Genomic DNA, 57,671 nt, shown 5'->3' with positions numbered 1-57,671 from the left:
GTTTCCAATATAAATGCCCACATGGGAGGCACCTGTTGTATAAGTTGTAAAGAAAACAAGATCTCCTGTTTTCAGGGTCGTTACTTTTGTACCCTGCTTGTACATTTCTGCCGTTGTTCTTGGCAGCGTAATTCCTGCCGATTTGTTAAAAACATAATAAACATAACCACTGCAATCAAAGCCGGATGGTGATGTACCGCCCCATACATACGGCACACCTATGTATTGTTTAGCTGTTGAAACAATAGCTGTGGCACTATACGATTTCGTGACGCCCAATGCCTTGAATGTTGCCGGCCCGGCAATTCCATCAGCCGTAAGTCCTTTAGCTTTTTGAAAGCTCTTAACAGCGCTTTGCGTATAAGTTCCAAAATAGGTAGTAGTTGTTCCGCTATAGGTAAAATAGCCTTTTGTTTTTAACGTTTGTTGTAAATCCTTTACTTCAGTATGTGTCATTCCATATCTCAATGTATGGTCTCCAAGTGCAGCTTGTCCAACAATTGGATTTGCGGCCAATACGCCGGCAATCCCTAACCCCATAAGTAATTTTTTCAAGTCGTACGTTCCCCCTAAAATTTTCTTGCAATACCAATAAATCTATCTTATAAAAATTTCTTAACAAAACTATTTTAGGAAGGTTACAGTTATGTTACAAATTTCTACAAGTTTCCCCTTTTCCCAGCATTTTACATAGAATTTCGGCGGAAACTGAAGAACCTCCTTTTATAAGTTCTGCAGGTTTTTGCTGATTGTTGTATAATTAATCTTTGTCCTTAGTTTTTTAAACCGCAGTTTTACTCTCTCTTTTTTGGAAAGGAGATTTTATGCTTAATCTGGCACAGCAAATATTAGAACGTCATTTCGGCTACCCTTCCTTCCGTCCTGGACAGGAAGCAGTGATCCAAAGCATTTTTCAACGAAAAAACACGCTTGGCATCATGCCTACAGGCGGCGGAAAATCCCTCTGCTACCAAGTTCCGGCGATGCTTCTCGAAGGTGTGACACTTGTCATTTCACCTCTGATTTCCCTTATGAAGGACCAGGTGGATTCTCTTGAAAATGCAGGAATACCCTCTACATATATTAATAGTTCATTATCCGACCAGGAAATCCAGGAACGGTTACAGCAAGCTGAGAAAGGCACGTATCAGCTGATTTATATTGCCCCTGAGCGGCTTGAATCTCTAAGCTTCAGAAGACTGGTTGGACAAATCAATGTTTCAATGATTGCCATTGATGAAGCCCACTGTATTTCGCAATGGGGGCATGACTTCCGTCCAAGCTATCTTAGAATCAAGGATATGCTCAATAACTTATATCCCCGTCCTGTCATCGTTGCCCTGACAGCAACGGCAACAAAGGAAGTAACAGAGGATATATGCTCCCAATTGAATATCGAGGAAACGGTAGTGACCGGCTTTGAACGGGACAACCTTACCTTTTCTATCATAAAGGATGAAGTGAAACGGGAATTTCTATTAAAATATATTGAAAAAAACCAATCCAGCCCGGGAATCATTTACGCCTCCACAAGAAATGAGGTGGACCAGCTTCACGGGTTGCTCGTTAAACAAGGCTATCGCACGTCAAAATATCATGCGGGTCTGTCGGAAGAGGAACGTTCCGAATCTCAAAACCAGTTTATCTACGATGATACTTCAATCATGGTCGCGACCAATGCATTTGGAATGGGAATCAACAAAACGAATGTCCGATATGTGATTCATTACAACCTGCCACGTAATCTTGAAGCTTATTATCAGGAAGCAGGACGTGCCGGAAGGGATGGGGAACCAAGCGAATGCCTTCTTTTCTTCTCTCCACGGGATGTACAGCTTCAAAAGTTTCTGATTGAACAAGGAACACAGGATGAAACAAGAAAGGGCAACGAATACAAAAAACTTCAGTTGATGACAGACTACTGTCACACCGAACAATGCCTCCAGCGGTTTATCGTGGAATACTTCGGAGATGAACCCGCCTCTGATTGCGGCAAATGCGGAAATTGTACAGATGAGCGTGACCAGAAAGAGATCACCACACAGGCACAAATGGTTTTTTCCTGCGTCAAGCGCATGAATGAACGTTTTGGAAAAACAGCGGTCGCCCAAGTGCTTAACGGATCACGTACTAAACGGCTTCAGGAGCTTGGGCTGACTTCCCTGTCAACCTATGGACTCATGAAGGATCTTTCTCAAAAAGAGATCATGCAGCTGATTGACTATTTAACCGCGGAGGGCCTGCTTCAATTATCCGACAGTCAATATCCGGTGTTAATGCTTACCCAGCGGGCTGTCCATGTACTCAAGGGGGAAGAAAAGGTTTATCGGAAGGAAAAACGGCACATGGTCGTCAGGGTTGCCCAAAACAACGAACTGTTTGAGCACCTCAGAGCCTTGCGAAAGGAACTGGCTGATCAAGAAAATGTTCCTCCTTATGTTGTGTTTGCTGACAGTGCACTAACGGAAATGAGTGAGAAAATCCCGCAAACGGAAGAAGATATGCTTAAGATCAAAGGGGTTGGCCAGGTAAAATTTGACCGATATGGTTCCCTCTTTCTTGATGCGATAAAAGCCCAGACAACAGAGACAGCCGTAACTGAGAGAAAAGCAGACACCCATCAAAAAAACAGTCATCTCGAGTCCTATGCTATGTTCAATGAAAATCACACCATTGAACACATCGCAAAAATCAGAGGCCTTTCTGAACAAACGGTTGAAAACCATCTGCTCCGATGTGCGGAAGAGAACGTGAATTTCGACTGGAACAGGATCATTCCAGAAGGAGAGGAAGAAAAAATTCTGAATGCGATCGAAACGCTGGGTTCTGAAAAATTAAAGCCATTAAAAGATGAACTTGGTGATGAAATTTCCTATTTCACCATCAAAGCAGTGGTCGCCAAACATCGTACACAGCCGATCCATTAAAAAAGGAAGCCATCATGGCTTCCTTTTTATACTTCAACACCCCTTTGCTTTTGATCAAGATAAAATTTGGTTGCCCAAAGACTAATCAGCAGAATAAGCTCGAACGCATTGGTTACAGCCGTGCTGTTCAACTCCAGAGGAATGGCGCTTCCTGCCGTCATGATAGCCGCCCCTGCAAGCATCCAGATCCAATGCTGCCGCTTTAAAATATAGAAACCCGCAGCCAGCAATGGGATAATAGTAATGAGCACCATGAGCGGCGGGCCACCAGATTCGGCATTCACGTAGCGTAGTGCACCAAATTTTTCTTCCACTTTCAATTTTACGTCCTTTGTTTCCGTCACGATTTCCAGCACAATCAGCAGTACAGTGAATGCGATAAATGAGCGTTTTGCACTTTTGCTTTTAGCCCATCTCACCCCGGATTCCCTTATGACATAGTACGAGAACAACACGAGCATAGGTGTAAAAAGCGCATGAAAAAGAAAACGGTAAAAGCTTAGTTTCTCCAGAAAAGAACCGCTTCCAATCCATTTTCCAATCGCTATTACGCCATTGTCATACACCAGCCCCATCGTGACAAAAACGAGCAGATTGCCGAGCGTAAATAATCCGGTTTGGTTGGCCCGGTAAAACCCCATCAACAGCAAAATCACGTAACCTATCGTAAAGAAGGCATAAATCCCCGAATCCATCATTTTCTCCTTCACCGGAAATTTTTAATAGCAAACAAAAAAGCAATGAGCACTCCGCTCATTGCACCTCTTGAAAATAATCTTTATAAAAACCGCCAATCTTGCCGGAATTGTCCAATACGAAATAAAATTCGTCAGTTTCGTTTTTCACTTCATACGTTTTTCCTTCTGTGAGCACACGGTTAACCATATACTTCCCAGCGTTCGTATGTACACATTTTACTTTTTTAACGGTTTCTTTGTTATTCCATGCTTGATGAATCATTTTGGTCCCTCCTTATCTGGTCACCTATTATTTTAATGGAATATCCTCTGTTTTTAAAGTGAAGAAAGCAAACAAAAAGAAAAGCCTGATGCGTTTCAGGCTTTTCTATTCGAAATCATCAGGATTTTTGTCTTCTTTCCTTTTTTCAGATTTATCAGGATCGCGCTGAGGCTCAATATCCTGATGTCTCGTTTCCTTCTCTTTTTGTTCTACAGACTCATTATTTGATGGGTTCTTGTTTTCAGTCATGTCCATCCCTCCCTGTCGATAGAAATACTGTACCCTTTTTATCATGATTTAAACGGTTTTAATCTTCTGCAGCAGGGAAAGATTCATCATGGCTGATTCAAAAAATAACAAAGAAGGTCTTCTTGAATATGAAAAGAAAGTACAGAGCAACCAGAAGCCTACAGACGATTCAGCAAACAAAAAACGAACAAAACCGCTTAAAAGATGAGGAAAATCACCGAAGATAGAAAACAAAAAAAGCGCCGGGAGGGCGCTTTTTTTATTATGCGGTTTTACTTGCAGCTTCGAGATCAAGTACCGCGCGTTCGCTCTGTTTCTCATCAAACTCTTTCTCACTTTTGGAAACCACAATCGTAGCTATCCCATTTCCGATCAAATTCACAATCGCACGGGCTTCACTCATAAAGCGGTCAACACCAAGCAGCAATGCGAGCCCTTCAACAGGAATAACCTGCATGGCGGAAAGTGTGGAAGCAAGGACAATAAAACCTCCTCCTGTTACAGCAGCAGCTCCTTTGGATGTAAGCATCAGAACGGCAATAATAGTTAATTGCTGGGTCAAGCTTAAATCCACATTGAATACTTGAGCCAGAAAAACAACAGCCATGGAAAGGTAGATGGAGGTTCCATCCAGGTTAAACGAATAACCGGTTGGAATGACAAGACCCACAACGGATTTTGAGCAGCCGAATTTCTCCATTTTATTCATCATGCGCGGAAGCACCGATTCAGATGAACTTGTTCCAAGAACGATCAGGATTTCATCTTTAATGTATCTCAGGTATTTCCACAAGCTAAAGCCGTACATTTTACAAATAATATTCAATACCACAACAACGAACAGGAACATGGTGGTGTACACCGAAATCATCAATTTTCCAAGCGGCAGAAGAGAAGCAAGTCCGAAATTGCCGATCGTAAATGCCATCGCGCCAAAAGCGCCAATAGGTGCCGCTTTCATAATGTAGCCCACTACATTAAAGAAAATCGTAAGCAGTTTATCAAAGAACTCAATAACAGGCTTCCCTTTGTCTCTTAAGGCTGTTAACCCCACTCCAAACAAAATGGAAAAGAAGAGAACCTGCAGGATATCACCTTTGGCAAACGCATCAACCATGTTGCTCGGAACGATATGGGTGAAAAAGTCGAGCCAGTTGATACCGCCTTCTCCACCTTCGGATGTGAACTGAGAAACATCCCCTTTTTGCAGCTTATCAAAGTCCAGTCCTGCCCCAGGCTTAATAATGTTAACAACAATAAGGCCGATCACCAGGGCAAATGTCGTTACTACTTCAAAATAGATAAAAGCCTTTCCTCCGACTTTTCCTACTTTTTTCATGTCCCCCATTTTCGCAATCCCTAATACAATGGTAAGAAAGATAATCGGGGCGATCACCATTTTTACCGCATTGATAAATGTATCACCGAGCGGTTTCATTTGCTTACCGGCATCCGGCCAGAGAAGCCCTACTGTAATACCAAGAATAATGGCAATTATGACTTGGAAGGTCAGGTTTTTGAATAATGGTTTCATGGTTTTCCTCCTTATGAAAAACTGAAAGCGTTATCACCAATAAAACGATGATAACGCTTTCTGAAAATTTAATGAATATTTAGGTGATATTGTCCTTTTTGGTCTTTTTGGTCTTCCTCTGTTTATTTCTACCTGTTTTTCATTAAATACCGGTTGATTGGCCTGCCCACCCCTCCATATTGGACGTCCAGCTTAATTTCCCCGGTTTTCTCCAGGTATTCAAGATACCTTCGTGCGGTTACCCGGGCAATGCCGACTCCTTCGGCTACTTCTTCCGATGATTTCCCTCCCGATTGGTCTTTCAAAAAACCGATAATCTGCATGAGTGTATTTTGGCTCAGCCCTTTTGGTATCTCCTCTTGTTTCCGTTCTGAAATGGTCGCTACCGACAGCAAAGCATCGACCTCTTTCTGTGACATTTCTCCTTGCGTATTTAGCTGCAGCCTGTATTCCTTATACCGTTCAAGCGCTTGCTGGATTCTCTCAAATTTAAACGGCTTAATGATATAATCCACCGCTCCCTGCTGCAGCATGGTTTGTATGGTCTGCCGGTCATTTGCAGCGGAAATTACGATAACATCTACCTTAGATTTTTGTTTTCGAATCTCGTGGATGGTATGAATGCCGTCCTGCTTCGGCATATAGATGTCAAGAACGACGAGACCGGGCTGCAGTTTCTTGATCTTTTTTAACCCTTCCGCTCCGTTTGCGGCCATTCCCGTCACCTTAAAGCCAGAAACCTTTTCAATAAATGCCCTGTTAATTTCCAAAACCATGGGGTCATCCTCTATTAACAATACGTCAATGCTATTTTCCTTCATCGCAATGCTCCTTTATTTCATTGGAAATGTGATATAAAAGCTGGTTCCGCCGCCTGGGTATGTAGAAAGAGTAATCTCTCCTTTCCCCTTGTTCACGATATCCTTCACCAGATAAAGCCCAATCCCGAGTCCCTCTTCTCCTTTCGTCGTGATTCCTTTTACAAAGATATCGGGAAGGAGTTCCTCTGGAATGCCAGGTCCGTTGTCTTCAACAAGCAACGCGCATACTTCATGATCCTGTTCAATACTAACGTCGATTTTTTTCAGTGAAGTATCGGACTCATTCAGGGCGTAAAATGAGTTTTCAATCAGGTTTCCGAGGATGATGACAAAATCATGCTCATTCAAGTGAGGTGGAAGATGCTGCAGATGGCTTTGACTGTCAATGATGACCTCGATTTTCAGTTCTTTCCCTCTGCTCACTTTGCTTAACAGCAATCCGGCAATACTGTCATTCCGGATATTTTTTGTAATCAGCCGTGTCAAGCTTTCCTGTTGTTTCGTGATGTCAAACACATACTGCAGCGCCTGATTTTTTTTATCCAGCTGAATAAGCCCGGCAATCGTATGCAATTTGTTCAAGTGTTCATGATTTTGAATGCGAAGGGCTTCAACAAAGGCTTTAACCCCGGTCAGCTCTTCCGCCATTTTTGCCACTTCTGTCCGGTCCTGGAAAATTGCTACCGCTCCTATCACCGATTTGTCCACTTTAATGGGAATCCGGTTGCTTATGATGATGTTTCCGCTCACATTGATTTCTTGATTAAACACCGCTTTCCCGTATTCAATAATCTCGGGCAAACGGGTATCGGGAATAACACTCCGGATCGGCTTTCCCAGAAGATGGCCGGTAACATCAAAGATGTCTTTTGCCCTTTCATTAAATATAGTGATCTTCTCATTCATATCAATGGCGATTACCCCTTCATGCATGGCATGAAATGCAGCGGTGCTTTCTTCATACATGCGCACGATCTGATGGGGCTCGAGTTCAAACATTTGCTGTTTAATATGCCGTGCAAGCATCCAGGAACCCAAAAGTCCAAACAAAAGGGTCAGGAACATAATCAATGCAATTTGTGCTTTCAATCCCTGTAAAATTTCAAGATAACCGGGAAGAATGTTGCCGACTATCACAACACCAACCTGTTCGAGCTTATTATTTTTTATTGGCATAAAAGCCCGGACAGCAATTCCAAGATCTCCTTTCGCTTTGGAAAGATAGGTATGATCTGCAAATGCAGGGCCTTCATCCTTACCTGAAGACGATGTGCCGATCAGGCTTTGAACCGGATGGGAGTAGCGGATGCCCTCCATGTTTAAAACAACAATATAATCCGTGTTATTGATCACCCGGATGTTTTCCACGATGGGATTGATCACTGCCTCGCCGTTCTTTTTCTGAATCTGTTTTTGTACCTCTGGCAGCTGGGCAACCGTCCTGGCAGTAATCATCCCCCGCTTTCCCAGCTCCTCTTCTCTCATATCAACGATTTTGCCGGTGATTATAATTCCACCGATCAAGAGGGAAAAGAGAACGATTCCAAAAGAGAGAAAAATAATTTTCCATCGGATGGGCAATTTTAGAACATTCATGACTGTCTTCCTTCCTTAAATTCTACAGAACATTGTATCATGGTTTTAAAGATATGCTAGACTGTAAAGAGGATTAAAAGCCTTGATGGAAAATTAAAGGACGTGGAGAAAAGAACAGCATGAAAACATTTTTAGGAATCGCCTTATTTCTTATCACTGGCCTGCTGCTTTCATTTTATATAGGTTTTCATTTTGATTTTTCAGAGCGAAAGCTGGTATCCGATGATGACCAGGAAGGAATTAAAGAGCAGATTGTCATAAAATTCAGTCATGTGGTGGCAGAAAATACACCAAAGGGACTGGCAGCCCGAAAATTCGCCGAACTTGTAGACCAAAAATCAAACCATAAAGTTAAGGTAGAGGTTTTTCCAAATGGCAGCCTTTATTCGGACAAAGAGGAACTTCATGCTCTTCAGGAAGGAGACGTACAGATGATTGCTCCTGCCACCTCAAAGCTCGGAAGCATATCGCCCAAATGGCAGGCTCTTGATCTTCCGTTTGCATTCCCATCTGAAGCTGCGATCAATGAAGGATTGAACGGAACAATCGGAAGAACGCTGCTATCTTCGCTCAACAGCCATAACATTAAAGGACTGGGGTTCTGGGTGAACGGGTTAAAGCAGATCACCAACAAAGACCATGCGATCATCTCGACTGATGATTTTAAGGATCGGAAATTCAGGATCATGTCGAGCTCGGTCCTGAAGAAACAGTTCAATCTTCTTGGCAGCCAAAGCGTTCCGATGGATTTTAATGAAACATACAGAAGTTTGGAATCCGGAGAAGTGGATGGAGAAGAAAATACAATTTCCAATATCTATTCCAAAAAATATTATAAGGTGCAAAATTACATGACCATCAGTAATCATGGATTCCTCGGGTATGCCATCCTGATCAACAACGATTACTGGAACTCGCTGCCACGAAATGTACAAACCATTATTCAGGACGCGATTAAGGAAACGGTAGCCTGGAATCAGAAGCATTACATTTCCATGAATAAAAAACAGCTGAAATCAATTAAAGAAGAATCCGATATAGAGATTCATACACTGAATGCAGAAGAGAAGAAGAGGTGGATAAAAAAACTGAAGCCCCTTTATCAGCAGTATGAACCTGCTGCAGGAAAAAAACTAATTCATGATATTGAGCATCTACAGTATAAATACCAGTAAAAAAACGCCTCTCACAGAGGCGTTTTAATATGGAAGCGCAAGCCGTTCCTGCTGCAAAAACTGAATGGTTTCTTTATCGTTGGAAGCGGGAAGCTGGAATTTTTGTTTGTAGGTTTCCTGGCCCTTTCCTGTAACAAAAACCCAATCTCCTGCTCTGGCTTCTTTCCAGGCATATTCTATGGCTTTGGTGCGGTCAGGGATAACAATGGCATTGTCTTTCGCATCGTTTTCTTTCAAACGTTCCAGGTCACTGATCATTTTTTCCTCAGGAACCCTATTCAAGTCATCAAAGGTAAGTATAAGCTGGTCGCAAACAGAGGAACAAAGGGAAACTATTTCACTCCGCTTGGTCACATCCCGGTTCCCCCTGAAACCTAATATATGGACGATCCGCTCTGCATTTTCTCGTTTGGCGGTTTGATAACAATACTCTATAGCATCCTTTGTATGGGCATAATCCACGATAAATGTAGCACCTGAAGTGTGGCTGTATGTTTCAAACCGGCCTGGTACACCGGGGAACATATCCAATGAAGCAATCACCTTTTCAAGCGAAAGGTTCATTTTTGAAACGGTCAGCAGCGCACCGATTGTATTCCAAACATTATGAAGTCCCGGAAGCGGTATTTGAAAAGTATATTCCAGTGATTCTTGTTTTAATTTTATTAATGGAAAGTATTCTGTACATACATGGACGAGTTTCATATCATCACGATCATCTGAGCCAAATGTATAGACGTCATGTTCCGTTGCTTCAATTTGATGTTTGAGCTTTCTTCCCCATTCATTATGGGAAGCAATGACCGCAGCACCATTTTTCTTTAGTTGTTTAAATAGTCTGGATTTCACATTGAAATATTCCTCAAGACTATCATGATAATCCAAATGGTCATGCCCAAGATTGGTAAAAAGCGCATAATCAAACAGTATCCCTTCCACACGCTGCTGTTCAATGCCATGTGAAGATACTTCCATAATCACAACTTCGTCACGGCTCTCGGCCAGGAGGGCTTGCAATTCGAGAGGATCAGGTGTGGTATTTTTTGATTGAATCCTTTCATTATTTATAATGTTATGAACCGTTCCGATCAAAGAGCAAGTTTTTCCTGCTTTTTCAATCATGTGCTTTAACAAATAAGCAGTGGTTGTTTTACCGTTCGTCCCCGTGATTCCAATCATTACATGATTTTGATAGGGATGGCCATAATATTGACTTGCAAGGTGTGCCAGTGCTTTTCTTGAGTCGGGTGTCTGGTAGTACGGGACATCCAACTGGGTCGGTGGCAGTTCACCGACAACGGCAACAGCCCCTTTATCGATCGCTTGCTGGATGTACTGATGGCCGTCTGCGGCAAATCCCTTAATCGCTACAAACAGGTCTCCAGGACGGATTTTTTTTGAATTAAATTGAATAGCGTTGATTGATACGGAAGGAAGATGATTCACACGGTCAGTGATTGTTATTACTTTTAGCAGTTCGTCCAATTTCATGCTTGCGTGCTCCCCTTTTACTGTAGATTGAGCTCTATACATATCATTTCGCTAAAAGGGGGATTTTATCGTACTTCCATTCGACATATTTCGATTTTTGATTTATTAATTTACCGTATTCAAGTCAAGCAGTTCATAAGTAAGCTCCGTTTGGCCGTTCTTCCAAGTCATTTCGTTGATTTTTGCAATCGCTACTGGCTTGGTTTCTTTTGTTTTACGAATTTCCAGCGGAATATCCAGCGGGTAAAGTCGGTAGCCTTCTTTTGTCAGTGTGTATAGGTTTGATGATTTCAACCGAATTTCTTTATTCTTTGTCACGATCATTGTGTTCAATTCCATCGGCATGCCCATAGGATACAACCCCTTTGTTTTTTATTTTCTCTATCCTTATTGTAATGCGGGAGCATTCTTTTGCCTACATTTTTGCAAATAAAAAACGCCAGGGAAACCTTTCCCCCAGCGTCATCAAATCAGCCTTGAAGCAATAGTGATTCAGGATCTTCGAGCATTTCTTTTACTTTTGCAAGGAAGCTTACTGCCTCACGTCCATCAACGATACGGTGATCATAAGAAAGAGCAATATACATCATTGGACGGTTTTCCATACGTTCTGCGTCAATGGCTACAGGACGTAATTTAATGCCGTGCATTCCGAGAATACCAACTTGTGGGGCATTCAAAATCGGAGTGGACATTAGGGAACCAAAGATTCCGCCGTTGGTGATTGTAAACGTACCTCCTTGAAGCTCGGAAAGCGTCAATTTGTTGTCTCTTGCTTTTTTACCAAGAGAAAGAATTTCTTTTTCAATACCGGCAAAAGAAAGCTTGTCAGCATCACGTACAACTGGTACTACAAGCCCTTCTTCAGCACCAACTGCGATTCCGATGTCATAGAACTTCTTAAGAAGCACTTCATCTCCCTGGATTTCAGCGTTAAGAAGCGGGAACTGCTTCAATGCGCCGACAACCGCTTTTGTAAAGAAAGACATGTAGCCGAGCTTTACATCGTTCTGCTGAAGGAAAGCGTCTTTTCTGCGTTTACGGATGTCGTTGATCGCAGTCATGTCTACTTCGTTAAACGTGGTCAGCATTGCAGCAGTTTGCTGAACTTCAACCAGTCTCTTAGCAATCGTTTGACGACGGCGGGAAAGCTTCACGCGTTCTACCGGTTTTCCTGGTACATCCGCAGTTTTAGGAGCACTTGCCGGTTTCTTCTCAGGTGCCTTTGCTGCTTTTTGTTCCGGCTGGGCAGCTTTTTCGGATGCTGCTTTTACATCTTCAGGGCGTACGCGTCCAAGCGGGTCACGTGCTTCAACCTTGGAAAGATCAATGCCAAGCTCACGAGCAAGCTTGCGTGCTGCCGGAGATGCCAATGGTCGATCTGTTTCTTTTCGCTCTTCGGCTGGCTGGGTTTCTTGCGGCTGCTTTTCCTGTGCAGTTCCAATAGGTTCAACTGCAGGCTGTTTTGCTTCCTCTTTGCTTTCAGCAGCTTCGGGAGCTTGTGTTGCTTCACCGCCAGCTTCTCCATTTTCTTTCAATACAGCAATAACGTCTCCCACTTCAACGGTATCGCCTTCTTCACGAAGAACTTCCTGGATAATACCATCATAGTCAGCGCTGATTTCAATATTGACTTTATCCGTTTCAAGCTCGACGATGTTATCGCCCTTCTTTACGTTGTCACCAACATTTTTCAGCCATTGTGCGATTGTTCCTTCTGAGATGGATTCTGCTAATTCTGGTACTTTAATTTCAATCACGTTCATTGCCTCCCTCTTGAGTTATCGGTTTTACTTGCTCAGCTCGTAATGCAACTGTCACGATACGTTCTTGTTCTTTTTTATGGATATCAGGATCTCCGCCTGAAGGGCTGGACCGGTCAGGGCGTCCAATGTACTTAACAGTAGCGCCAGCCGGTGCAAGGGCACGCAATTTGGACTCAATGTAAGCCCAAGACCCCATGTTTTTCGGCTCTTCCTGTACCCAAGCGACTTCCTCAAGATGAGGGTAGCGATCAAAAATGGCCTTGATTTCATTTTTAGGGAACGGATACAGCTGCTCAACACGTAAAACATGCAGATGATCCAGCTTTTCCGTTTTTCCATCTGCTTCTGTAGCAAGGTCGATTGCCACTTTCCCCGTAGACAGCACGATTCGTTTTACCTTATCCGTGTTCTTTCCAAGTCCTTCTTGTTCAACAACTGGATTAAATTGTCCAGTGCCAAGGAGCTCTCCAGGAGAAGATGTTCTTGGATTTCTAAGCAGGCTCTTCGGTGTCATAATAACCAGCGGTCGAACCTCATCCTTTCCAAGAATAGCAGCCTGGCGGCGAAGAATGTGGAAATACTGTGCAGCGCTTGAAAGATTCGCTACAGTCCAGTTGTTTTCTGCAGCCAATTGAAGGAAACGTTCAATACGGCCGCTGGAGTGTTCTGGCCCTTGTCCTTCGTAACCATGTGGCAGAAGAAGAACGAGTCCTGACTTTTGACCCCATTTAGCTCGTCCTGCGGAGACAAATTGGTCGAATAAAACTTGCGCCGCATTTGCGAAGTCACCATATTGTGCTTCCCAAAGAACAAGCGTTTCTGGAGCAAACACGTTATAACCGTACTCAAATCCAACAACAGATGCTTCAGAAAGCGGACTGTTATGAATGCCGAATGACGCTTTCACCTGCGGGATATGGTGAAGTGGTGAAAACAGCTTGCCGTTTTTGCTGTCATGCAAGACAAGGTGACGCTGGGCAAACGTTCCACGTTCAGAATCCTGGCCGGTAATGCGGATAGGTGTTCCGTCACTCAGGATGGATGCAAACGCAAGGGTTTCAGCCAAAGCCCAATCGACTTTGTTGCCTTCATCCAATGCATTTCCTCGTCTCGCCAGAATTCTCTCGAGTTTAGGATAAACGGTGAATCCTTCCGGACGTTCAAGAAGGGCCTGGTTGATCTCTTTCAATTGATCTAAAGCAACAGAAGTATCCACTGCCGGGATTCCTTTTACAATGGACTCAGGAACCTCCACATCTTTTACTTCTCCGTCTTTTGAAACGCCTTTTACTTTTTCATATTCTGCCTGAAGTTTTTGTTGTACTTCATTATCCATCTCGTCGCCTTTTCCTTCAGGAATAACGCCATCAGCTTCCAATTGCTTGGCGAACAGGGCGCGGACGGTAGGATGGTTGTTTACTTTTTCGTATTTTTCCGGCTGGGTAACAGCTGGATCATCCATTTCGTTGTGACCAAAACGTCTGTATCCAATCAGATCAATCAGGAAGTCTTTTTGGAACCGCATACGGTATTGATAAGCGAGCGTTACGGCTGCGATACACGCAATCGGATCATCAGCGTTCACGTGAACAATCGGAATTTCGAATCCTTTTGCCAGGTCACTTGAATATTTCGTAGAACGCGAATCCGCACTCTCGGTTGTAAAACCAATCATGTTGTTGGCGATGATATGAACCGAACCGCCTGTCTGATACCCTCTGAGCCTGCTGAGGTTCAGGGTTTCAGCAACGATTCCCTCACCAGGAAAAGCCGCATCCCCATGAATGGAAATCGCAAATGATTTATTTACGTCCTGCTTTGGATAGCCTGGCTCTGTACGCACCTCTTGAGCGGCTCGTGTATATCCGCAAACCACCGGATTAACAAATTCAAGGTGGGATGGGTTATTTGCCAATGTAAGTGTTGCTCTTGCTGTGCTGGATTCCTCGATGGAGCGGTCTGCACCAAGGTGGTATTTTACGTCTCCTGTCCAGCCAAAGTTAATGCCTCTGGAACCTTCAGAAGGAATAAGCTCCTTGTTCGGCGAATGATGGAATTCTGCAAAAATCTTCTCGTACGGCTTGCCTAAAGTATGGGCAAGCACATTCAGCCGGCCGCGGTGAGCCATACCGATCATGATGTTGCTGGTGCCGCCTTTCACGCTTTGATGAATCATATCATCAAGCATTGGCACAAGAATATCCAATCCTTCAATGGAGAAACGTTTTTGCCCTACAAATGTTTTGTGCAAAAACTTTTCAAAGCCTTCCACTTCAGTCAGGCGCTGTAATAATTCAATCTTTTCTTCATTTGTCATATCAGGATAAATATATCCTGATTCCACCATATTATTTAACCAGGTTTGTTCTTCCTCTACATGCACATGGCTGAATTCGTATGCCATGGACTTTGTATAGATATCCTTCAAACGCTGGATGGCTTCCAGGCCATTTTGAACGTCTCTTGGTGCTTCCGCCCAAATCAAAGAGGCTGGAATCGTTTTCAAGTCCGCCTCACTTAGCCCATAATGGGATGGATCAAGCAGTTTAATGTCTTTAGACACTTCTTCAAGGGGATGAATTTCAGCTGCTAAATGTCCGTAAACACGGATATTCTCAGCGAGTTTTGAAGCTGCCACGATTTTGCTGATGGATGTTCCGCTTTGTGCTTGTTGAAAGTTGGCAGATTCTTGATTTGCTTCATCAGAAGATGGTGGCGGACCCCACTCTTCAAACTGTTTTCTTAGTTCCTCATCAACTGAACTGGGATCAGCAGAATACTGCTCAAACAGTTCAATGACATAACCAAGGTTCGGTCCGTAGAATCCCTGCCAAGGAGAATCCTGGCTTGGACGGTTTGTACTCATCGGTTGATACCCCCTGCTGCATTATAATTGCAAATTTTAACATCTTTAATTGGAGAACGACTAGAAGTTCTCAAAATGCCTGTTTTTAATCGCAAAAGCAAACCTAACTTCATTGAATTACATCCCCTGAATGTACAACAATAAAACGATTTTTTACAAATCTCGGTAAATTTCTCTCTTTTGCATTAAAGCGAAGGTATATGTCGAACTTCTGTATTAAACGTTTTCATGGTTATTTTAGCACAGTCTGAGCATAGGTCAAAAGTAAAGTTACAAGAAAAATGACCGGAAGTTACGAATTCCGGCCGAAAATTGTCATATTCCGTATGTTTTCTGCTTATTTTTAGGCTGTAAGCGGGCCAGCCACCTTGTTTTGGAAAATGAAAAGATAATTAGTGCCAGCCAAATCAGGAAAAAAGAAAACAGACGCGTCTTCGAAAAATCCTCATGATACAAGAAAACGCCCAAAATAAGCATGATCGTAGGAGCTATATATTGCAGAAACCCGATCATGGAAAGAGAGATGCGTTTCGCTCCCTGGGCAAAGCAAAGCAATGGAATCGCCGTGACGACCCCCGCTCCCATTAATAACACGGTCACTGTGCTGTTTTGGGCGGCGAAGGCTTCTATACCCCTTTGCTGCGCGAAAATGATATAGGCGAGCGCCAGAGGCGTCACAAACATCGTTTCATACGTCAGTCCAATAATAGAATCGAAGCTTCCTACCTTTTTGGCCAGCCCGTATAAGCCAAAGCTTAATGCAAGCGATAATGCAACCCATGGGAATCTCCCATACTGAAACGTCAAAAGGCCAACGCCGGCCAGGGCAACAACAAAAGAGGCCACCTGCCATGCATTCAATTTTTCTTTTAAAACGATGATACCCAAAAGAACGCTAATCAGCGGATTAATATAATACCCAAGGCTCGCTTCAACGACGTGGTTGGAGTTGACAGCCCAAATGTAAATCAGCCAGTTGGCACTGATCAGCAGCGAAGAAGCCAGCACGGCAAAGAAATGTTTTTTATCAAGAAACAGGCTCCGCAAATTTCCCACAAATGCCGAGGTTCTTTTCATGACCAGAATGATCAGCAGCATAAATACAAAAGACCAAATGATGCGGTGGGCCAAAACATCACCTGAACCAGCGGATTGCAGCGGTTTCCAGTATAGCGGCAAAAATCCCCACATCAAATAAGAAAGTGCAGCGTACCAGATGCCGACAGTTTGTTCATTTTGACTTCTCATGGCAGTAACCCCTATTCTCTATCAGATTTTTCTTACTCAATTATAGTGCCGTCGGATCGAAAGGCAAAATACTTTGCCCAAACAAAAAGCCGCTCAAATTGCTAAGCGGCTCCTTGTCTTTTACATTAAACTATAAGTTTTTCCAACTCATTTTTAACGCTGTGATTGACCGATTGCCAAAGGTCTTCATCACTCGTCAGTTTTTCTTTAAAGCGTCTGTACATCTCCTGCTGTTTTTGTTCAAATGCCGGATCATTTTTGGAAGGAAGGTTGCCCCTCTCTTGCTCGATCAGGGTTTGCACCTCTGGCGCTCTTGGTCCCCATACTGCTTTTTCGTTCCCGTCCTGATCCATAAAGATAAACTTTGGAATGGCGCGCGACGTCCCATTCGTCAAATACTGATCCATCAGCTCCAAGTTTTCATCTCTAATTAAATATTTCAATTCAATTCCGGCATACTCGGCAATTCGTTCAATGATGGGTACACAGAGCATCGCATCCCCACACCAGTCCGCCGTAAGAACAACAGCCTTGAACTCTAGCTTCGGAAGTGTCTGGTAAAAGTCCTTGTCTTCCTCGGAAAGTGTAAAGCGGTTATATATGGACTGCAGTTCCTCCTTGTTGACGGTCATGCTATCCACATATTCTTCTTTCGTTAAACCTTCCTGAAACCACTCGTTTAAGCTTTTCATCCGGTATCACCTCTATTTTATTTTTAATACAGGTTACAGATTCATAAAGGTCAGGACGCCCATCACTGCCATCCCTATGGCGATGGCAGCACCGACAAGCGTCATCCACAATGGATGTTTGTAGGCACCTACGACTTTTTTATTATAAGCTGCAACCAGCATTACTCCAAGAGTAATCGGAAGAATCAAACCGTTTAATGCGCCGACAAATACGAGTAATTTCACTGGTTTTCCGATAATTACGAAACTTATCGTGGAAAAAAGGATAAAAATTACAATAAGCAGGTTTCCGTACTTTTCCAACTTTGGATGAAACGTTCGAATGAAAGATACTGATGTATAGGCAGCCCCAATAATTGACGTTACTGCTGCAGCCCACATAACGATCCCAAAAATCTTGTAACCAATATTTCCTGCTGCATATTTGAAAACCGATGCTGGCGGATTTCCCGGATCCAAGGTCACACCGCTTGCTATGACGCCAAGTGCTGCCAGGAAAAGAAAAATACGCATGATGGAAGCGATACCGATGGCTGAGATTGCGCTCTTGTTCACTTCCCCAAGGGCACTTTCTCCCTTAACACCAGCATCCAACAGCCTGTGCCCGCCGGCAAACGTAATATAGCCTCCGACTGTTCCGCCTACCAGTGTAACGATGGCAGCAAAATCAATCTTGTCGGGAGCGAACGTTTTGGTCACCGCTTCACCAACCGGAGGGGAGGATGTTATTGCAACATAGATTGTAAGAACGACCATAACAAAGCCAGCAATCAGAGTGAAACGGTCCATTGCTTTGCCAGCTTCCTTTACAAGAAAGATTGAAATGGCGATCGCCCCGCTGATTGCCGCTCCTGCTTCCGGAGACAAACCACCAAAGATAACGTTCAGCCCAAGGCCAGCACCGCCGACGTTTCCGATATTGAAGGCCAAACCACCAACTACTACAAGAAAGGCAATAAAGTAGCCAAGACCAGGCAGAAGGGTGTTCGCAATATCCTGTGCTTTCCGTTCGGATACGGCAATGATTCTCCAAACATTGAGCTGGGCTCCAATATCAAGAATAATGGAAATTAAAATAACGAAACCAAAACTTGCTGCCAGGGACTGTGTAAAAACAGTAGTTTGAGTTAGAAATCCAGGCCCAATGGCAGACGTTGCCATCAGGAATGCCGCTCCCAACAGGAGCTGCCAGTTGCTTTTTTGTTTCATCTGTTTTCCTCGTTTCATCCGTGATTTATGCGTTGAACGCCTTCTTTCTCAAAAGCCGAATTGATTTTCTCGGCAAACGAAAGTGCGTGCTCACCGTCTCCATGAATGCATATGGTCTCAGCCTTTATGGAAATATCGCCAGCATGAGTGGTCACCTTGCCTTGCTTGACCATTTTAATGACCTGGTTCACGGCGTCTTCATCGTTTGTCAGCAAACTGTCGGGCTGGCTTCTCGGAGTGAGTGTGCCGTCCGGCTGATAGGTTCTGTCAGCGAACACTTCACTGCAAGTCTGAAGGCCTGCTTCGTTACCCGCATTGATCAGCTCACTTCCCGCAAGTCCGAAAAGAATAATGTCAGGATTCAGGTTATAGACAGCATCAGCAATCCCTTTGGCCAGGTCTTTATTGACAGCCGCCATGTTATAAAGCGCTCCATGGGGCTTGACATGGCGGATTCTTCCGCCTTCTGCCTTGACAAACGCATGCAATGCACCTGTCTGGTAAAGTACATAATCATAGGCTTCCTGAGGTGTGAGGGAAAAATTCCTGCGGCCAAAACCAATCAGATCAGGGAGCCCGGGATGGGCGCCAACCGCCACGTTATTATTCAGTGCCAGCCTGACTGTCTCCTTCATGATCGAAGGATCCCCCGCATGAAAACCACAGGCAATATTTGCGGAAGAAATATGCTCCATCATTTCTTTATCATGACCAATTTTATAACGCCCGAAACTCTCTCCCATGTCACAGTTTATATCCACCAAAAATTGCATGTTCTCACCCTTCTCTGTTTTTGAGACGAATTCCCGTCTGCAAGTAGTTGAGCTGTATTTTTTGAATGATGTAATTGATTTGTGCTTCCTCTTCGGAAATTTCCTGAAATACGATCCTGTCCCCCGGCTTGGCCTGTGCCAGCTTGGGCAAATCGACAAAAGCCGTCTGTGCGATCTTGGGATAGCCTCCGGTTGTTTGCCGGTCAGCCATCAATATAATAGGGTTTCCTTCAGACGGTACCTGAACAGTGCCAAACAATACGGGTTCTGACAAGATTTCTTCTTTCCGCTCCAACTGAAGGGATGTCCCTTCTGCACGATAGCCCATTCTGTCTGATTTGGTGGTGATCGTAAATTCTTTTTCAAAAAATGCTTTTTGGCTTTCCAATGTAAAGTAATCGAAATGCCTGCCTTTTACCGTGCGAATACGCCCCATATTTTCATAGACCGTTCGCAGGCCCCGGCTCATCTTCCAATTTACTGAAACAGGCTGAAATGTTGGTTTGAAAGACTCCGTTTTCAACCGGTCTCCCTCTTTCAACGCTCTTCCCTGATAACCCCCGATACCTGCACGAAGGTATGTGCTCCTGCTTCCCATTACCAGCTCTGTATCGAAACCACCAGCAACCGCAATATATGCCCTGCATCCCCATTTACATTTACCGAATTCAAGGACATCATCCTTATTCACCTTATAAGGCCGCCAGTTTTGAATACGTTTGCCATTTAAAGAAGGAGTAAGATCCGCTCCGCATACGGCAATATAGGTATCGGTTTCAAACGTGATCCGCGGTCCCAGAAGGGTTGCTTCAAGGGTCGCTTCATTTTCGGAATTTCCGACAAGCAGGTTGGCCGCAGTATGTGCGAAAGGGTCCATGGCGCCGCTGGCAATTACGCCAAATTGCTGATAGGAATACCTTCCCAAATCCTGAAGGCTTGTCAGCATTCCCGGTTTATCAATCGTGATGCTCATGTTCAGCCTCCCTTGCATGGTATTCATCTCGCGTGATTTCATAAAATTTAACTTGATCCCCGGCTTGTAACAAAACAGGAGGTTCCAGGTCAGGTGTAAAAAGCCTTGCCGGTGTTCTGCCGATCAGCTGCCAGCCCCCCGGTGTTTCAATGGGATAAATGCCGGTCTGCTCCCCTGCAATGCCGACACTTCCTTTTGGAATGGACAGCCGCGGTGATGATAGGCGAGGAGCTGCGATCTCCTTTGCCATTCCTCCCAGGAACGGGAAACCCGGTGCAAAACCAAGCATATACACGTAATATGTTCTCTCAGTATGTATTGATATGACTTCCTGTTGGCTTAGCCTGTTGATCCCTGCTACGTTTTCTAGATCAGGGCCAAAGTCACCGCCATAACAAACAGGAATTTCAATGGTCCGGCCGACGGTGACGTTTTCTTCCGGCATCGATTCGATCCTTCTTTTGATTTGTTCAACCACCAGTTCAAATGCTGACTTATTAGGATGGATAAATTTCATAGGATCATATAAAACAGTGAGCGTGGTATAGGCAGGAACCGTTTCAATAAAGCCGTCAAACGGATGATCGTTCAGCCATTTTGCCGTATTATGAATTTGAAGATTCACCTTCTTGTCCATGACAGAGCCAAATTCCAGGAGAATCCCTGCTTCTCCAAAGCTTAAATAGTTAATATTTTGAAACATTACAGCATCCTTTCCCAATCCATTTAATCCACACTATACCTAGAAACCCGATAAAAAACAATAGAATTCTGATAATGGGAAATAATTCAATTCTTCTGCGATTATTCCCCACCAGCCGGTAATAAATTATTTCCAAAAGGGTGTTTTCCCTTATTTTTCCCTTTTTATTTTATAAACAATCCAGTAAAAAAAAACAAAAACGGCCTGAACGGCCGCTTTGTTTATTGGTACATTTTTTCTCTTTGTTTTTGAAGTTCATCATTTTCAAGGAATTCATCATATGTCATCTGCTTGTCAAGAAGACCGTTCGGCGTAATTTCAATAATACGGTTGGCGATCGTCTGAACAAACTGATGGTCATGGGAGGTGAACAACAACGACCCTTTATAATTGATCAATCCGTTGTTCAGCGCCGTAATGGATTCCAGATCCAGGTGGTTGGTTGGATCATCGAGCAGCAACACATTACTGCCGCTAAGCATCATTTTGGACAGCATGCAGCGTACTTTTTCTCCACCTGAAAGAACTTTTGCCTTTTTCATCACTTCTTCGCCGGAAAACAGCATGCGTCCTAAAAAGCCGCGCAAAAAGCTTTCCGACTGATCAACTGGTGAATATTGGCGGAGCCAGTCAACAAGATTAAGTTCGTTATTTTCAAAGTAAGAGCTGTTGTCTTTTGGGAAAAAAGCTTGTGAAGTGGTTACGCCCCATTTAAAGCTTCCACTGTCTGCTTCCATTTCACCCATCAAAATTTTAAAAAGGGAAGTTACTGCAATTTCGTTTTTACCTGTGAAAGCAATTTTGTCCCCTTTATTCATCGTAAAGCTGACGTTGTTCAGCACTTGTTCCCCTTCGATGGTTTTGCTCAAACCTTCCACGCGAAGAAGATCATTTCCGATTTCACGGTCAATTGAAAAATTGACATAAGGATATTTTCGGGTGGATGGACGAATGTCATCAAGAGAAATTTTCTCAAGCAATTTCTTTCTGGACGTGGCCTGTTTAGACTTTGAAGCGTTAGCGCTAAAGCGTGCTACAAAGTATTGCAGTTCCTTGATTTTTTCTTCTTTCTTTTTGTTCTGTTCCTGGGCCATTTTCAGTGCCAGCTGGCTTGATTCATACCAGAAATCATAGTTGCCCACATACAATTGGATTTTGCCAAAGTCGAGGTCCGCCATATGTGTACAAACTTTATTTAAGAAATGACGGTCATGCGAAACGACGATAACGGTGTTCTCGAAATTGATTAAAAACTCTTCGAGCCATTTAATCGCACGAAGATCCAGGTGGTTGGTCGGCTCATCCAGAAGCAGGATGTCAGGTTTTCCAAACAATGCCTGTGCAAGAAGGACTTTCACTTTTTCCGAGCCTGAAAGCTCAGCCATCTTTTTATAATGAAGGTCTTCTCCAATGCCCAGTCCTTTTAAGAGTATGGCAGCTTCCGATTCCGCTTCCCAGCCGTTCAATTCGGCAAATTCTCCCTCAAGCTCTGCCGCTTTAATGCCATCTTCATCGGAGAAATCCGGCTTCATGTAGATCGCGTCTTTTTCCTGCATGATTTCATACAATCGGGCATGCCCCATGATGACCGTCTGCAGAACTTCATTTTCTTCGTATTCGAAGTGATTTTGCTTCAAAACAGCCAGGCGTTCTCCAGGTGTTATATGAACATCACCGGTTTGTGCTTCAATTTCACCGGACAAAATTTTAATAAAGGTGGATTTTCCGGCGCCGTTTGCTCCGATTAAACCATAGCAATTGCCGGGTGTGAATTTAATATTCACGTCTTCAAACAATTTTCGGTCTCCGTACCTGAGACCTACATTAGTAACTGTAATCATAAATTTTATTTCTCCTTCGCTGATTCCATAATCTCAATGATTGTATCATAACATACTCTGCCATACACCGTGCAAGTGGATTTAAACTGCTTTTCTTCCCATGAAAAAGAGCGGAGAAGAAATCCACCCCTCCGCAGTTTATGCTAATCTGAAATTTTTTCTACTATTATATTATACTTCGATGTTTTCCTTTTGCAGCTGTTGGAGCTGTTCAAAGAAGTTGGGGTATGAAACGGTAACGGCGTGACTGTTTTGCAATGACGTTTCTCCTGCACTCAGACATGCAGCGATTGCCAGCATCATTCCAATTCTGTGGTCACCGTGACTGTCAGTCTCGGCCCCTTGCAGAAGTTCCGTTTTCTTGATAATCATCCCATCGGCTGAAGCAGTGATATCTGCACCGAACTTTTTCAGCTCATTAACCACCGTGTCAATACGGTTGGTCTCTTTTACTTTTAGTTCAGCTGCATCCTTAATGACTGTTGTGCCGGAAGCTTGGGTTGCTGCGAGTGCAATGATCGGAATTTCATCGATTAAGCGTGGAATAATTTCTCCGCCGATTTCAATTCCATTAAGCTTGGACGTACGAACGGTAATATCAGCATAGGGCTCTGAATCCATTCCGGACAGCCCAGAGATGGTCAGATCAGCTCCCATTTGTTTGAGAACATCAATAATACCTGTTCTGGTGGGATTCATGCCTACTTTTTTCAAGGTTATTTCACTGTTAGGAATAATGGCCCCTGCCACCAGAAAAAACGCGGCAGATGAAATATCACCCGGAACCTCAATATGTGTTCCTTTTAGGGTTTGGCCATCCTTCAAGCTTGCGGTCTTCCCACTTACCTCCACTTCACATCCAAAGGCTTTCAACATGCGCTCGGTATGGTCCCTTGAGGTATGCGGCTCGGTTACAGAAGTAGTTCCTTCTGCCTTTAAACCAGACAACAGCACGGCGGACTTCACCTGAGCACTCGCAACGGGCGAGTTATAATGAAAACCTTTCGTTTTTCCACCACGGATGGAGAGCGGAACAAAATTCCCATTGTCTCTTCCATCAATGACGGCTCCCGTTTCCCGCAATGGCCCGGTTACCCTTTTCATTGGCCGCTTGGCAATTGAAGCATCTCCAGTAAGACATGAATGAAAAGATGTGTTGGCAAGTATGCCAAGCATTAAGCGAATCGTAGTGCCTGAGTTCCCAACATCCAGAATATCCGAAGGTTCATTCAGACCGTCCAAACCTTTTCCTTCTATTTTAACTGTATCATCCTTCTGCTCAATGGATACCCCCATCTTCCGGAAGCAATCGATGGTGCTCAAACAATCATCACCAGGAAGGAAACCGTTCACGGTTGTTGTGCCTTCTGCTATGGATCCGAACATAACTGCACGGTGGGAAATCGATTTATCTCCGGGAACTTTAAGGGTCCCCTGCAAACCTGATACAGGCCGCAACGTTTTCAACATGTTTTTACCTCCTTATTTACTACATGGCAATGTACGTTGTAAATTGTAATTCTTCCAAGCTTTCTTTTGCCGACTGACGATCTTCCTCAGACTGAAAACTTATCCTCAGCACGCCGTAAATATCTTCTCTGGCTTCGATGACACGAATGTTTGTAATGCTAAGCTTGTTGTCTGCAAGGATTGATGTGACACGGGAGATCACTCCAATATCATCAATGATGTCAACATAAAGGTCATAAAAGGAAGTAATCGCTCCTTTTGCTTTGATCGGCAAGGCATCGCGATAGGTTTTTGCACCTGAAAAATAGTTGTAAAGACCCTGATCATTCTCACTTTTAACCAAATCTTTGACGTATTCCATTTCGTAAGCCCACTCATCGATCAGCTGCAATATATTTTCTTTATTATGCTTGATAATATCCTTCCACATGGCCGGGCTGCTCGACGCAATCCGTGTAATATCTTTAAACCCTCCGGCAGCCAAATCATTGATTTGAGCATGGGAATTGGCATATTGCTCAACCTGGCGTACCAGGCTGGCCGCCACGACATGTGGAAAATGACTGACAACCCCTGTCAGTAAATCATGCTTTTCGGCATCCATAACAATAAATTTCGCATGTGTACCCTTTAGCCATTCCTTCAGTTCATTGATTTGTTCATCCGGTGTTGAAGGGGTTGGAGTCATCATATAGAACGCATTCTCAAACAGATGCGCTTTTGCACTTCCCGGGCCTGACTTATGTGAACCGGCCATCGGATGGCCGCCAATAAAATCGATGCCCTTGTCTTGCAGCTTGTTAGCTTTCTGCATGATTTTGCTCTTTGTGCTGCCTACATCGGTAATCAGTGCTTTAGGCGGGGTTTCAAAAGAAGCAAACCAATCCAGCAAGCGTTCGGTTTCCTCCACTGGAGTTGCCAGAACAATAAGATCAGCAGTTGTTGCTTCTTTCTCCAGATCGCAGCAGATTTCATCCACAATCTGCAGTCTTTTTGCCAAATTTTCATGATCCCGAGAAATGTCATGTCCAACAATAATGCATTCGTGTTCTTTTTTAACTGCCATGGCAATGGATCCGCCGATAAGGCCCAATCCGATCAGCAGTACCCGTTTTTTCACAGTTATTGCTCCTTGTCTGTCATTAAAAATTTCTGCAATGCGTCCAGCAGGATGGAATCATTTACTTCTTTTACATACGGCTGCCCGATCGCTTCAAGCAGCACCATTTTGACCTGGCCGGATGTTGATTTTTTATCTCTCTTCATGGCGCCGAGCAGCTGTTCTGCATCGAGTTGGGATGGAACGCCAGGGTAATTGAACTGTTTTAGCCAGTTGGAGATCTCTTTATAATGAAGGTTTGTGTTTCCAAGCTCCTCGCTCAGTTTCAGTGCAAACCTCATGCCAATCGCCACCGCATCACCGTGAGAGATTGTGCCATAACCGGATTCACTCTCAATAGCATGGCCAAGTGTATGACCGAAATTTAAAATGGCCCGGAGTCCTTTTTCTTTTTCATCCTGTGAAACCACTTCTGCTTTAATCGAGATTCCCTTTTTTAGAATATAAGAAAGGTTTCCCGGCTGGATATCGGATAAGTCAGAGATTTCTTCTTTTAAATAATGGTAAAATTCTTCATCCTGAATCAATGCATGTTTGATGACTTCTGCAAAACCGGAACGCAATTCCGTGAGAGGCAAAGAATCCAGAAAATCAAAGGAATAAAAGACCGCTTCCGGCTGGTGGAACACACCTACCATGTTTTTGCCGAGCGGATGATTAATCCCTGTTTTTCCCCCTACCGCACTGTCGTGGGCAAGTAGAGTCGTTGGGATCTGGATGAATCGGATACCCCGCATGTACGTCCCAGCCACAAATCCTGCCAGATCGCCAATCATCCCTCCGCCAAGCGCTAGTATAAGAGAATTTCTGTCCAACCCTTTTTCCAGCGCAAACGTGAGACTATTATAATAGTTGGAAAATGATTTTTCGCCATCTCCGCCCGGTACAACAAAGTTGTGCACGGGCAGTTCCAAGCCTTGAAGAGCTTCAACGACTTTATCCAGATAAAGTGAGCTGACCGTTTTGTCGGAAAGGATAAGAACACTTGTTACAGCCGGCCTTAACTCATTTATAAAAGGAGAAAGATCCGTAATAATCTCATGTCCAATGAAAACAGAATATTGCTTTGTTTCGGTTTCAACGTGCAAGGTTTCCATTAAAACTCACTCGCCTGCTGGTTATGGCGTGCGATGTTTTCCTTCATTCGCTCGATGTTGTCAGCGCCAAATTGTTCCACAAGGGCAGCGGCAAGTTCCCAGGCAACAACGGCTTCTGCCACAACGCTGGCAGCGGGAACAGCGCAGCTGTCCGAACGTTCAATGCTTGCCTGAAAAGCCTCTTTGGAATCAATATCCACACTTTGCAATGGTTTATATAATGTAGGAATGGGCTTCATAACGCCTCTTACAACAACAGGCATTCCTGTTGTCATGCCGCCTTCAAACCCTCCGGCATTGTTTGTTTTTCTTGAGTAGCCCTCATCTTTGTTCCATGTGATTTCGTCATGGACAAGGCTTCCGGGCTTATGGGCCGCTTCAAACCCAATTCCGATTTCCACTCCTTTAAAAGCATTAATGCTCATCACAGCAGCGGCAAGTTTCGCATCCAATTTACGGTCATAGTGAACATAGCTGCCAACACCGATCGGCATCCCTTCAACAATCACTTCTACAATACCGCCAATCGAATCTCCGTTTTCCTTTGCCTCGTCAATGGCTTTCATCATCTTAAGGCCTGCTTCTTCATCCAAACAGCGGACAGGTGATGCTTCCGTTCTTTCCTGAAGATCTTTAAGAGTGTCATAGTCCATTTTTTCTGCAACTACCCCGCCAATCTCGATGACATGGCCGCCAACCTGGATACCCAACTCTTTTAGTAATTGTTTCGCAACAGCTCCGGCTGCTACTCGTACTGTCGTTTCCCTTGCGGATGAACGCTCCAATACGTTTCTCATATCCCGGTGATTATATTTAATCGCTCCATTTAAATCAGCATGCCCGGGACGGGGACGCGTAATTTGGCGTTTCACTTCTTCACTATCATCTTCAAGGGGTTCAGCACCCATGATTTTCGTCCAGTGTTTGAAATCGCGGTTTTCAACTGCCAGTGTAATCGGCGAGCCCAGCGTATAGCCGTGGCGCACGCCGCTGTTAATGATGGCCTGGTCCTTTTCGATCTGCATCCTGCGGCCGCGGCCGTGCCCTTTTTGTCTGCGGGACAGTTCTTCATTGATGGCCTGCGCAGTTAAAGGCAGTCCCGATGGCACACCTTCCAGGATGGTAGTTAGCTGTGGTCCGTGTGATTCTCCGGCTGTTAGGTATCTCATGTTACATTTCCTCCAGTTTCTCTTAATGGAATATAAAAAAAGCCCCTGCTAAAAAAATAGCAGGGACGAATTTATTCGCGGTACCACCCTCATTGCGGACAAACATCATCCACCTCTTCATTCAGGATAACGGTAATTAACCGTCCTTTTTTATAGGTCTGATCAACCAACCGTTCAAAAAGGAAGCTCGAGGGTGTAATTCGCATTCTCCTTTGTGCTGATTCTCACCGTCCATCAGCTCTCTTTATAACAGGGAGAAGAATACTACTGTTGCCTGTCATTGCATTTTAAGATTGTATTATATCAAGTTTTAACATGGTTAACGCGGATTGTAAAGAGAATCAGAGGAATTTTTATAATTTTACAGTTTCTCTAAAAAAATCTGAAAATAAGACCTTGACAAGATATACTGACATGCTTTAAAGTAGCAAACAATACTCAATAAAATTTATTCGGAACTGTTTTTTTCGGAAGGCCTAAACGGCATCGGAACATTAGCTAGGTCCATCCCTATTAACAGCCATGGATTGATTTTCAAATAAGAGGAGGAGCTTAAATGTCTAAAGAGCTAGAAGAATTACGAAGTGAAATTGAAGCGGTCGATGAACAGATCCTGAGTTTACTGAACAATCGTGCCGCCATTGTAAAAGACATTGGAAAACTAAAAGAAATGCAAGGTGTAAAACGTTTTGATCCTGTCCGGGAACGCAAATTGCTGGATCTGATCGAAGCCAGAAATGAAGGACCATTTGAGACCTCTACTCTTCAATATATCTTTAAGCAAATCTTTAAAGCGAGCCTTGAGCTCCAGGAAGATGACAACCGCAAAGCACTCTTGGTATCCCGTAAAAAGAAACCGGATGATACGATTATCAATATTAAAGGAGAGCAAATCGGAACAGGCGAACAGCATTTCGTGATGGGACCTTGTGCTGTTGAAAGCTACGAACAAGTGAAGCAAGTGGCCAAAGCACTTAAAGATCAGGGCTTAACCCTCATGCGTGGCGGAGCTTTTAAGCCGCGTACCTCTCCATATGATTTCCAGGGTCTTGGAATGGAAGGCCTGAAGATTCTGCGCAGGGTTGCAGATGAGGAAAATCTTGCTGTCATCAGCGAAATTCTGAACCCTAACGACTTGGAAGAAGCGCTCGACTATGTTGATGTAGTTCAAATCGGTGCCCGCAACATGCAGAACTTCGAACTATTGAAAGCTGCCGGCGCCATCCGCAAGCCTGTACTATTAAAGCGCGGACTTTCAGCCACTATTGAAGAATTCATGTACGCTGCTGAATACATCCTGGCTCAAGGTAATGACCAGATCATCCTTTGTGAGCGTGGAATACGAACATACGAAAAAGCAACTCGAAATACGCTTGATATTTCTGCTGTACCGATCCTAAAACAAGAAACTCATCTTCCTGTAATGGTTGATGTAACACATTCTACAGGAAGAAAGGATCTCCTGCTTCCTGCAGCAAAAGCGGCCCTTGCTATTGGAGCAGATGGAGTAATGGCAGAGGTTCACCCTGATCCTGCCGTCGCATTGTCCGACTCTGCGCAGCAGATGAACATTCCTCAATTCCATGATTTCATGAACGAAATTAAAAAACACGCAGCTGTATTCACATCTTAACCTAAAAAGACGGTCCCTCCAAGGGCCGTCTTTTTGTGTGCAGAGACCACCCCTTCCGCCCTTTTCCTGTGGTATACTTTCCTTATTGCACGAAAAGGAAAAGGATCTAACTTATGGAAAAAACACAAACACTTCAACAAAAAGCGTTACTTTTTTGCCGATTGGTTTTCCCTGTTTTGATTACCCAGCTTGGCATTTATGCCATGAATTTTTTGGATACCGTAATGTCCGGCCATTCAGGAGCGGGACAGCTCGCCGGGGTCGCGATCGGATCGAGTATTTGGGTACCTGTTTTTACAGGTTTAAGCGGGATTTTAATGGCTCTGACCCCCATTGTTTCACAGTTTAACGGTGCTGGAAAAAAGGACAGCGTTCCAGGAGCGGTGATACAAAGCCTTTATTTGGGGCTTGCTTTGGCGGTTGCCGTCATACTGGCGGGATACTTTGTTCTCGATCCCCTTCTTCACGCCATGCATCTTGATTCAACAGTCAGTGTTGTGGCAGGAGGATATTTAATCGCGTTGTCAACGGGCATTATTCCTCTCTTTTTATACAATGTTCTCAGATCGTTCATTGATGCTCTCGGAAGAACCCGGGTGTCCATGTTTGTGACCGTCGCCGCTCTCCCGGTCAATGCGCTTTTCAATTATCTCCTTATCTTTGGGAAATGGGGATTTCCGGAGCTTGGGGGAATTGGAGCAGGTTATGCTACAAGCATTACCTATTGGTTCATCTCTGTTCTAACATTTATAATCATTCATAAAGTGGAACCATTTTCCCTCTACCATGTTTTTCACCGCTTTCCGGCCGTATCAATCCACGCCTGGAAGGAACAGCTGAAAATTGGCATTCCCATCGGTTTTGCCATCTTTTTTGAAACCAGCATCTTCGCCGCGGTGACGTTGCTTATGAGTTCTTTCAGCACAGCGACAATTGCAGCTCATCAATCGGCCATTAACTTTGCGTCATTTCTTTACATGCTGCCCCTCAGCATATCGTTCGCCCTAACGATCGCTGTTGGTTATGAGATTGGCGCAAAACGTTATTCCGATGCGAAGCAATACAGTTATCTCGGGATGGGCACTGCAGTGATATTGGCCCTTCTCTGTGCGGGCGGCCTTTTGCTTTGCCGTGAACAGGTTGCGGGACTGTATTCAAGTGATCCTTCAGTGATCTCCCTAACGAAACATTTCTTGCTGTACGCGGTGTTCTTTCAATTGTCGGACGCGATAGCCGCTCCCATCCAAGGCGCACTGCGCGGATATAAAGATGTGAATGTCACCCTCGTTTTATCCTTGATTTCATATTGGGTGATCGGGCTGCCTGTGGGCTATATTCTTGCAACCTCCACCTCTCTAGCTGCGTATGGCTATTGGGTCGGTTTGATCTCCGGGCTGGCGATGGGCGCGATCCTGCTCTATTTGAGAATGGCCTATATTCAAAAAAAACAAATAAAAAAGACAGATTCATCAGCACAATGAATCTGTCTTTTTGTATGAATTACGATAATTTAAACAGCAACTTCCTCAGCACAGGCACTAAATAGCTAACCAATTCCGCTGCACTCGGTACGACAACCTGGTGGCTGCCATATATATTTTTCATCAGATTTTGAGCTTCCTCTGTCACTTTTCCATTGGAAATGTACATGCCAAGAATCTCGATTCCGAGCTTGCGCGTATGCGTAACCGCTTCATGGGTGTCAAGTATGCCAAGGTTTTCGTAATCAAATGCTGCAGGTTCTCCATCGGAAAAAACAAGCAAAAATTTTTGTTTTTCCTTGCGCCTTAGCAAATCCTCAGCTTTTTTCCGGATCGAGTAGCCATCCCGGTTGTCTTCCTGAGGCTCCAGCTGCAGAATTTCCGGACCATATTGATTTTTTAGCGAATGGTTGAATGAAATAACTTCTTGAAAATAATTGGGCTGACTGTCTTTTTTAGCATCTGCAGCATCCTCCCAAAACCCAACAATTGAATGTGGGATCCTGACAGCTTTCAAGGTTTCATGGAACAAAACAATCGCTTGGTGAGTTTCATCCATTTTGTCAAACATGGAGGCGGAACAATCGACCAGCAAGGTGAACACGGCATCGAGCTCTTGCGGCGATTCCATTTTTTTATAAAACAAGCGCGGGTTTTTATCCGTCAACAGCCGCGTCAGCTTCTTGCTCAAGCGCCCAAAATGCAGATCCTGATTAGGTACATTCTTTTTGTGTTCAATCGTTTTCAGGAAACTTTGCTTCAATAAGCTGATCGAAGGCTGAACGGCTGATTTGATTTCCTGGTATTTTTTCAATTCCTGTGGAGTCGGGAACCTGGTCTCCACCTTTTTCTCAACTGCATACCGGTTCATCTCTCCATAAGGAAATACTTCCTTTCCGGGAGCGCTTCCCTTTTCATCCAGTCCGGCGTCCATTTCACCCGAAAAATCGTTGCCTTTCGACTGTTTTGCTCCGGCCTGTACCGCACCAAATGCCTGGTCTCCTTCTTCAGCCCTTCTTCCTCCTTCGCCAAGTAAGTCAGTTGATGTACCCTGATCCAGGTCAAATTGCAGAAATGAATCCGTCGGTGACGAGGTTTCCTCATGCCAGCTTGGCATTTCCTCATGCTCGGTGTCTTGCCCGTCCGTTTCTTCTTCCGTTTCCATGGTGTGTGGAGCTTTAACTTCGTTTTCTCTCGTAAGGTCCTTGAACGTAGCCGTTGTGGATTCATAAAAGGATAAATAGGAAGTTATCATATCCTTAATATCCCATTCCCGAAGAATTTTTTGTATCACCTGCATGATCTCTGCGATTTCCTTGGTGCTGTCGGCTTTATTCAACTGAAGGAGCGGCGCACGAATTTTGTCATAAAACCCGCTCAGGGGAGAATTCTGCTGCACAAGGCGGTGATTGGCCAGTAAAAAGATACTGCAGAAAAAAGCGTCAAGCCACTTTCTTTGCTGGAGGTGCTGGCGCAGCTGCCGTTGAAAGTACGTGAGAAGAACCTTTTTTCGTTCTGAAAAAGAAACCGCCATTCCCGGCCTTCTTGCAATGCATTCCTTCTCGAGCCGGTAATCTTCAGCAAAAAGCAGAAGATGCTTTAAAAACTGATGATGTTTTTCCTGTTTAAACGACTGAAGTGCTTCTTGTAACACTCGGAGATCACTGAAATAAAAGTTTCCAAAGCTGCGCAAATACACTTCACTTTTTAACCCCTGAAGCTGGACCGGTCCAGGATATGTCATCCAAAACTGGCTGACATGGATGAAGTGGCCAGGTTTATTTAAGTAGGAATGATACGAAAACTCAACCTCCAGCTTTGGATCTCTTGATAAAGTTTTCGCCAAGTCTATAAGCTGCATATGAAGAAAAGCGTCAATCTTGGTATCTGCAAACGATAAAAACTTCATGTGGTTACACCTCCTTTTTACGCTGTCGGAGTTTTCTGGAGTCTCGCACCTTCCACTCCAACCAACTGGTCAATGAACTAAAGAAAAAGAGTGTCGGCGATGTTGTGGATCAGTGTCCTTTCCCGTTCATCCTCCAATTTATCGGTAACCGCTCTTTGTATGGCGCGTTTTGGAGGCATATATGCAGAAAGATCTGCGGCATCAAGCAACGCCCGGATGGATGCTGCATCCTCCGAGAGCTGGCCGGTGCTGGTTTGCTGAACCAAATCAGCAGAAAACTGAACAAATGACTTTAATAATTCTTCATCCTTCTGCTCAGACTGGTTGAGAAGCATCTCATACAGTGTATCTCCCTGTATATACGGCACTTCAATCACTACAAACCGGTTTTTTAACGCTTCATTTAATGGAACGGTGCCGATATAACCTTCATTAATGGCTGCAATGACGTTGAAGCCTTCAGACGCTTTAAGCAGTTCGCCGGTAAACGGATTGGTCACCGTTCTCCGGTAATCCAGAATCCCATTCAGGATCGGCAAGGTTTCCGGCTTGGAAACGTTAATTTCATCAATATATAAAAAGTGGCCGTTTACGGCGGCCTTTGTCACCGGCCCTGGTATAAATTCAATTTCAGAATGGCCATTTTCATAGGTGATCGTCTTGTGGCCAAGCAATGCTTCCGCATCAAGATCCACTGAACAGTTGATCGAGTGGAGTGGTTGCTTAAAGAGAAATGATAAATACTCTGCGAGCTTCGTTTTTCCTGAACCGGTTGGCCCTTTTAACAAGACATTTTTACCCATCAGAAGTGAGATGACGGCGTCACTTACGATCTCCTGATTTTCTGAGGTATACCCTTTGTTCCCGATCAAATGCTGATAATCACTTGTTCGGTTTACAAGGTTATTTCTGAAATTGTTCAGCTTTTCCAATAATCCATTTGGCAAATTCAAATCATCTATACTCATGGGAAAAATTCCTTTCATCCATATAAACTGTAAACACCTATTATATAGTATCTCTCTTCCCATGTCCTTTCAAATACCTGGTTTTCCCTCGCATTGACATTACCCTTGAATCTCTTTAGAATTTAGAATTAGTACCAAGTGCTAAATGACGTAAAGGACGTGTTTTTTTGAGTAAAAAAGTAGCTCTAGTCACAGGCGGAACAAGAGGCATCGGTAAGGCGATCGCATCAAAGTTTGCGGCTGAAGGATACAATCTTGTCTTGAATTTTATGAGAAAAAAGAAAGATGCTGAACAAACGAAGCAAGAATTTGAAGAAAAATACGGAATTACCGTTCATATTGTAAAAGCAAATGTAGGTGACCTGGAACAAATTAAAGCCTTGTTTACGGAAGTGGACCAAACATTTGGCCGTTTGGACGTCTTCATCAACAATGCGGCTTCCGGTGTCTTGCGCCCTCTTATGGAAATCGAAGAATCCCATTGGGACTGGACACAGGATATTAATGCAAAAGCATACCTGTTTGCTGCCCAGCAAGCAGCAAAACTGATGGAGAAAACGGGTTCAGGAGCCATCGTGGCCCTCTCCAGCCTTGGTTCCATCAGAGCCCTTCCAAATTACGTTGCTGTCGGGGTGTCCAAAGCCTCTGTTGAAGCAATCACCCGTTATTTGGCGGTAGAATTGGCTTCCATGAACATTGTGGTTAATGCCGTTTCCGGCGGTGCGGTTGATACAGATGCATTGAAGCATTTCCCCAACCGCGAGGAATTATTGGATGAAGCGAAACAAAAGAATCCAGCGGGCCGCATTGTTGAGCCGGCAGATCTTGCGGAAACCGTGTATTTTTTATGCACCCCTGCTGCAAGCATGATCAGGGGTCAGACCATTATTGTGGATGGCGGGCTGTCCCTTTTAGCGTAAAAAAGTATCAAAAACGCTCCTGTTACGAGGGGCGTTTTTCTTTTTAAAAAAAAGATTGACTGACCGGTCATTTCAGGAATATAATAGGAAAGTATTAATAATATAAGTTATGCATTCGCCCACTGACCAGTGGGTCATTTTTGTGATGCATTCATTTAATAAAAGATAGGAGACGCTATATGAACAATGAATTAACCCCCTCAATCAACCGTAATATGGTCCTCTTGGGCCTCGTTATTGGTATGTTTTTTAGTGCCATGGAACAAACTGTGGTCGGTACTGCTATGCCGACCATCATTGGTGAATTGAACGGTTTTTCCATATTCGCCTGGGTCACTACCGCTTACCTTATTACGTCCACCACTATTATTCCGATTGTAGGTAAGCTTTCCGACCTTTATGGACGCCGGTTGCTTTATTTGATTGGTACGGTCATTTTCGTCATTGGGTCCGCCCTTTGTGCGACCGCCAGCTCCATGGAAGAATTAATTATTTACCGTGGTATTCAAGGTCTTGGCGGCGGTATGATCATGCCGCTTTCCCAAACTATCATTGGTGATATTTTCACTGCCGAGCAGCGTGCAAAGTGGCAGGGTGTCTTCGGTGCCATTTTTGGTTTAAGCTCTGTCATTGGTCCATTCATTGGTGGATTCTTGGTGGATACCATCAGTTGGCACTGGATTTTCCTGATTAACGTGCCATTTGGCTTGTTATCCGCTATTTTAATCTTTATTGGAATGAAACACGAAATGGTTCGGCCAAAAAACGAAGTCAATATCGACTACTGGGGCATTATCACTCTGATCCCGGCTATCGTTCTGTTGTTGCTCGGCCTCACTTTTGGTGGAGATAAATTTGAATGGGGATCGCTCGAAAGTGCTTTAATCTTTGGTTCATCGATCCTGCTGATGATCGTTTTTGGGTTCGTGGAGAGAAAAGCAAAAGAACCTGTACTTGATCTGACTTTGTTCAAAAACCGTGTGTTTGCTGCAACGAATGCATTAGGCTTTTTGCTGGGGCTTGGAATGTTTGGTGCGATTATGTTCGTTCCAATGTTCATGCAGGGCATTTTGGGTGTAACACCTACACAGGCCGGATCAACCATGACGCCAATGATGATCTCCCTTATCCTTGCAAGTATCGTTGGGGGAAGACTTTTGTTGAAACTCCCATACCGGACTGTATTGACAGCAGGTATGCTGATTACAGCATTCGGATTTTACTTGATGAGCACAATGGGCGTGGAATCTAAAGAAATTACAGCTTATGCTTATATGATTATCATGGGATTCGGCATGGGTCTTGTTATGCCTACCCTTATGATTGCCATACAGAATGAATTTCCGAAAACGAAACTCGGTGCTGTTACATCGGCATCCACCTTCTTCCGTTCCATTGGCGGTACAATCGGCATTACTGTCTTGAACGTCGTTATGAACCACTCTCTGGAGACCAACATGAAAGATGTAGTAAAAGAACAGAGCAATCCGATGCTTCAAGGCATTTTCCAAAAACTTGCAGATAAAACAGATGCCTTGTTCAGCCTTCTAATTCATCCAGATATGCTTAAACTTCCGGGTTCAATTAAAGGTACGGTGATCCACTCCATTCAAACGGCTTGGAGCAGTTCGTTTACGACCGTCTTTATGACCGGCCTTATTTTCATCGGGGCAGGTATTATTGTTGCCCTTTCTGTAGGCAGCGGCCGTATTAAAAATGAACCTACGCAACAGGAAACAACGGTTCCTTTGGCGGATCAAGCTGCAGGAGAACTCTAAAACCAAAAGACATGAAGCTATTTTCGCTTCATGTCTTTTTTATTCGGAAAAAAAACCTTCCAGAAACGGGCCCCATTTTTCGAATTCTGTTAAAAATCCATCATGGCCAAAAATGGTATTCACTTCATGAAAGAGGGCCTTTTGGCTTTCTTCGTTCACGCTTTCTGTAAAAGTTTTCATCATCGCCGGCGGATATAACAGGTCCTCTGTAAATCCGAGACAGAGCATTTTTGCCCTGTATCCTTTGCTTGCTTGATGGATGCCTCCTCTTCCTCTGCCAATGTCATGGCTGTCCATCGCTTTCAGTAAGGTCAGGTAGCTGTTGGCATCAAACCGCTGGGACAGCTTTTGGGCCTGATAATGCAGGTAAGTCTCAACGGAAAACGAAGCTTCATCTGATATGGAATACCATTCTTCCGTTTGTTCCCGTTGAAACCGCTGATTAAATAACGTTCCCGAACGGTAGGTCAGCATTCCAATCATTCTGGCAATGCCAAGCCCTTTGGCAGGTGACACTTCTGATGAATAGTTCCCATTATTCCATTCCGGATCACTCACAATCGCCGTTCGCCCAATGGCATTGAAACCAATGGCATAATCGCTTAAGGCAGGTGTGACCGCAATGGGAATCAAACGGTCCATAAAATCAGGGTAGAGCAAGCCCCATTCCATAACCTGCATCCCGCCAAGCGATCCACCGATGACTGTGTCAAGGGAATGAATGTGAAGAACTTCAAGCAATCGTTTTTGAGCATTAACCATGTCTCGGATGGTAATGAGCGGAAAATCCCCGCGATATCTCTCCCCTGTCAAAGGGTTGATGGAAAGCGGTCCTGTCGTCCCTTCACAGCCGCCAAGAACGTTGGTCGTAATCACCTGGTATTTTTCTGAATCGATATATTGGCCTGGCCCAATGAGTCCTTCCCACCACCCAGGTCCAATTTCTGTCGTCATCGTATATTGATTTCCTGTAAGTGCATGGCACACCAAAATAGCCGGAGCATCAGCCGCTCCTTTGCGCTGATAGGCAATATGAACATCAGTTAATGTTTTGCCGGATTCCAGAACGAGATTCCCTATTTCTGCCACTTCATTTCCAATTGCTGCCTGTGCATTTGCCATCAGATATCCCTCCGATTTTATCAAACAAAAAACACCTCTCTTTTTAGATTCAGAGAGGTGCAATCATCCATTTTGGGGTTGTACCGTCTCTTATCTGTCAAAGTGTTTTACCTTTGCAGGATTTGGCACCAGTACAGAATAATCTCTGCAGGTTGCCGGGTATCATCGGGCCAGTCCCTCCACCACTCTTGATAAGAGTTTACTATTCGTTTTTATGAACAACTTTAATACGTTCAAAAATACAGCAGTCTTACAAATTTGTCAATTAAATTCCGAAAGTTTTTTATTGTTTGTCTTCGTGTTTGCCTTCCTCCTCCAGCGGGTAAAACTTAAGTATACTATATTCCAAAAGAGGTGAGGGTATGCCTTCTTACCAAAGAATCCTGGTTGGTGTTGACGGTTCCCGTTCATCGGAAGTGGCGTTTTACAGAGCGATTGAAGTGGCAAAAGAATATCGTGCCAAGTTGTATATCGTACACATAACTGAAGACCGCCTTCCGGCTGCTCCACTTGATGCCGGAGCCATTAATATTGAAATGGACAGAGATCGGATTGCAGCAGGAACACTTTTGGACGACTATGAAAAATTGGCCAGAAACCATGGACTAACACATGTAACCACTTTATCAAACTCAGGATCGCCCAAAATGGAAATTCTCTCATTTGCCTCCATGCATGAATCAGATTTGATTGTTTGTGGTGCAACAGGATTAAATGCGATGGAACGCATTTTTATCGGAAGTGTCTCACAGTATATTACGCGCCATGCCAATTGTGACGTACTGATCGCAAGAAACAGCCAAAAAATTACATCCTCAGGATTAAGCATCAAAAGTACGAGCCAACGATAAAAACCCCCGTCCGCGAATGACGGGGGCATGGATTATTTGCTGAATGTATGGTTTCCGATAACCGTACAAGCAGGTTTCGTATCGAGCCATCTGCTAACGGCTGTCTTTTTATTGTAAAAGAACAGAGCACCGTTCGTGTTATCATAACCAGATAAGGCCTTGTCTACAGCCTTTTCCGACTCGGGAGAAGGTTTCTTTAAATTGTTCTCCATAACCGGCTGAAATTGTCCTTTGTCGTAGATGACGTCATGAATGGAATCAGGAAAGCCGTCATCATCAACGCGGTTCAGGACAACAGAGGCCACCGCTACCTTTCCTTCAAAGCTTTCTCCCATTGCTTCTGCTTCAACAAGAGAAGCGAGCAATTTTTTATCTTCCGGCGTTGCTTTTATTTGTTCTGATGGAGCGTTTGTTTTTTCATGGCTTATTCCCTTTACTGGCTGCACCTTTAAATTTTGTCCCGGATAAATCAAATTGCCGGTAAGTCCATTCTCTTTTTTGATCTCCTGAAACGGCACATTATAGGATTGCCCCAGCTTCCAAAGAGTATCCCCTTCTTTAACGGTATGTGCACTGGCTCCTGTACCTCCAGCTATAGAAAGCCCAATGGCTGTGATTCCTGTGATGATACTCACCTTTTTAAACATGAATCGTTCCTCCTTGAGTCGTAAAATTTCGTCTGCGGTGAAAATGATGATTCTAGACAAAATGCGGACGTTTTTACCTATCGCAGTCCCTAGGAGGTAGGTTTCGGGTAATCATGTTATTTTGTGACCATTGACTCACAGATTGTCTTTTTACATGAACATATTGTCCCCCTCATAAACTAAAATAAAAAGCGATCAGAGAGGATGAAGAGCGTGACCCTTCTAGAACGTATTGAAATGCTTTTTGGTTCCATGCATAATCCCTCTTCCAGACAGCTTTTAACGGCCATTAAACAATTGGATGTCCGCCTCGAGGATGTAACCCCTTTCTTAAAAGAACCGGGCAATAAACCTTACGGAAGACAGATGTTTTATCAGAATGATCACATTGAAATTCTTGTTATGCAATGGTCAACTTATCTCGACTGTGCTCCTCATGATCATGGCCAGTCCTATGGTTGGGTTCAGATTATTGCTGGCAGCTCAGACCATTGGATTTATGAGATTTCTCCTGCCAGCCTTCCATTGGAGAGATTAAATCGGAAAGAAAAAAGCGGTTCCTATTTGAATGTGGGCAAAGGAATGATTCATAAAATGGGATCCCGAGGAGAAGAGCCTTTGATTACACTGCACGTTTATACACCACCAATCAGCGGGATGAAGGTCTATGATTTAAATAAATGCGCGGTCTGTATCGTATCCGAGGATTGCGGTGCCTGGTGGCCAGAGGAACAAAAGCAGCAGCTTAAAACGGTTCGTCTAAAAGGGCCATGGGAAATTGAAACTTAAATCATTTCATATATCATGATTTCAGGTCATTTAAGACCTTGTGCACAAAGCAGTCCACTTTTTCCTACCGTTTTATTTCTTTTTTACCCTTACCTCCTCACGTCCACTCTTAAGGGTTGAAACTCTCTCTCATCGTGTTAAGATAAGAACTTATATGATGAAATTGACTACACGGCTATAAGGAGAGGTTGCATGTTAGAAAAAAAGAAAGTGCTTTTTATTGGAGCAGGTTCAATGGCAGAAGCAATTGCTGCCGGAATGGTCACACAGGATAAGCTGCCTGCCAGCAACATTACAATGACAAACAAACAAAATGAAGAACGAAGAATTGAACTCATGAAAAAATACAAGGTCGGGGCGTTGCCCTACCATGAAGCTAAAATTGATGAAGCCGACGTCATTCTTTTGGCCATGAAGCCAAAAGATGCAGAAAATGCATTGTTGGAGCTTGCTCCTCATGTGAATTCAAACCAAATCATCATGTCGGTATTAGCAGGTATATCGACTTCTTATATGGAAGAATTGCTTCCAGAAGGACAGCCGGTGATCCGGGTGATGCCGAACACGTCAAGTACGATCGGAGAATCAATCACAGCTATAACAGGCGGAAATTCGGTATCTATGGAGCATATTGAACTGGCCAAAGCGTTGTTTTCTGCGATCGGAAGAGTAAAAGTAATTGATGAAGAGCAAATGGACGTTTTCACAGGAATTGCGGGAAGCGGACCAGCCTATATTTATTACATTCTTGAGCATATTGAAAAAACAGCGGTGGCCGAGGGACTGGATGAAGACATGGCAAGAGAGATTGCTGCCCAAACTATATTTGGCGCCAGCAAAATGGTGCTTGATACAAATGCTGATCCGGAAACCTTAAGAAAAAGAGTAACTTCCCCTAACGGGACAACAGCCGCCGGACTTGATGCCCTTCGTGAAAATCATGCAGGACAGGCATTTTCAGAAGCCATTCTAAGTGCCAAGAAAAGGTCAGCTGAAATCCGGAAGGAATTTGAGAAAGTTTCTGTTTAAAACTGCAACGCGATTATCCCAATTCATTTTGGGGTGATCGTTTTTTGTTTGGAGTAATTAAAGGTATAGCCTTCCCTGCTCTTCTTCATACTGTTAGAGAGAAACGGAAGGAGCTGTCACAACATGCCTCGTTTTAAGATCATTGATATGATTCTCTTGGCAACCATAGCCACTGTTTTTATATGGTCAGCGATTCAACCCCGGGATTACTTTACCTGGGCTCTAGAGGTCACACCCGCTGTGGCATTGTTACTTGTTCTTCTCTTCACGTATCATCGTTTTTCACTGACCACTCTCTCTTATACAGTCCTTACTGTTTTGATTCTCTTGATGTTTATCGGAGGGCATTATACCTATGATGATGTTCCTTTGTTTGAAAGCATCCAAAAAGCCGGCCACTTCCAGCGGAATGATTACGACCGATTTGGCCATTTTTTGAAAGGGTTTGCGATTCTGCCCATTCGGGAAGTGCTCTTCCGTTCAACGGGTATAAAGAACAAATTTTGGACAAGCGCCATCAGCATGAGTTTTGTCATGTCCATCGCTGCCCTGTATGAAATTGTTGAATGGCTGACAGCAAAAATCGCCGGTACACCGGCAAAGGATTTTTTGGGCACACAGGGGGATCTATGGGACTCCCAATGGGACATGAGCCTCGCCTTTCTGGGCGCCATTGTGTGTTTAATCCTGTTCACCCGTTTTCATGACAGAAAAATGTCTGAGTCAGGATTGAAACCGAAGCAGGACGCGGTCAACTGATGAACCGTATCCTTCTCCAAATAAATTTAAATGCACGAGGTAAAAGAGCTGATACAATTCTTTCCGATCCTCATAGTCTTGTCCGAGCGGACGATAGTATGTATACGCTTCATAAAAGGAAGGAGAATATCCTCCAAACAGTTCGGTAAACGCCAGATCCATCTCACTGTGCCCCGTAAAGTATGGCCGGATCAATTAACACCGGTTCTCCCTTTGAATCACTCATCCAGTTTCCTCCCCCACAAATCCCCATGAAGCAATGAGACTTCCGGCTGCTAAGGAATCCATTGTGTCAAATCATCCATCAGTTTCAGGAGGTTCTCATACCTCCTGCCATGGATGGTTTTAACCCTAATTGCACCTGGCGCTTGTTTTAAATAGGGAGAAATACGCTGAATCAACTTGTCTTGAAACATAAACAACACCACCTGTTTCATATAGTTTGAAGATCATGCATTTAAAACGAATGGAGCAGAAGGTGAAGATAGATGCAAATGTTCATTGGATTAAAAGAAGGCATCCACGCCAGGCGAAATATGCTGCTTTCCATGCAGCAGGAGGATGGTTCTTTTCGATTTTGTTTTGAAAACCCGGTAACCACGGATGCATATTTATTGGTGTTGCTTGTTCTATTTAACTGGAAGGATCATCATCTGAAAGACGTACTTGCCCGGCGGATTCTCTCCAAACAATCTTCCGATGGCACATGGAGAGTTTACCCTGATGAAAAGAAAGGCAATCTTTCTGTAACCATCGAAGCGTATTGTGCGCTTTGCTATTATGGGCAGGACATTCATGACGAAAACATGCAGCGGGCGAGAAGCTTTATTTTGTCAGAAGGAGGCTTAAAAAAAGCAACTTTACTGACCAAAGCCTTTTTGTCAATGAATGGAATACTTCCCTGGCCCCGTCTCCCTTTTGATCCCGGCCTGTTAATGAATTTGCCGGCCATATCACCGCTTCAGTTTTTTGACTTTAGCAGTTTCGCCCGCATCCATTTTGTACCCATTATTGCTGGCATGAGAAACCAATTTTCAATATCTCACCCTTCTAAAGAATACCTTGCCGATTTAGCTCCCTCCCGCGACAGCAAAAGCTGCTGGGAGGAAATTGAAAATCAATCCTTTATCCGCTTTTTTAGCGATCATGCCGTTCCTTCCGACTCGATCGATGCAAAGCTGGAAAAGTATATGTTAAACCGAATCGAGAAGGACGGAACCCTGCTCAGCTATGCTATTTCGACTGTTTTTATGGTATATGGACTTCTCTCTTTGGGATACTCCATGGATTCTCCCGTTATCCAGAATGGGATTTACGGCATCATTTCTCTACTTTGCTACAATGGGCAGCATTACATCGTCCAAAACTCGCCCTCAGCTATTTGGGATACTTCCCTAAGCTTATACGCTTTGCTGGAATCAGGAATGTCACCTGCAGACCCGTGTATCCAACAAGGAATCCATTTTTTACTGAAACATCAGCATACCGAAAAAGGCGATTGGCAGTACCACTGTCCAGAAGCTGCTCCGGGAGGATGGGGATTTTCGGAAAGCAATGCAATTCACCCTGATCCGGATGATACCCAGGCAGCATTGCGGCCGCTTTCTGTTCTTGCCCATTATTCTGGCCAGATTCTTCATTCCTGGCAAAAGGGAATCAACTGGCTTTTAGCCATGCAAAATGATGACGGGGGCTGGGCATCCTTCGAAAAAAATACAAATAAAGCATGGCTTGGGGAGCTTCCCATAGACCATGCGTATGACGCCTTAATTGATGCTTCGTTTGCAGACATGACAGGCAGGATCCTCGAATTTCTTGGAACATACAGTCCGCTCACCCTAAATGACACATCCATCCAGAAAGCGGTCAACTGGTTACATCATAATCAGGAAGCTGATGGATCATGGCTCGGCCGCTGGGGAGTTTGCTATCTGTATGGAACATGGGCCGCTGTTACCGGTTTGGCTGCGGCAGGCCATTCCCTTCAGGATAATGATCATTTAAAAAAAGCTGAGAAGTGGATCCGTAACGTTCAGCATGATAACGGAAGCTGGGGGGAATCGTGTGCAAGTGATATTTATCAAACCTATACGCCACTTCCCTATGGAACCCTTGTCCAAACCTCCTGGGCACTAGACAGTCTTACCTGTCTGCATTCCGCGCCTACCCCCGAAATTGAAAAAGCGGTCCGATATCTGCTTCATGCACACGATCTGCCAGGAACTCAGCCTTATCCGACAGGCACCGGCCTCCCAGGCTACAATTATGTGATCTACCACAGCTACAGCCATATCTATCCTCTTCTGGCTTTAAGCCATGTGCATACGAAATACGTCAGTCAAGGTGCGGGCTGAGCCGCCCGTACCCTGTGTCGTATACAGCCTGCGCGATCACCCTGTGCCCGACGCTGTTCGGATGGATGCTGTCCCAGGACAAAAGTTCTTTTTCACGTCCAACGAATAAAGAATAAATGTCCGCCACTTTTACATTCGGCAAGGTTTGAAAGCTCTCGATATGGCGGTTGAAAAGCCTGACCCATTTGTATGCGGTGTCCCAGCGGTGGTAAGGATTATAAATATTCGTCAGCCGGATAATATAGCTGCTTCTTCCTTTTTCTTTAAGCTGAATAATCTGTTTCAATATATGGCTCATATTTTTTTGGCACTCTTTTAACGTCATGTGCAGTTCTGCCTCTTGTTTGTTTAACAAGTATTTTTTTCCGGCTTTGATCAAGTCATTTCCTCCGGCGGTTATCGTAATAATTTCCGACCGTTGCAAAGCCTTTCTCACCTTCGGTTCCTCAATGGATGCCAAAACATCCTGGGTCGTATACCCGTTTTTGGAGTAGTTATGAAGGTCGTACGACTTAAGCAACGCATGCTCGGTCAACAGATGATACCTTTGAGCAAAGCTTCCCCATTCATCAGAAGAACCGATTCCTACGGAAATGGAGTCCCCCAAGGCAGTATAATGAGAATGCACTTTCCAAGATAAGCCCATCGTGCTCGCACCTTTCGCACTCAATTATTTATAAAATATGAAGAAAGAGGGAAAGAGGTACGAAAATTCCGAATAAATTTCTTGCCAATTATTTTGATGGGATGATATATTTTAATTAATTTACGGGATGTGGCGCAGCTTGGTAGCGCGCATGCATGGGGTGCATGAGGCCGCAGGTTCAAATCCTGTCATCCCGACCAGTGCACTAAATTTAAATAACATCACGGGATTTGAAGCAGTGATTTTCTTCCTTCCCGATCCCGTTTTGCTCATAAAGACCCTTTCTGAAAACATACAGTTGGTGGTCTTTTTTATTATGGTTTTCAACCAACTTCTTATTGAAACGCTTACATTCAGAGCTCCTGTCTTCAATTCTTGACTACATATTATGCTTGTGGTTAAACTGAATTCAGGTAGGGAAAAATGGTATTAAACACTTATAGAATCTGCACTTTCTCATACATGGACTGCATAGATAGCAGATTTTGGATCCTTTTTTTCGACCGGGTACATAATCAAAAAACAGCAGCGGGGGCTGCTGTTTTTATGTCTTAGGGGGTATACTTTATAGGTGAATGTTTTTGAATTGTAAAGCATTTGTAAATGTTTTATTTCAAATTGTAAAAGCTGTTTATCTTTACAATCATTAAAGTTATAATTACGAATGGTTTGGGTTAACAAAATATTTAGGGTAAATTTACTTTTTCTTAACAAACGGAGGTTTTAGTCAATGATTTTTGGATCAAAAAAGGATTTGTTTCTGGACTTACTATCAAGCATCGCAGATAACGTTCGTGACTCCGCTCAGTACTTTGTGGATTTTAAAATCGGTTCCGAAGCAGATTTGAAAGAATTTGCGAGAAAAATGAAAGAATACGAAAACAAGGGCGATGACTTTATTCATGAGCTCATTATCGGTTTAAATAAAACCTTTATTACTCCCTTAGAACGTGAAGACATTTTGGAACTTGCGAATAAAATGGATGATATCCTGGACGGCATGGAACAATGTGCTTCCCGCTTCGAAATGTACAATATTGTTAAACCCGACCAATACATGGTGAAGTTCGCAGGACACATTCTCGAAGCAACTTATGAAGTTGCCGAATCTGCCAAGTTGCTTCACAAGAAAAAACTAATGGAAATCCGTCCTCATGCGATTAAATTGAATGACCTTGAATCTGTAGTGGACGACCTTCTTCGTGTAAGTATCAAAAACTTGTTCAGCATGGAAAAGGACCCTATCAAAATTATTCAGTATAAAGAGCTTTATGAGCTTCTTGAAGCGATTTCTGACAGCACAGAAGACGTGGCCGATACTCTCGAAACTATCATCATGCGAAATGCCTAAGGAGTGATTGGCTATGGATATATTATTTGTTCTGATTATTTTAGTCGTTATTTTTGCACTGGCGTTTGATTTTATTAACGGATTTCATGATACCGCCAATGCAATTGCGACCTCTGTGTCTACAAAAGCTCTTCCTCCAAAGGTAGCGATTGTGATGGCGGCAACAATGAACTTTGTCGGTGCCCTTACCTTTACAGGAGTTGCAAAAAGTGTAAGTAAAGACATCGTTGATCCATTCCAGTTCAGCGATGAAAAAATCGGGCTGATGATTGTGCTGTCTGCCCTGATTTCCGGAATTGCATGGAACTTGATTACCTGGTACTACGGGATTCCTTCCAGTTCCTCGCATGCCATTATCGGTTCCATTGCCGGTGCAGCAATTTCTGCTGCAGGATTCGGTGTTTTAAACTACGATGGCTTCGTGAAAATCATTCAGGCTTTAGTCATATCGCCGTTTGTGGCTTTGGCTGTCGGCTTTATAATCATGAGCATCTTTGCAGCTATTTTCAAAAATTTCAACAAGACGAAAACCAACAAAGGGTTCCGTACGTTTCAGATCTTCACAGCGGCGCTTCAATCCTTCTCACATGGAACGAATGACGCGCAAAAAGCAATGGGGATCATTACTCTTGCTTTGATTGCCGGTGGATATCATACAACAGAAGGCATTCCTATGTGGGTAAGGGTGGCTGCGGCGCTTTCCATGGGTATCGGTACATCTGTCGGCGGGTGGAAGATCATTAAAACCGTTGGCGGAAAAATCATGAAGCTTCAGCCGGTAAACGGTGCAGCAGCTGATTTATCATCTGCTATTATCATCTTTACATTTACAGCGTTGAAGCTGCCGGTCAGTACAACTCATGTTATTTCCTCAGCAATTATGGGGGTTGGTTCAGCGAAACGAGTGAAAGGTGTAAAATGGGGCGTGGCGAGACGCATTGTCATGACATGGATTATTACCCTCCCTATTTCCGCCGTTATTGCTGCCATCGTCTATCAAATATTGAATCTATTTCTTTAAATGAACCAAGCCTCAGGGAATCCCTTGAGGCTTTTTCTTTGTTCATTCTGAATACACCCGAGACCCTTGTCTATACGATTTCCCCTAAACAAGCATATACATAGGAAGAAAACCAATTTGAGGTGAAAAAATTTGTCCAGATGCAGAAAAAACAACCAATCTCTGCGCTTTTTTCCTTATGGCGGATATGACCCATTCCACAAAGAATCTGTCTCCCACCATCCTGAACTGATTGAACCAAGGCCTCCGTTTCCAGCTCCTGCTCAGGGACTTGGCCCTGAACCAGCAATGGGCGCCTTTCTGCCCCCTCCAGGTCCGGGTGCCTTTATGAACCCTCAAATGCTGCCGCCACGTCCACCCTACCCATACAATCCCTACTATATGCCACAGGGTGCAAACGGCAAACAGCAAAACACGAAAGCCTCGCAATCTAACCTGCCTTCCCTGCCAAATGGATTTCCTTTTGGAAATGGAAGTTTTCCCGGAGGTCAGCAGTTTCCATTCAATCAGCTGCAGCCTTTCCAAAATCCCGGCGGCCAATTCAGCTGGGGAAAGACATTTAACGGCATTAACTCGGCCATGGGTATGATGCAGCAATTGGGTTCGATTATTTCCCTCTTCAAATAACACAAAAAGAGACTCAAGCTTTTGAGTCTTTTTTTATGTAAACAGCTGTTTCGCCAAAACGGCCCCCTCCAGATGATGAAGATCAATCCAATACGCACGGTCGATGAACAGCGGTTTTTCGTGAGAGATGCCATCAAACAACGGCGGCAGAGCTGTCCCGCTAAACCAGTCTTCCTTTTTGGAAGCATTGCTGTAAAAGATATTCCAGCATGACAGGAGCTCGGGACTGTAAAATCCGGATGCTTTTCTTTTTAGCGAAAAAAACCGGATTCGTTCCTTTTTATAGTGGGGCAAATAAACGGCTTCATCCGAACTGAAAACATGTCCCCAATAGTCTGCTCTTGATCCTGTATGCATTTGCCGGTCCGCAAATTGCAAAGCCCCTGAGAATATTCTTTCATGAAAGAGCAGGCTGTACAGGCGCTTTCCAATTTTTATCCGTTTGGAAAGGTCATGGAACGCTGTTACAGAGATTCCTGCCAACTTAAGCTTCTCACCTGCCACCGGAAAAAAGATCTTGGTCAGCTGAAACAGATTTTGCAGCTGAAAAGGGAGACTTTGAAAGACTTCTTTATGGATATCATTTTGAATTACTTCCTTTTCAATCACGTTTTGTTCATTGATGATTAAAGCCATCGTAAGAATCCGGCTGTCTTTCTTCCAGAAAAAATGCTCCCATACTCCCTTCATGAATGAAGAAACATCAAATCCTTTAAGCAGATGAAATAAACTCCTTCCCAGCCTTTTGCTTTCTTCATACAGCAGCAATTGAGGATAAACGTCCTGAAAGATTAAACTATTGGCTGTTTCCAGCGTCCAGTAGATCTTTTCTCGCTGTTCCCCGGTAAGCAGTCTCTTCAAAAATTCTCCCTGCAGGTCGGTCATATGATAGCCAGCGTTTCGTGAGACCATATGTGCAAGAAAAGCCCAATGCACTTCTTGATGCGCATTGAAATATCGGTAATATGCCTCTGTTCGGGTAATATTGTTTTGGTTTTTTTCACTTGTTTGTTGCAGAATGTCCTCAATGATCCTCTTTTCATCGCCAATATATACAGGAATTTTCCCATCGAAATCAAGCACTTTAAGCCGGAAAGACAGCCAGTTTTTATCCTCTGGGGACATTTTCCAAAAACATTCTTCTGCAGCCGGTTTAAGACGTTTAAAAAAGCGGGCTGTGAGAGCGGAAGGAATAAGAAAGGCTTTGGAAAGCGTCCGGTTCAGGCGGTGGTTTTTCATAAGGCATCTCCTTCAACACCGTTCTGTTAAAAGGTATGAAAGGGGAAGCAAAAATAAACCATCATCCCATGGCGATTGCTGGGTGATGGTTTATCAATCAAGATTTAGAGGCAACGCCGCCTGACAGAATGAATTTCATGGCGTCTTCGGCCTTAATATCAAGAACCGTAACCTCTTTTTTGGGTACCAGAAAGGTAAATCCTGCGATTTGAAAGGTTTGCGGAATATACACAGCAACATGCCCCGAAAGCTCATCTCCCAGATCCTTCAGGTCTTCAGCTGTAACAAACCCAATGCTCTTTAAACCGGTAGCAGGTATCTCCACCAGGACTACCGTTGAAAACGACTTCTTTTCACCAAGCAACGACTGAAAGGTATCTTTAATGACGGTATAAAGCGTTTTAACCAGCGGAATCCGTTCCAGAGCAGAATCGAGAAGAAAAATAATCTGGCCGCTGATGACCTGGGACGAAAGCCAGCCGAGAAGTGTCAAAAGAATAATTGTTGCCAGAATGCCGATGCCTGGTATATAGCCGCCTTTCATATAGCTTCTAAGTGTATCCCCAAGGATCCCGTCCAGAAAATCGAACACTTTGACAAGAACATAAAACACAAGAATGATCGGAAGAGCCGTAAGGATTCCGTTCATAAAATATTTGGCAACGGTTTTCACTATCCTTCTCTCCTATTGATGCACACGGTGCTGCTTGATTCTGTCTTTCAGCTTTTCCTGCAGTCGGCGTGTTACAGGGCCTATTGGATAGGTTGCCTGCACATCTCCCTCAACGGAGATGACAGGTGCAATCTCCATGGTTGTACTTGAGATAAATACTTCATCTGCTGCTTGAAGTTCTTCGGTTGTGAACGGCTCCTCGTTTACCGCGATTCCCTCTTCCCCGGCAATTTCGAGAATATGCTGCCGTGTAATTCCATTTAAAATAAGGTTTGTTGCCGGATGTGTGCGCACTTCATTATGTTTAACGATATAAAGGTTGGAAGAAGAACCCTCAGTGCATAAACCTTCCCGGTGCTGAAGAGCTTCACCGCAAGAATGATCGGCCGCGATTCGTTTAGCTATGGTATTTCCGAGAAGATTCAGGCTTTTAATATCACAGCGGAGCCAGCGAATGTCCGGTGTCAGGTACGTTTTTATGCCCTTCTCTTGAGCCTCTGCCGGAGGATCCATTTTTCGGGCAAACCCGGTAATCAGGCAGGCTGATTCTCTTTCGAACAAATGAGCTCTTGGTGAAGCGCCTCTCGTCATTTGTATGTAAACAATGCCATTATGGATGTTGTTCGCCTTAATCAATTCGGCGGTCTTCTCCTTTATTTGCTCTATAGAATAGGGCAGTTTCATTTCGAGCTTTTGGGCACTTTCTTCAAAACGTCGAAAATGTTCATTCAGCGAAAAGGGTTCACCGCCATAAATATAGACAACTTCATAGATGCCATCCCCGAAATTATAGCCTCTGTCTTCCATATCAATAGAGACATGATCCCGTTCAATAATCTGGTTTCCAAATAAAACAAATGGATTCTCCATTTCATATCACCTCGTAATCGATTATATGACAGGAATACCGTGCTTAGCTACCTTCAATGTAGTTTTGCGACAGTTTAAAAAAAGATTACCCTTGTATATGGGCAATCTTTCTTGATGAATTCTATTCCTTTTCAGCGGAAACTACTTTTTGGTTCTTCAGTGTTACGATGTATTTGTCTTTCCCCACTTTTACTTTGAATTCATCATCGTACTGGTTCTTCAAATCTTCATCCAGCTCAAACTTCTTCTGAAAATGATCGTTGATTGCTTTTAAGTTTGCCTTGCGATTATTCTCTCTTTGAATGGAAGACGATAAAACGATTACAAAAACAACGGTATTGATGACAAAAATAATCTTTGCTCTTCTGCTCACGGCCTGCTCCCTTCCTCCAAATGATTCCAAAGATAAGTATATCTTATCTTTGCCATGAAAAAAAGCAGACGTTTGGTCTGCTTTTTTCGCCTTATTTCCACCAGTCATCCTGCGGAGCGGCAGGCAGGCGCCGTTTATGTTCCGTAATGGCATACCGGTGTTCGATTTTTTCTATGGCTTCAGCCGATACTTCTTTTCCTTCGAGGTAATCATCGAGCTCGTTATACGTGATGCCAAGGGCTGTTTCATCGGGCACCCCAGGTTTGTCATCTTCAAGGTCAGCCGTAGGAACTTTCATGTAGATTCTTTCTTCTGCTCCCAATTCTTTCAGCAATGCTTTCCCCTGTCTTTTGTTCAGGCCGGTCAAAGGCACAAGATCACATGCTCCGTCTCCATATTTCGTGAAAAATCCGGTGATCGCTTCAGCCGCATGGTCTGTCCCAATGACAAGGCATTGATTGGCTGCTCCGATATCATATTGAACTTTCATTCTTTCTCTGGCTTTAATATTGCCCTTTAGAAAATCCGTGATCTTTCCGCCGGTCGCTTCATGGAAGGCGTCTGCCGATGCATCCACCGCATTTTTAATATTCACGGTAACCGTGCGATCCGGTTGGATGAAGTTCAATGCTCGCTGTGCATCTTCTTCATCCTTCTGCACGCCGTAAGGAAGACGGACGGCGATAAACTGGTAGCTGTCATCTCCTGTTTCCTTCTTTAATTCATTGACCGCCATCTGAGCCAGCTTGCCTGCAAGTGAGGAATCCTGGCCGCCGCTGATTCCGAGGACAAAGCCTTTCAACTTATTCTTCTTGACATATTCCTTCATAAATCCAACTCTGTTTCGGATTTCCTCCTGTGCATTTATTTCAGGTTTCACTCCTAAGTCATTAATAATCTTCTGCTGCATTTCAGTCATGATTTCATCCACCTTTGTCGAAGTAATACAGTTATATTACCCTGTAATAGAAAGTGAAAAACTATGTTAGTTTTTATCACATGATATTATACCATTCATGATACCCTGTTGTATCGATTTTTGTTACAGGTGGTATTCCTTTTTCAGTCCAGAAAGCTCGGAAAGAGAGCGTGTGGACCAGTCATCCCCTTTTTGTTCCAATTCCTTTTGCATCTCTTCCAAAGACATTTTCAATGATTCATAATAATCCGGAACTTGCTCTTCGTAAGGTTTAACCGTATGCTCGGGAGCCCATGTTTTTTCTTGAAAAGCCAGGGCTTTTCGCTGATGAAAAAACGGAACATCTGCCTGGTTTGGGTTGTGCAGGTCCCCCTGTTTTGGATGTTTCAAAACCGCCAGAATGCTCACGAGCACTTTTCCATTTTTCACCTGTTCTGCCTCACCTATATATTTCCCTGTTTTGTATAACGCGGTAACTTTCATTCCCGGTTCAATTGTATTCATGGTTTTGATCTCCTTTCGATTTCTTTCATCACTTCAAAGGCCAAATCTTCATTCCCAAATAACGAAAGCACTCCGAGTACGGATTCGTCCGCTATTTCTTCGGACTCTTGTTTTGAAACGGTTTGTTCGAGCATATGGTTGAGTCTTTCGTTTTCCTGCTGAGACGGATAGGCACGGAAGTACAGTGCTTTCGGATCGATATCGTGATTGATACACCATTGGGCAAATACAAGAATCATCATGCCTTCATCTTGTTTATAATTTTGAATAATTTGCTGTTCCAAATCTTTTGGATCCATTTGTTTCACTCCTTCATCCCTCTCCACTATATTAGCATCCCTTTTAAAAAAAGAAAAAAGCCAGTGAAGGTTTTTTTGAAAAACACTCCACTGGCTGATCTGATGTCTCATATAAGGCTATTGCTGTACAGGTTTTTTCCAGAAGCCGACAAGCAGCGCTGTAACGAGGGCACCGATCAGGATTGCAAGCCCGTATAAGAATGGATTCCCTTCAACAAACGGAACAACAAAGATTCCGCCGTGAGGCGCCCGGAGACCGATACCGAACAGCATTGTAAGCGCTCCTGCCGTTGCGGAGCCTGCCACCAAGGAAGGAATAACGCGCCCTGGATCTGCTGCCGCGAACGGAATGGCCCCTTCGGTAATAAAAGAAAGACCCATTACATAACATGTTTTTCCTGCTTCACGCTCTTGCTTTGTAAATTTATTTCTGAAAATGGACGTTGCAATGGCGAGGCCGAGCGGCGGCACCATACCGCCAGCCATAATCGCTGCATGCGGTGCAAAGTTGCCGGCATCGATCATTGCTATACCAAATGTAAAGGCTGCCTTGTTGATCGGGCCACCCATGTCAATGGCCATCATTCCTCCAAGCAGAAGACCGACAAGGATGGCGTTTCCTTTACCCAAGCCCTGCAGCCAGGAAGATAGAGCTTCATTTAATGCCTGTACTGGATCATTAATCACAAAGAGCATAATCAAACCGGTAATCAGTATGCCAAATACCGGATAGAGCAAAACGGGTTTAATGCCTTCCAAGGATTGAGGAAGCCTGGAAAACAGTTTTTTCAGTCCAAGAACAATGTAACCGGCAAGAAATCCGGCAATAAGGCCGCCGAGGAATCCGCTGTTTCCGGTGGATGCCAGGAAACCTCCGACCATCCCTGGGGCAAAGCCCGGGCTGTCTGCGATACTTCGAGCAATAAAGCCGGCAAGCACGGCAACCATTAATGCAAAAGCCGTTTTACCGCCAATCGTATCAAGCGCGGCTGCAAACTGATTATAAGAAGGATCTTTCGGATCGGCTGAATGAATCCCAAACATAAAGGAAATGGCGATTAATATCCCGCCACCAACAACAAAAGGAAGCATGTTAGAAACACCATTCATCAAATGACGGTAAAATGCCGATTGACGCTTTGGTTTTTCTCCGTCTTCAGCAGCCCGCGGTCTGCTGCCTGCTGTATAAACGGTTCCCTTTTTTTCTGCCGCATCATTCAGCAGTTTTTGCGGATTTCGAATAGCCTGAGCCACCGGAACCTGAATGAGTGTTTTCCCCTGAAAGCGGTCCATTTCAACTTGCTTATCCGCAGCGACAATGACAGCAGTCGCTTTTTCAATATCCGACGAGGTTAACCGGTTTTTTACACCACTTGAGCCGTTGGTCTCCACCTTCAGTTTCAATCCAAGCTCATTGGCTTTGGCTTTTAAGGCGTCAGCGGCCATGTAAGTGTGGGCAATACCGGTAGGGCAAGCGGTAACAGCGACGACATACGTTTCATCATCACTCGTCTCCACTGGTTGATCTTCCGTTTCCTCTTCTGCTGCCTCGGCCACTTGTTTCTCATTAATCAATGTAATAACTTCATCTTCTGTTTCCGCTTTCAGCAAACCTTCACGGAATGTCATATCCATCAAATAGGAGGACAGCTTGGATAAAGTTTCAAGATGCTCATTGTTAGCGCCTTCACTGGCTGCGATCATAAAAAACAGGTTGGACGGCATGCCATCAAGCGCATCATAATCCACTCCCTCCACACTGCGGCCAAACGCAATGGAAGGGGTTTTAACAGCCGCCGTTTTGGCATGCGGAATCGCAATTCCTTCACCGATTCCGGTTGTGCTTTGTGCTTCTCTTGCCAGGATTGCTTCACGATAAGCTTCCTTATCATTCAGCTTTCCGGCTTCATGCAATTTATTGACAAGCTCATCGATTACACTCGATTTATCTTTGGAAACAAGATTAAGCTTGATGGTATCTTTTGTAATCAGTTCTGTAATCTTCATCCTTCTTCCCCCTCTATCAGGTTTACGGTTACTTCAGGCAGATAGCGGTCAATGTCTTTTGCTGTACAGAACCCTGTTGAAAAGGCAGAGGCGCTTCCTGCTGTAACCCCATATTTAAAAGCTTCAAGCACATTTCCGTTTTTGGTGAAATGCGCAAGGAATCCGGCAACAACCGAATCTCCTGCTCCAACGGAATTTTCCAACGTTCCAGATGGCACATTGGCAAAGGCAGCAAGTTCTTTGCTGACAAACACCGCCCCGTCCCCGGCCATGGAGACAAGCACATGCTGTGCCCCTTCGTTTACAAGCTGTTTCCCATAGGCGGCTGCCTCACGGGGATCTTTAATGGAGGCGCCTACTAAGTCGCCCAGCTCATGATGATTCGGTTTAATTAGAAAAGGATGATGAGCCAGTGCTTCCTGCAAAGGTTTTCCTTTTGAATCAAGAATAGCCTGTGCGCCTTTTTGCCGTATGGAGGAGATTAGTTGACCATAAAATTCATTTGGTAAACTGGATGGCAGGCTGCCAGCCAGCACAACAAAATCAGTTGATTCAAGATTTGCCAACAGATTGTCTTCCAATTGTTCCAATGCGGATGCTGGAATGGAAGGAGAAATTCCGTTGATTTCTGTTTCTTTTCCGGTATTCAATTTAATGTTAATTCGTGTATTTTCTTCCACTCGGACAAATCGGGTGCCAATGTCAGCCTTCTGAAGAGAACTTTCAACAAAGTCGCCTGTAAATCCGCCGACGAATCCGGTTGCAACGCTGTCTACACCCAAATTTTTCAATACTTTTGAAACGTTGATTCCTTTTCCCCCTGCCACTATGGATTGTTCATTGACAAGGTTGATCTCGCCCTCCTTAAGACCATCTGTTTTCACAAAATAATCTATGGAGGGATTTAGTGTTACTGTATAAATCATTTTTCCACCGCCTTAACCAAGGTCTTCTTTTCAAATGATGCAAGCTGTACGTTTTTGCTTTGAACCGTAATAATAAATGCTTCTTCAAGCAAGGCGACTTTTGAAAAACTGGATTTTCCAAATTTAGATGGATCAGCGAGGACGTATTTTTCCTGAGAAAGCTCAAGTACCTTTTGCTTTAAAATGGATTCCTCAGGATCCGGTGTCGTATATCCCCAGTCCTCATGGATTCCGTTTATTCCGATAAAACATTTATCAAAACGATAATTTTCCAGACTCTTGATCGCTCCGCTGCCAATCATGGCCCCTGTCTTTGGTTTAATAAGGCCGCCAACCAGGTATGTCGGAATTCCCTTCTCCACGAGCGGTTCAACAAGCTGAATTCCGTTCGTCACAACAATCAGGTTCTCCAGATTCAAATGCGGAATCATCTGCATTGTCGTTGTCCCGGCATCCAGATAAATGCATTCATGCTCCTGAACCAATGAAGCAGCATATTGGCCAATATTCTGTTTCTCCTCCACATTTCGGAGAGTTTTCTCGGCAAGGGAAGGTTCTTCTGCTTTATCCTCGATCCTTGATGCCCCGCCATGTATACGTTTTAGCTTTTTCGCTTTTTCAAGTCTGTCTAAATCCCTGCGTATCGTTGATTCCGAAGAACCTGTTTCCTGAACTAGCTCTTCGAGGGTTACTACCTTTTGGTGATCGAATAACGACAAAATAATTTCCTGGCGCTGTGAAAACAGCATCTAACCCCTCCTTGCTGGTACTTATTATAAAGTAAGCCTTTTCAATAATCAATCAAAAACTTTCAAAAACAATCAATTTCCATCATTAATTATAATTTTCAGTCAAAAACATTCATTAGGGTGGTCGGTTTTGACAAAAGAAAAAAGCAGCCTGCGAAAGCTGGCTGCTTTTGATTGATTACATTATTGTGCTTTTGTTTCGTTTAATTCAAGTTCATATCGGTTTTTCGGATGCTCACGGCACTCGTCCGAACAAGAGCGTTTATATTTTACTTCACATTCCTCACAGCAAACGTGCTGACGATTGCAATCAGGATTTGCGCAGTTTACATAACGGTCTTCCGTTTTACCGCAATAGTAGCATTTGGCGATGACCACATCTTCCTCGGTACGGTTAACCGGAACAGAAATCCGCTCATCGAAGACGTACATTTTGCCATCCCAGAAACGTCCTTTTGTTTCCTCATCCTTACCGTATGTCGTAATTCCTCCATGCAGCTGGTAAACGTCCTTAAAACCTTCTTTCAGAAGGTATCCTGAAAACTTTTCGCAGCGAATTCCGCCGGTGCAGTATGTGAGTACTTTTTTATCTTTGAATTGTTCAAGATTTTCTTTAACCCATTCCGGAAAATCACGGGATGCTTTTACATCCGGGCGAATGGCATTTCGGAAATGGCCAATCTCATATTCATAGTCATTTCTTCCGTCAACAACCACGACATCGTCCCTCTGGATCATTTCCATCCATTCTTTAGGGCTCAATCGTTTTCCAGTAACCTCGTTCGGGTTCACGTCATCTTCAAAGCGCCATGTAACTAGCTCTTTTTTCGGACGAACGAACATTTTTTTGAAGGCATGCTCGTCTGATTCATCAATTTTAAAAACGATATCTTCAAAACGAGGATCGCTCTTCAGGTCCCGCATATATTGCTCGGTTTGTTCAACCGTGCCCGAGATTGTTCCGTTGATGCCTTCTGGAGCAACAATGATTCTGCCCAGTACGCCGAGTTCTTTGCAATACTTTAAATGTTTTCTTGCGAAGTATTCATGCTCCTCGACTGGCACATACTTATAATACAATAAAATTCGATAAGGCTTTTGCATTTCGTTTGTCATATTAATCACCAACCTGCAACGTTGAATTTTGTTTTTGAAATGCATATAAAAAACCACCGGAATAACCCCGTGGTATTTATAACTATAATTGGCGCGCCCACCAGGATTCGAACCCAGAATACGAGAGCCGAAATCTCGTGTGATATCCATTTCACTATAGGCGCTTAACTGACAGCTTGGTTACCGTCACGAGATATATCATAAACAATATTCAGGAATAAAACAACCCTTTAAAAGAAAATAATTTTATTTTTTTATTTCGATCTTAATTTTCAAGTGATTTCCGGTTGATAAATTCTTCTTCAATACCATGGTAATGCGTGATCGCCGGCTCTCCCTGTCTCCAGCACAGCAATACTTCCTCGTTTTCAATCATGGCCGGAAAATCAACAAGCCCTGCGTGGATATCTTTTAATTCAGCTCCAAATGAA

General features: G+C 43.9%; 55 protein-coding genes, 2 tRNA genes, 1 riboswitch and 1 other annotated feature (2 of these 59 running past the window's edge). Of the genes, 15 read left to right on the top strand and 42 right to left on the bottom strand.

The window, feature by feature from the left end:
* Positions 1 to 555, bottom strand: the 5' portion of a protein-coding gene (locus tag QNH15_RS12775) for a C40 family peptidase (protein WP_283895137.1). The gene continues 99 nt to the left of window position 1, outside the view; only the first 555 of its 654 coding nucleotides appear in the window; the start codon lies at positions 553 to 555; its stop codon lies beyond the left edge, outside the window.
* Between the two features lie 269 nt (positions 556 to 824).
* On the opposite strand from QNH15_RS12775, the gene recQ reads away from it, so the two are divergent.
* Entirely contained in the window at positions 825 to 2,927 is a 2,103-nt protein-coding gene (recQ, locus tag QNH15_RS12770) for a DNA helicase RecQ (RefSeq protein WP_283895135.1), read from the top strand.
* Positions 2,928 to 2,953: 26 nt separating this feature from the next.
* Here recQ and QNH15_RS12765 read toward each other — a convergent pair whose 3' ends face one another.
* From QNH15_RS12765 to QNH15_RS12740, 6 genes are all read right to left on the bottom strand, one after another.
* A complete protein-coding gene (locus tag QNH15_RS12765; protein WP_283895133.1) occupies positions 2,954 to 3,625 on the bottom strand; it encodes a hypothetical protein in 672 nt (223 codons plus the stop codon).
* Positions 3,626 to 3,680: 55 nt separating this feature from the next.
* The gene (locus QNH15_RS12760; RefSeq protein WP_061970023.1) at positions 3,681 to 3,887 is read right to left on the bottom strand and encodes a DUF6501 family protein; all 207 of its coding nucleotides are present in this window, start codon (positions 3,885 to 3,887) and stop codon (positions 3,681 to 3,683) included.
* A 105-nt stretch (positions 3,888 to 3,992) separates the two neighbouring features.
* Positions 3,993 to 4,136 (bottom strand): 3-methyladenine DNA glycosylase, encoded by a 144-nt coding sequence (locus QNH15_RS12755; protein WP_283895130.1) that lies wholly within the window; start codon positions 4,134 to 4,136, stop codon positions 3,993 to 3,995.
* Positions 4,137 to 4,398: 262 nt separating this feature from the next.
* On the bottom strand, positions 4,399 to 5,670 hold the full coding sequence (gene dctP / locus QNH15_RS12750) for a C4-dicarboxylate transporter DctP (protein WP_283895129.1): 1,272 nt from the start codon (positions 5,668 to 5,670) through the stop codon (positions 4,399 to 4,401).
* 128 nt (positions 5,671 to 5,798) lie between these two features.
* Positions 5,799 to 6,491: a response regulator gene (locus QNH15_RS12745; protein WP_283895127.1), complete on the bottom strand. Its 693-nt coding sequence runs from the start codon at positions 6,489 to 6,491 to the stop codon at positions 5,799 to 5,801.
* A 12-nt stretch (positions 6,492 to 6,503) separates the two neighbouring features.
* Positions 6,504 to 8,087, bottom strand: coding sequence for an ATP-binding protein (locus QNH15_RS12740; RefSeq protein ID WP_283895125.1), 1,584 nt, complete (start codon positions 8,085 to 8,087; stop codon positions 6,504 to 6,506).
* Positions 8,088 to 8,206: 119 nt separating this feature from the next.
* Between QNH15_RS12740 and QNH15_RS12735 the strand changes: the two genes are divergently transcribed.
* Entirely contained in the window at positions 8,207 to 9,262 is a 1,056-nt protein-coding gene (locus QNH15_RS12735) for a DctP family TRAP transporter solute-binding subunit (protein ID WP_283895123.1), read from the top strand.
* A 24-nt stretch (positions 9,263 to 9,286) separates the two neighbouring features.
* On the opposite strand, the gene QNH15_RS12730 is transcribed toward QNH15_RS12735, so the two are convergent.
* From QNH15_RS12730 to aroC, 15 genes are all read right to left on the bottom strand, one after another.
* Entirely contained in the window at positions 9,287 to 10,753 is a 1,467-nt protein-coding gene (locus QNH15_RS12730) for a UDP-N-acetylmuramoyl-L-alanyl-D-glutamate--2,6-diaminopimelate ligase (RefSeq protein ID WP_283895121.1), read from the bottom strand.
* Positions 10,754 to 10,858: 105 nt separating this feature from the next.
* Positions 10,859 to 11,104, bottom strand: coding sequence for a DUF2584 domain-containing protein (locus tag QNH15_RS12725; RefSeq protein WP_283895119.1), 246 nt, complete (start codon positions 11,102 to 11,104; stop codon positions 10,859 to 10,861).
* 119 nt (positions 11,105 to 11,223) lie between these two features.
* Positions 11,224 to 12,513, bottom strand: coding sequence for a 2-oxoglutarate dehydrogenase complex dihydrolipoyllysine-residue succinyltransferase (odhB, locus tag QNH15_RS12720; RefSeq protein ID WP_283895117.1), 1,290 nt, complete (start codon positions 12,511 to 12,513; stop codon positions 11,224 to 11,226).
* On the bottom strand, positions 12,506 to 15,385 hold the full coding sequence (locus QNH15_RS12715) for a 2-oxoglutarate dehydrogenase E1 component (RefSeq protein WP_283895115.1): 2,880 nt from the start codon (positions 15,383 to 15,385) through the stop codon (positions 12,506 to 12,508). Before QNH15_RS12715 ends, odhB begins: the two co-directional genes overlap by 8 nt.
* Positions 15,386 to 15,700: 315 nt before the next feature.
* Positions 15,701 to 16,633 (bottom strand): EamA family transporter RarD, encoded by a 933-nt coding sequence (gene rarD, locus QNH15_RS12710; RefSeq protein WP_283895113.1) that lies wholly within the window; start codon positions 16,631 to 16,633, stop codon positions 15,701 to 15,703.
* Between the two features lie 125 nt (positions 16,634 to 16,758).
* The gene (locus tag QNH15_RS12705) at positions 16,759 to 17,325 is read right to left on the bottom strand and encodes a thioredoxin family protein (RefSeq protein WP_283895111.1); all 567 of its coding nucleotides are present in this window, start codon (positions 17,323 to 17,325) and stop codon (positions 16,759 to 16,761) included.
* A 33-nt stretch (positions 17,326 to 17,358) separates the two neighbouring features.
* Positions 17,359 to 18,534 (bottom strand): NRAMP family divalent metal transporter, encoded by a 1,176-nt coding sequence (locus tag QNH15_RS12700; RefSeq protein WP_283895107.1) that lies wholly within the window; start codon positions 18,532 to 18,534, stop codon positions 17,359 to 17,361.
* Between the two features lie 14 nt (positions 18,535 to 18,548).
* Positions 18,549 to 19,307 (bottom strand): LamB/YcsF family protein, encoded by a 759-nt coding sequence (locus tag QNH15_RS12695; RefSeq protein WP_283895106.1) that lies wholly within the window; start codon positions 19,305 to 19,307, stop codon positions 18,549 to 18,551.
* Between the two features lie 4 nt (positions 19,308 to 19,311).
* The gene (locus tag QNH15_RS12690) at positions 19,312 to 20,280 is read right to left on the bottom strand and encodes a 5-oxoprolinase subunit C family protein (RefSeq protein ID WP_283895104.1); all 969 of its coding nucleotides are present in this window, start codon (positions 20,278 to 20,280) and stop codon (positions 19,312 to 19,314) included.
* Positions 20,264 to 20,983, bottom strand: coding sequence for a 5-oxoprolinase subunit PxpB (gene pxpB / locus QNH15_RS12685; RefSeq protein ID WP_283895102.1), 720 nt, complete (start codon positions 20,981 to 20,983; stop codon positions 20,264 to 20,266). The genes QNH15_RS12690 and pxpB overlap by 17 nt, the downstream gene beginning before the upstream one ends.
* A gap of 221 nt (positions 20,984 to 21,204) precedes the next feature.
* A complete protein-coding gene (locus QNH15_RS12680) occupies positions 21,205 to 22,824 on the bottom strand; it encodes an ABC-F family ATP-binding cassette domain-containing protein (protein WP_283895100.1) in 1,620 nt (539 codons plus the stop codon).
* Between the two features lie 171 nt (positions 22,825 to 22,995).
* Positions 22,996 to 24,294 (bottom strand): 3-phosphoshikimate 1-carboxyvinyltransferase, encoded by a 1,299-nt coding sequence (gene aroA, locus QNH15_RS12675; RefSeq protein ID WP_283895098.1) that lies wholly within the window; start codon positions 24,292 to 24,294, stop codon positions 22,996 to 22,998.
* 19 nt (positions 24,295 to 24,313) lie between these two features.
* Positions 24,314 to 25,414 carry a prephenate dehydrogenase gene (locus QNH15_RS12670; protein WP_283895096.1) on the bottom strand — a complete coding sequence of 367 codons (1,101 nt, stop codon included), beginning with the start codon at positions 25,412 to 25,414 and terminating at the stop codon, positions 24,314 to 24,316.
* A gap of 2 nt (positions 25,415 to 25,416) precedes the next feature.
* A complete protein-coding gene (gene aroB, locus QNH15_RS12665; protein WP_283895094.1) occupies positions 25,417 to 26,511 on the bottom strand; it encodes a 3-dehydroquinate synthase in 1,095 nt (364 codons plus the stop codon).
* Positions 26,511 to 27,680, bottom strand: coding sequence for a chorismate synthase (gene aroC, locus QNH15_RS12660; protein WP_283895092.1), 1,170 nt, complete (start codon positions 27,678 to 27,680; stop codon positions 26,511 to 26,513). The genes aroB and aroC overlap by 1 nt, the downstream gene beginning before the upstream one ends.
* 58 nt (positions 27,681 to 27,738) lie before the next feature.
* Positions 27,739 to 27,970 (bottom strand) — a binding site (T-box leader).
* Between the two features lie 266 nt (positions 27,971 to 28,236).
* Between aroC and QNH15_RS12655 the strand changes: the two genes are divergently transcribed.
* Positions 28,237 to 29,313, top strand: a complete 1,077-nt coding sequence (locus QNH15_RS12655) for a bifunctional 3-deoxy-7-phosphoheptulonate synthase/chorismate mutase (RefSeq protein WP_283895090.1) — start codon at positions 28,237 to 28,239, stop codon at positions 29,311 to 29,313.
* A gap of 113 nt (positions 29,314 to 29,426) precedes the next feature.
* A complete protein-coding gene (locus tag QNH15_RS12650) occupies positions 29,427 to 30,794 on the top strand; it encodes an MATE family efflux transporter (RefSeq protein WP_283895088.1) in 1,368 nt (455 codons plus the stop codon).
* Between the two features lie 19 nt (positions 30,795 to 30,813).
* Here QNH15_RS12650 and QNH15_RS12645 read toward each other — a convergent pair whose 3' ends face one another.
* Positions 30,814 to 32,703 (bottom strand): vWA domain-containing protein, encoded by a 1,890-nt coding sequence (locus QNH15_RS12645; protein WP_283895086.1) that lies wholly within the window; start codon positions 32,701 to 32,703, stop codon positions 30,814 to 30,816.
* 77 nt (positions 32,704 to 32,780) lie between these two features.
* Complete coding sequence (locus tag QNH15_RS12640; RefSeq protein ID WP_283895084.1) at positions 32,781 to 33,671, bottom strand: ATP-binding protein; 891 nt, start codon at positions 33,669 to 33,671, stop codon at positions 32,781 to 32,783.
* A 167-nt stretch (positions 33,672 to 33,838) separates the two neighbouring features.
* On the opposite strand from QNH15_RS12640, the gene fabL reads away from it, so the two are divergent.
* The gene (gene fabL, locus QNH15_RS12635) at positions 33,839 to 34,591 is read left to right on the top strand and encodes an enoyl-[acyl-carrier-protein] reductase FabL (protein ID WP_283895082.1); all 753 of its coding nucleotides are present in this window, start codon (positions 33,839 to 33,841) and stop codon (positions 34,589 to 34,591) included.
* 179 nt (positions 34,592 to 34,770) lie between these two features.
* A complete protein-coding gene (locus tag QNH15_RS12630; protein WP_283895080.1) occupies positions 34,771 to 36,369 on the top strand; it encodes an MDR family MFS transporter in 1,599 nt (532 codons plus the stop codon).
* Between the two features lie 39 nt (positions 36,370 to 36,408).
* Here QNH15_RS12630 and metX read toward each other — a convergent pair whose 3' ends face one another.
* Complete coding sequence (gene metX / locus QNH15_RS12625) at positions 36,409 to 37,491, bottom strand: homoserine O-acetyltransferase MetX (protein ID WP_283895078.1); 1,083 nt, start codon at positions 37,489 to 37,491, stop codon at positions 36,409 to 36,411.
* Positions 37,492 to 37,578: 87 nt separating this feature from the next.
* Positions 37,579 to 37,689: riboswitch (SAM riboswitch) on the bottom strand.
* A gap of 164 nt (positions 37,690 to 37,853) precedes the next feature.
* Here metX and QNH15_RS12620 point away from each other — a divergent pair.
* Complete coding sequence (locus tag QNH15_RS12620; protein WP_283895076.1) at positions 37,854 to 38,342, top strand: universal stress protein; 489 nt, start codon at positions 37,854 to 37,856, stop codon at positions 38,340 to 38,342.
* A 32-nt stretch (positions 38,343 to 38,374) separates the two neighbouring features.
* Here QNH15_RS12620 and QNH15_RS12615 read toward each other — a convergent pair whose 3' ends face one another.
* Positions 38,375 to 38,989 (bottom strand): cell wall hydrolase, encoded by a 615-nt coding sequence (locus QNH15_RS12615; RefSeq protein WP_283895074.1) that lies wholly within the window; start codon positions 38,987 to 38,989, stop codon positions 38,375 to 38,377.
* A 213-nt stretch (positions 38,990 to 39,202) separates the two neighbouring features.
* Here QNH15_RS12615 and QNH15_RS12610 point away from each other — a divergent pair, with 213 nt between their 5' ends.
* The 3 genes from QNH15_RS12610 to QNH15_RS12600 all read left to right on the top strand — a co-directional run bounded on the left by QNH15_RS12610 (position 39,203) and on the right by QNH15_RS12600 (position 41,566).
* Positions 39,203 to 39,778 carry a cysteine dioxygenase gene (locus QNH15_RS12610; protein ID WP_283895072.1) on the top strand — a complete coding sequence of 192 codons (576 nt, stop codon included), beginning with the start codon at positions 39,203 to 39,205 and terminating at the stop codon, positions 39,776 to 39,778.
* Between the two features lie 192 nt (positions 39,779 to 39,970).
* Positions 39,971 to 40,807, top strand: coding sequence for a pyrroline-5-carboxylate reductase (gene proC, locus QNH15_RS12605; RefSeq protein ID WP_283895071.1), 837 nt, complete (start codon positions 39,971 to 39,973; stop codon positions 40,805 to 40,807).
* A gap of 123 nt (positions 40,808 to 40,930) precedes the next feature.
* The gene (locus QNH15_RS12600) at positions 40,931 to 41,566 is read left to right on the top strand and encodes a DUF2238 domain-containing protein (protein ID WP_283895070.1); all 636 of its coding nucleotides are present in this window, start codon (positions 40,931 to 40,933) and stop codon (positions 41,564 to 41,566) included.
* Here the strand turns inward: QNH15_RS12600 and QNH15_RS12595 are convergent.
* Positions 41,531 to 41,761, bottom strand: coding sequence for a fructosamine kinase family protein (locus QNH15_RS12595; protein ID WP_430667148.1), 231 nt, complete (start codon positions 41,759 to 41,761; stop codon positions 41,531 to 41,533). The two genes, QNH15_RS12600 and QNH15_RS12595, sit on opposite strands and share 36 nt — an antisense overlap.
* A gap of 80 nt (positions 41,762 to 41,841) precedes the next feature.
* Positions 41,842 to 41,982, bottom strand: coding sequence for a hypothetical protein (locus QNH15_RS26195; protein ID WP_430667147.1), 141 nt, complete (start codon positions 41,980 to 41,982; stop codon positions 41,842 to 41,844).
* Between the two features lie 72 nt (positions 41,983 to 42,054).
* On the opposite strand from QNH15_RS26195, the gene QNH15_RS12590 reads away from it, so the two are divergent.
* Positions 42,055 to 43,920: a prenyltransferase/squalene oxidase repeat-containing protein gene (locus QNH15_RS12590; RefSeq protein WP_283895069.1), complete on the top strand. Its 1,866-nt coding sequence runs from the start codon at positions 42,055 to 42,057 to the stop codon at positions 43,918 to 43,920.
* Here the strand turns inward: QNH15_RS12590 and QNH15_RS12585 are convergent.
* Positions 43,901 to 44,566 carry a GDSL-type esterase/lipase family protein gene (locus QNH15_RS12585; RefSeq protein WP_283895067.1) on the bottom strand — a complete coding sequence of 222 codons (666 nt, stop codon included), beginning with the start codon at positions 44,564 to 44,566 and terminating at the stop codon, positions 43,901 to 43,903. The two genes, QNH15_RS12590 and QNH15_RS12585, sit on opposite strands and share 20 nt — an antisense overlap.
* A gap of 123 nt (positions 44,567 to 44,689) precedes the next feature.
* Between QNH15_RS12585 and QNH15_RS12580 the strand changes: the two genes are divergently transcribed.
* From QNH15_RS12580 to QNH15_RS12565, 4 genes are all read left to right on the top strand, one after another.
* Positions 44,690 to 44,766 (top strand) — tRNA-Pro (locus QNH15_RS12580).
* Positions 44,767 to 45,296: 530 nt separating this feature from the next.
* Entirely contained in the window at positions 45,297 to 45,917 is a 621-nt protein-coding gene (locus QNH15_RS12575) for a DUF47 domain-containing protein (protein WP_061969944.1), read from the top strand.
* A gap of 13 nt (positions 45,918 to 45,930) precedes the next feature.
* Positions 45,931 to 46,938 carry an inorganic phosphate transporter gene (locus tag QNH15_RS12570; RefSeq protein ID WP_061969941.1) on the top strand — a complete coding sequence of 336 codons (1,008 nt, stop codon included), beginning with the start codon at positions 45,931 to 45,933 and terminating at the stop codon, positions 46,936 to 46,938.
* A gap of 132 nt (positions 46,939 to 47,070) precedes the next feature.
* Positions 47,071 to 47,565, top strand: coding sequence for a hypothetical protein (locus tag QNH15_RS12565; protein ID WP_283895065.1), 495 nt, complete (start codon positions 47,071 to 47,073; stop codon positions 47,563 to 47,565).
* A gap of 33 nt (positions 47,566 to 47,598) precedes the next feature.
* Here QNH15_RS12565 and QNH15_RS12560 read toward each other — a convergent pair whose 3' ends face one another.
* The 13 genes from QNH15_RS12560 to QNH15_RS12500 form a co-directional block, all read right to left on the bottom strand.
* Positions 47,599 to 48,804, bottom strand: coding sequence for a DUF2515 family protein (locus QNH15_RS12560; RefSeq protein WP_283895063.1), 1,206 nt, complete (start codon positions 48,802 to 48,804; stop codon positions 47,599 to 47,601).
* 97 nt (positions 48,805 to 48,901) lie between these two features.
* Positions 48,902 to 49,477 (bottom strand): DUF502 domain-containing protein, encoded by a 576-nt coding sequence (locus QNH15_RS12555; protein WP_283895061.1) that lies wholly within the window; start codon positions 49,475 to 49,477, stop codon positions 48,902 to 48,904.
* Between the two features lie 12 nt (positions 49,478 to 49,489).
* Positions 49,490 to 50,347, bottom strand: a complete 858-nt coding sequence (gene dat, locus QNH15_RS12550) for a D-amino-acid transaminase (RefSeq protein WP_283895059.1) — start codon at positions 50,345 to 50,347, stop codon at positions 49,490 to 49,492.
* A gap of 121 nt (positions 50,348 to 50,468) precedes the next feature.
* Positions 50,469 to 50,720, bottom strand: a complete 252-nt coding sequence (locus QNH15_RS12545) for a hypothetical protein (RefSeq protein ID WP_283895057.1) — start codon at positions 50,718 to 50,720, stop codon at positions 50,469 to 50,471.
* A gap of 91 nt (positions 50,721 to 50,811) precedes the next feature.
* Positions 50,812 to 51,630: an NAD(+) synthase gene (gene nadE / locus QNH15_RS12540; RefSeq protein ID WP_283895551.1), complete on the bottom strand. Its 819-nt coding sequence runs from the start codon at positions 51,628 to 51,630 to the stop codon at positions 50,812 to 50,814.
* A gap of 132 nt (positions 51,631 to 51,762) precedes the next feature.
* Complete coding sequence (gene kapB, locus QNH15_RS12535) at positions 51,763 to 52,143, bottom strand: kinase-associated lipoprotein KapB (RefSeq protein ID WP_283895055.1); 381 nt, start codon at positions 52,141 to 52,143, stop codon at positions 51,763 to 51,765.
* A complete protein-coding gene (locus QNH15_RS12530) occupies positions 52,140 to 52,442 on the bottom strand; it encodes a hypothetical protein (protein WP_061969924.1) in 303 nt (100 codons plus the stop codon). Before QNH15_RS12530 ends, kapB begins: the two co-directional genes overlap by 4 nt.
* Before the next feature lie 117 nt (positions 52,443 to 52,559).
* A complete protein-coding gene (locus QNH15_RS12525) occupies positions 52,560 to 54,449 on the bottom strand; it encodes a PTS fructose transporter subunit IIABC (protein ID WP_129475726.1) in 1,890 nt (629 codons plus the stop codon).
* Positions 54,446 to 55,375, bottom strand: coding sequence for a 1-phosphofructokinase (gene pfkB / locus QNH15_RS12520; protein ID WP_283895051.1), 930 nt, complete (start codon positions 55,373 to 55,375; stop codon positions 54,446 to 54,448). The genes QNH15_RS12525 and pfkB overlap by 4 nt, the downstream gene beginning before the upstream one ends.
* Entirely contained in the window at positions 55,372 to 56,124 is a 753-nt protein-coding gene (locus QNH15_RS12515; protein WP_283895049.1) for a DeoR/GlpR family DNA-binding transcription regulator, read from the bottom strand. Before QNH15_RS12515 ends, pfkB begins: the two co-directional genes overlap by 4 nt.
* 183 nt (positions 56,125 to 56,307) lie before the next feature.
* Entirely contained in the window at positions 56,308 to 57,240 is a 933-nt protein-coding gene (gene trhO / locus QNH15_RS12510; RefSeq protein WP_283895047.1) for an oxygen-dependent tRNA uridine(34) hydroxylase TrhO, read from the bottom strand.
* Positions 57,241 to 57,329: 89 nt separating this feature from the next.
* A tRNA-Arg gene (locus tag QNH15_RS12505) sits at positions 57,330 to 57,404 on the bottom strand.
* Between the two features lie 101 nt (positions 57,405 to 57,505).
* Positions 57,506 to 57,671: the end of a DUF2203 domain-containing protein gene (locus tag QNH15_RS12500; RefSeq protein ID WP_061969914.1), read on the bottom strand. It continues 218 nt past the right edge of the window; the window shows 166 of its 384 coding nt (coding positions 219–384); its start codon lies beyond the right edge, outside the window; the stop codon is at positions 57,506 to 57,508.

The organism is Fictibacillus enclensis (assembly GCF_030123385.1).
Taxonomy (GTDB): domain Bacteria; phylum Bacillota; class Bacilli; order Bacillales; family Fictibacillaceae; genus Fictibacillus_C; species Fictibacillus_C enclensis.
The sequence above is the reverse complement of the archived record's forward strand: the minus strand, read 5'-3'. Positions and strand labels throughout refer to the sequence as shown.

What these genes read in the sequence shown, in the direction of transcription:
- QNH15_RS12715 (WP_283895115.1), bottom strand. Translation starts at nt 15,385, where the DNA reads ATGAGTACAAACCGTCCAAGCCAGGATTCTCCTTGGCAGGGATTCTAC.
- QNH15_RS12600 (WP_283895070.1), top strand. Translation starts at nt 40,931, where the DNA reads ATGCCTCGTTTTAAGATCATTGATATGATTCTCTTGGCAACCATAGCC.
- QNH15_RS12705 (WP_283895111.1), bottom strand. Translation starts at nt 17,325, where the DNA reads ATGAAAAGCTTAAACGAGTGGTTTCAGGAAGGTTTAACGAAAGAAGAA.
- QNH15_RS12700 (WP_283895107.1), bottom strand. Translation starts at nt 18,534, where the DNA reads ATGAAACAAAAAAGCAACTGGCAGCTCCTGTTGGGAGCGGCATTCCTG.
- trhO (WP_283895047.1), bottom strand. Translation starts at nt 57,240, where the DNA reads ATGACAAACGAAATGCAAAAGCCTTATCGAATTTTATTGTATTATAAG.
- QNH15_RS12560 (WP_283895063.1), bottom strand. Translation starts at nt 48,804, where the DNA reads ATGAAAAACCACCGCCTGAACCGGACGCTTTCCAAAGCCTTTCTTATT.
- QNH15_RS12740 (WP_283895125.1), bottom strand. Translation starts at nt 8,087, where the DNA reads ATGAATGTTCTAAAATTGCCCATCCGATGGAAAATTATTTTTCTCTCT.
- dat (WP_283895059.1), bottom strand. Translation starts at nt 50,347, where the DNA reads ATGGAGAATCCATTTGTTTTATTTGGAAACCAGATTATTGAACGGGAT.
- metX (WP_283895078.1), bottom strand. Translation starts at nt 37,491, where the DNA reads ATGGCAAATGCACAGGCAGCAATTGGAAATGAAGTGGCAGAAATAGGG.
- QNH15_RS12725 (WP_283895119.1), bottom strand. Translation starts at nt 11,104, where the DNA reads ATGGGCATGCCGATGGAATTGAACACAATGATCGTGACAAAGAATAAA.
- QNH15_RS12575 (WP_061969944.1), top strand. Translation starts at nt 45,297, where the DNA reads ATGATTTTTGGATCAAAAAAGGATTTGTTTCTGGACTTACTATCAAGC.
- QNH15_RS12690 (WP_283895104.1), bottom strand. Translation starts at nt 20,280, where the DNA reads ATGAGCATCACGATTGATAAACCGGGAATGCTGACAAGCCTTCAGGAT.
- pxpB (WP_283895102.1), bottom strand. Translation starts at nt 20,983, where the DNA reads ATGTTTCAAAATATTAACTATTTAAGCTTTGGAGAAGCAGGGATTCTC.
- QNH15_RS12755 (WP_283895130.1), bottom strand. Translation starts at nt 4,136, where the DNA reads ATGACTGAAAACAAGAACCCATCAAATAATGAGTCTGTAGAACAAAAA.
- QNH15_RS12620 (WP_283895076.1), top strand. Translation starts at nt 37,854, where the DNA reads ATGCCTTCTTACCAAAGAATCCTGGTTGGTGTTGACGGTTCCCGTTCA.
- QNH15_RS12765 (WP_283895133.1), bottom strand. Translation starts at nt 3,625, where the DNA reads ATGATGGATTCGGGGATTTATGCCTTCTTTACGATAGGTTACGTGATT.
- QNH15_RS12760 (WP_061970023.1), bottom strand. Translation starts at nt 3,887, where the DNA reads ATGATTCATCAAGCATGGAATAACAAAGAAACCGTTAAAAAAGTAAAA.
- QNH15_RS12745 (WP_283895127.1), bottom strand. Translation starts at nt 6,491, where the DNA reads ATGAAGGAAAATAGCATTGACGTATTGTTAATAGAGGATGACCCCATG.
- QNH15_RS12730 (WP_283895121.1), bottom strand. Translation starts at nt 10,753, where the DNA reads ATGAAATTGGACGAACTGCTAAAAGTAATAACAATCACTGACCGTGTG.
- kapB (WP_283895055.1), bottom strand. Translation starts at nt 52,143, where the DNA reads ATGAATACAATTGAACCGGGAATGAAAGTTACCGCGTTATACAAAACA.
- QNH15_RS12695 (WP_283895106.1), bottom strand. Translation starts at nt 19,307, where the DNA reads ATGCAATTTTTGGTGGATATAAACTGTGACATGGGAGAGAGTTTCGGG.
- QNH15_RS12615 (WP_283895074.1), bottom strand. Translation starts at nt 38,989, where the DNA reads ATGTTTAAAAAGGTGAGTATCATCACAGGAATCACAGCCATTGGGCTT.
- QNH15_RS12640 (WP_283895084.1), bottom strand. Translation starts at nt 33,671, where the DNA reads ATGAGTATAGATGATTTGAATTTGCCAAATGGATTATTGGAAAAGCTG.
- QNH15_RS12645 (WP_283895086.1), bottom strand. Translation starts at nt 32,703, where the DNA reads ATGAAGTTTTTATCGTTTGCAGATACCAAGATTGACGCTTTTCTTCAT.
- dctP (WP_283895129.1), bottom strand. Translation starts at nt 5,670, where the DNA reads ATGAAACCATTATTCAAAAACCTGACCTTCCAAGTCATAATTGCCATT.
- QNH15_RS12630 (WP_283895080.1), top strand. Translation starts at nt 34,771, where the DNA reads ATGAACAATGAATTAACCCCCTCAATCAACCGTAATATGGTCCTCTTG.
- pfkB (WP_283895051.1), bottom strand. Translation starts at nt 55,375, where the DNA reads ATGATTTATACAGTAACACTAAATCCCTCCATAGATTATTTTGTGAAA.
- QNH15_RS12735 (WP_283895123.1), top strand. Translation starts at nt 8,207, where the DNA reads ATGAAAACATTTTTAGGAATCGCCTTATTTCTTATCACTGGCCTGCTG.
- nadE (WP_283895551.1), bottom strand. Translation starts at nt 51,630, where the DNA reads ATGCAGCAGAAGATTATTAATGACTTAGGAGTGAAACCTGAAATAAAT.
- QNH15_RS12680 (WP_283895100.1), bottom strand. Translation starts at nt 22,824, where the DNA reads ATGATTACAGTTACTAATGTAGGTCTCAGGTACGGAGACCGAAAATTG.
- QNH15_RS12585 (WP_283895067.1), bottom strand. Translation starts at nt 44,566, where the DNA reads ATGGGCTTATCTTGGAAAGTGCATTCTCATTATACTGCCTTGGGGGAC.
- rarD (WP_283895113.1), bottom strand. Translation starts at nt 16,633, where the DNA reads ATGAGAAGTCAAAATGAACAAACTGTCGGCATCTGGTACGCTGCACTT.
- QNH15_RS12650 (WP_283895088.1), top strand. Translation starts at nt 29,427, where the DNA reads ATGGAAAAAACACAAACACTTCAACAAAAAGCGTTACTTTTTTGCCGA.
- aroB (WP_283895094.1), bottom strand. Translation starts at nt 26,511, where the DNA reads ATGGAAACCTTGCACGTTGAAACCGAAACAAAGCAATATTCTGTTTTC.
- QNH15_RS26195 (WP_430667147.1), bottom strand. Translation starts at nt 41,982, where the DNA reads ATGTTTCAAGACAAGTTGATTCAGCGTATTTCTCCCTATTTAAAACAA.
- QNH15_RS12570 (WP_061969941.1), top strand. Translation starts at nt 45,931, where the DNA reads ATGGATATATTATTTGTTCTGATTATTTTAGTCGTTATTTTTGCACTG.
- recQ (WP_283895135.1), top strand. Translation starts at nt 825, where the DNA reads ATGCTTAATCTGGCACAGCAAATATTAGAACGTCATTTCGGCTACCCT.
- QNH15_RS12515 (WP_283895049.1), bottom strand. Translation starts at nt 56,124, where the DNA reads ATGCTGTTTTCACAGCGCCAGGAAATTATTTTGTCGTTATTCGATCAC.
- aroC (WP_283895092.1), bottom strand. Translation starts at nt 27,680, where the DNA reads ATGAGATACCTAACAGCCGGAGAATCACACGGACCACAGCTAACTACC.
- proC (WP_283895071.1), top strand. Translation starts at nt 39,971, where the DNA reads ATGTTAGAAAAAAAGAAAGTGCTTTTTATTGGAGCAGGTTCAATGGCA.
- QNH15_RS12530 (WP_061969924.1), bottom strand. Translation starts at nt 52,442, where the DNA reads ATGGATCCAAAAGATTTGGAACAGCAAATTATTCAAAATTATAAACAA.
- QNH15_RS12525 (WP_129475726.1), bottom strand. Translation starts at nt 54,449, where the DNA reads ATGAAGATTACAGAACTGATTACAAAAGATACCATCAAGCTTAATCTT.
- QNH15_RS12655 (WP_283895090.1), top strand. Translation starts at nt 28,237, where the DNA reads ATGTCTAAAGAGCTAGAAGAATTACGAAGTGAAATTGAAGCGGTCGAT.
- aroA (WP_283895098.1), bottom strand. Translation starts at nt 24,294, where the DNA reads ATGTTGAAAACGTTGCGGCCTGTATCAGGTTTGCAGGGGACCCTTAAA.
- QNH15_RS12590 (WP_283895069.1), top strand. Translation starts at nt 42,055, where the DNA reads ATGCAAATGTTCATTGGATTAAAAGAAGGCATCCACGCCAGGCGAAAT.